This window comes from Mesorhizobium sp. WSM3626 (genome assembly GCF_000513935.1).
GTDB classification, from domain to species: Bacteria; Pseudomonadota; Alphaproteobacteria; order Rhizobiales; family Rhizobiaceae; genus Mesorhizobium; species Mesorhizobium salmacidum.
In genome coordinates, this window is record NZ_AZUY01000032.1 from 1 (window position 1) to 56,218 (window position 56,218).

Annotated in this window: 56 protein-coding genes (1 of these 56 cut by a window edge); 23 read left to right on the forward strand and 33 right to left on the reverse strand. The window is 64.3% G+C overall.

Annotated elements, in window-relative coordinates:
* Positions 1-318: transposase family protein (locus M653_RS01000000133130; protein ID WP_032935706.1), on the reverse strand; the 318-nt coding region annotated here is incomplete at its 3' end.
* Between the two features lie 161 nt (positions 319-479).
* On the opposite strand from M653_RS01000000133130, the gene M653_RS0120640 reads away from it, so the two are divergent.
* On the forward strand, positions 480-1,484 hold the full coding sequence (locus tag M653_RS0120640) for a serine hydrolase (protein WP_027145041.1): 1,005 nt from the start codon (positions 480-482) through the stop codon (positions 1,482-1,484).
* 9 nt (positions 1,485-1,493) lie between these two features.
* Positions 1,494-2,609: an anhydro-N-acetylmuramic acid kinase gene (locus M653_RS0120645; RefSeq protein WP_027145042.1), complete on the forward strand. Its 1,116-nt coding sequence runs from the start codon at positions 1,494-1,496 to the stop codon at positions 2,607-2,609.
* Here M653_RS0120645 and M653_RS0120650 read toward each other — a convergent pair whose 3' ends face one another.
* The 3 genes from M653_RS0120650 to M653_RS0120665 are packed head-to-tail and all read right to left on the reverse strand — an operon-like array spanning position 2,610 to position 6,219.
* Complete coding sequence (locus M653_RS0120650) at positions 2,610-3,038, reverse strand: GNAT family N-acetyltransferase (RefSeq protein ID WP_027145043.1); 429 nt, start codon at positions 3,036-3,038, stop codon at positions 2,610-2,612.
* Positions 3,035-4,420, reverse strand: a complete 1,386-nt coding sequence (locus tag M653_RS01000000133135) for a sigma-54 dependent transcriptional regulator (RefSeq protein ID WP_032935708.1) — start codon at positions 4,418-4,420, stop codon at positions 3,035-3,037. The genes M653_RS0120650 and M653_RS01000000133135 overlap by 4 nt, the downstream gene beginning before the upstream one ends.
* On the reverse strand, positions 4,417-6,219 hold the full coding sequence (locus M653_RS0120665) for a sensor histidine kinase (RefSeq protein ID WP_051442753.1): 1,803 nt from the start codon (positions 6,217-6,219) through the stop codon (positions 4,417-4,419). Before M653_RS0120665 ends, M653_RS01000000133135 begins: the two co-directional genes overlap by 4 nt.
* A gap of 322 nt (positions 6,220-6,541) precedes the next feature.
* On the opposite strand from M653_RS0120665, the gene M653_RS0120670 reads away from it, so the two are divergent.
* On the forward strand, positions 6,542-7,870 hold the full coding sequence (locus M653_RS0120670) for a dicarboxylate/amino acid:cation symporter (protein ID WP_027145046.1): 1,329 nt from the start codon (positions 6,542-6,544) through the stop codon (positions 7,868-7,870).
* 160 nt (positions 7,871-8,030) lie between these two features.
* Here M653_RS0120670 and M653_RS0120680 read toward each other — a convergent pair whose 3' ends face one another.
* The 12 genes from M653_RS0120680 to M653_RS0120735 all read right to left on the reverse strand — a co-directional run bounded on the left by M653_RS0120680 (position 8,031) and on the right by M653_RS0120735 (position 19,731).
* Entirely contained in the window at positions 8,031-9,053 is a 1,023-nt protein-coding gene (locus M653_RS0120680; protein ID WP_027145047.1) for an ROK family protein, read from the reverse strand.
* Positions 9,053-9,775: a ribulose-phosphate 3-epimerase gene (locus M653_RS0120685; RefSeq protein ID WP_027145048.1), complete on the reverse strand. Its 723-nt coding sequence runs from the start codon at positions 9,773-9,775 to the stop codon at positions 9,053-9,055. Before M653_RS0120685 ends, M653_RS0120680 begins: the two co-directional genes overlap by 1 nt.
* The gene (locus tag M653_RS0120690; protein WP_027145049.1) at positions 9,772-10,602 is read right to left on the reverse strand and encodes an alpha/beta hydrolase; all 831 of its coding nucleotides are present in this window, start codon (positions 10,600-10,602) and stop codon (positions 9,772-9,774) included. Before M653_RS0120690 ends, M653_RS0120685 begins: the two co-directional genes overlap by 4 nt.
* Positions 10,602-11,420, reverse strand: coding sequence for a sugar phosphate isomerase/epimerase (locus tag M653_RS0120695; RefSeq protein ID WP_027145050.1), 819 nt, complete (start codon positions 11,418-11,420; stop codon positions 10,602-10,604). Before M653_RS0120695 ends, M653_RS0120690 begins: the two co-directional genes overlap by 1 nt.
* On the reverse strand, positions 11,420-12,496 hold the full coding sequence (locus tag M653_RS0120700) for a Gfo/Idh/MocA family oxidoreductase (RefSeq protein ID WP_027145051.1): 1,077 nt from the start codon (positions 12,494-12,496) through the stop codon (positions 11,420-11,422). The genes M653_RS0120695 and M653_RS0120700 overlap by 1 nt, the downstream gene beginning before the upstream one ends.
* A gap of 4 nt (positions 12,497-12,500) precedes the next feature.
* On the reverse strand, positions 12,501-13,322 hold the full coding sequence (locus M653_RS0120705) for a sugar phosphate isomerase/epimerase (protein ID WP_027145052.1): 822 nt from the start codon (positions 13,320-13,322) through the stop codon (positions 12,501-12,503).
* 207 nt (positions 13,323-13,529) lie between these two features.
* Positions 13,530-14,372, reverse strand: coding sequence for a carbohydrate ABC transporter permease (locus M653_RS0120710; protein ID WP_027145053.1), 843 nt, complete (start codon positions 14,370-14,372; stop codon positions 13,530-13,532).
* 6 nt (positions 14,373-14,378) lie between these two features.
* The gene (locus M653_RS0120715) at positions 14,379-15,275 is read right to left on the reverse strand and encodes a sugar ABC transporter permease (protein WP_027145054.1); all 897 of its coding nucleotides are present in this window, start codon (positions 15,273-15,275) and stop codon (positions 14,379-14,381) included.
* A gap of 120 nt (positions 15,276-15,395) precedes the next feature.
* A complete protein-coding gene (locus tag M653_RS0120720; RefSeq protein WP_027145055.1) occupies positions 15,396-16,643 on the reverse strand; it encodes a sugar ABC transporter substrate-binding protein in 1,248 nt (415 codons plus the stop codon).
* A gap of 111 nt (positions 16,644-16,754) precedes the next feature.
* The gene (locus tag M653_RS0120725) at positions 16,755-17,900 is read right to left on the reverse strand and encodes an ABC transporter ATP-binding protein (RefSeq protein WP_027145056.1); all 1,146 of its coding nucleotides are present in this window, start codon (positions 17,898-17,900) and stop codon (positions 16,755-16,757) included.
* Positions 17,901-17,976: 76 nt separating this feature from the next.
* The gene (locus tag M653_RS0120730) at positions 17,977-18,927 is read right to left on the reverse strand and encodes a PfkB family carbohydrate kinase (protein WP_027145057.1); all 951 of its coding nucleotides are present in this window, start codon (positions 18,925-18,927) and stop codon (positions 17,977-17,979) included.
* Between the two features lie 3 nt (positions 18,928-18,930).
* A complete protein-coding gene (locus M653_RS0120735; protein WP_027145058.1) occupies positions 18,931-19,731 on the reverse strand; it encodes a class I fructose-bisphosphate aldolase in 801 nt (266 codons plus the stop codon).
* 161 nt (positions 19,732-19,892) lie between these two features.
* Between M653_RS0120735 and M653_RS0120740 the strand changes: the two genes are divergently transcribed.
* The 3 genes from M653_RS0120740 (at position 19,893) to M653_RS0120755 (ending at position 23,029) form a co-directional block, all read left to right on the forward strand.
* Positions 19,893-20,654, forward strand: a complete 762-nt coding sequence (locus tag M653_RS0120740) for a DeoR/GlpR family DNA-binding transcription regulator (RefSeq protein ID WP_027145059.1) — start codon at positions 19,893-19,895, stop codon at positions 20,652-20,654.
* Between the two features lie 257 nt (positions 20,655-20,911).
* Positions 20,912-22,060, forward strand: coding sequence for a Gfo/Idh/MocA family oxidoreductase (locus tag M653_RS0120750; protein ID WP_027145061.1), 1,149 nt, complete (start codon positions 20,912-20,914; stop codon positions 22,058-22,060).
* 18 nt (positions 22,061-22,078) lie between these two features.
* Positions 22,079-23,029: an alpha/beta hydrolase gene (locus tag M653_RS0120755; RefSeq protein WP_027145062.1), complete on the forward strand. Its 951-nt coding sequence runs from the start codon at positions 22,079-22,081 to the stop codon at positions 23,027-23,029.
* On the opposite strand, the gene M653_RS0120760 is transcribed toward M653_RS0120755, so the two are convergent.
* Complete coding sequence (locus tag M653_RS0120760; RefSeq protein ID WP_027145063.1) at positions 23,017-24,051, reverse strand: LacI family DNA-binding transcriptional regulator; 1,035 nt, start codon at positions 24,049-24,051, stop codon at positions 23,017-23,019. The two genes, M653_RS0120755 and M653_RS0120760, sit on opposite strands and share 13 nt — an antisense overlap.
* Positions 24,052-24,309: 258 nt before the next feature.
* Here M653_RS0120760 and M653_RS0120765 point away from each other — a divergent pair, with 258 nt between their 5' ends.
* Positions 24,310-25,263 (forward strand): sugar kinase, encoded by a 954-nt coding sequence (locus M653_RS0120765; protein ID WP_027145064.1) that lies wholly within the window; start codon positions 24,310-24,312, stop codon positions 25,261-25,263.
* Complete coding sequence (locus M653_RS0120770; RefSeq protein ID WP_027145065.1) at positions 25,260-26,543, forward strand: D-tagatose-bisphosphate aldolase, class II, non-catalytic subunit; 1,284 nt, start codon at positions 25,260-25,262, stop codon at positions 26,541-26,543. Before M653_RS0120765 ends, M653_RS0120770 begins: the two co-directional genes overlap by 4 nt.
* 134 nt (positions 26,544-26,677) lie before the next feature.
* On the opposite strand, the gene M653_RS0120775 is transcribed toward M653_RS0120770, so the two are convergent.
* The 7 genes from M653_RS0120775 to M653_RS0120805 are packed head-to-tail and all read right to left on the reverse strand — an operon-like array spanning position 26,678 to position 32,991.
* Complete coding sequence (locus tag M653_RS0120775; protein WP_027145066.1) at positions 26,678-27,469, reverse strand: SIS domain-containing protein; 792 nt, start codon at positions 27,467-27,469, stop codon at positions 26,678-26,680.
* A gap of 39 nt (positions 27,470-27,508) precedes the next feature.
* Complete coding sequence (locus M653_RS0120780) at positions 27,509-28,279, reverse strand: GntR family transcriptional regulator (protein ID WP_032935721.1); 771 nt, start codon at positions 28,277-28,279, stop codon at positions 27,509-27,511.
* Positions 28,276-29,151: an ROK family protein gene (locus M653_RS0120785; RefSeq protein WP_027145068.1), complete on the reverse strand. Its 876-nt coding sequence runs from the start codon at positions 29,149-29,151 to the stop codon at positions 28,276-28,278. Before M653_RS0120785 ends, M653_RS0120780 begins: the two co-directional genes overlap by 4 nt.
* Positions 29,148-29,888: a PIG-L family deacetylase gene (locus M653_RS0120790; protein ID WP_027145069.1), complete on the reverse strand. Its 741-nt coding sequence runs from the start codon at positions 29,886-29,888 to the stop codon at positions 29,148-29,150. The genes M653_RS0120785 and M653_RS0120790 overlap by 4 nt, the downstream gene beginning before the upstream one ends.
* A complete protein-coding gene (locus tag M653_RS0120795) occupies positions 29,885-30,739 on the reverse strand; it encodes a carbohydrate ABC transporter permease (RefSeq protein ID WP_027145070.1) in 855 nt (284 codons plus the stop codon). Before M653_RS0120795 ends, M653_RS0120790 begins: the two co-directional genes overlap by 4 nt.
* Positions 30,736-31,668, reverse strand: a complete 933-nt coding sequence (locus M653_RS0120800; protein ID WP_027145071.1) for a sugar ABC transporter permease — start codon at positions 31,666-31,668, stop codon at positions 30,736-30,738. The genes M653_RS0120795 and M653_RS0120800 overlap by 4 nt, the downstream gene beginning before the upstream one ends.
* Positions 31,669-31,719: 51 nt before the next feature.
* Complete coding sequence (locus M653_RS0120805; protein ID WP_027145072.1) at positions 31,720-32,991, reverse strand: extracellular solute-binding protein; 1,272 nt, start codon at positions 32,989-32,991, stop codon at positions 31,720-31,722.
* Positions 32,992-33,313: 322 nt separating this feature from the next.
* Between M653_RS0120805 and M653_RS0120810 the strand changes: the two genes are divergently transcribed.
* The 3 genes from M653_RS0120810 to M653_RS0120820 are packed head-to-tail and all read left to right on the forward strand — an operon-like array spanning position 33,314 to position 36,387.
* Entirely contained in the window at positions 33,314-34,606 is a 1,293-nt protein-coding gene (locus M653_RS0120810; protein WP_027145073.1) for an extracellular solute-binding protein, read from the forward strand.
* 30 nt (positions 34,607-34,636) lie between these two features.
* Positions 34,637-35,527 carry a sugar ABC transporter permease gene (locus M653_RS0120815; RefSeq protein ID WP_027145074.1) on the forward strand — a complete coding sequence of 297 codons (891 nt, stop codon included), beginning with the start codon at positions 34,637-34,639 and terminating at the stop codon, positions 35,525-35,527.
* Positions 35,524-36,387 carry a carbohydrate ABC transporter permease gene (locus M653_RS0120820; protein WP_027145075.1) on the forward strand — a complete coding sequence of 288 codons (864 nt, stop codon included), beginning with the start codon at positions 35,524-35,526 and terminating at the stop codon, positions 36,385-36,387. Before M653_RS0120815 ends, M653_RS0120820 begins: the two co-directional genes overlap by 4 nt.
* Positions 36,388-36,565: 178 nt before the next feature.
* On the opposite strand, the gene pcaD is transcribed toward M653_RS0120820, so the two are convergent.
* The gene (pcaD, locus tag M653_RS0120825) at positions 36,566-37,378 is read right to left on the reverse strand and encodes a 3-oxoadipate enol-lactonase (protein ID WP_027145076.1); all 813 of its coding nucleotides are present in this window, start codon (positions 37,376-37,378) and stop codon (positions 36,566-36,568) included.
* Between the two features lie 266 nt (positions 37,379-37,644).
* Positions 37,645-38,574, reverse strand: a complete 930-nt coding sequence (locus M653_RS0120840) for an aldose 1-epimerase (protein WP_027145077.1) — start codon at positions 38,572-38,574, stop codon at positions 37,645-37,647.
* Positions 38,575-38,626: 52 nt separating this feature from the next.
* On the opposite strand from M653_RS0120840, the gene M653_RS0120845 reads away from it, so the two are divergent.
* From M653_RS0120845 to M653_RS0120880, 8 genes are all read left to right on the forward strand, one after another.
* Positions 38,627-39,427, forward strand: coding sequence for a FadR/GntR family transcriptional regulator (locus M653_RS0120845; RefSeq protein ID WP_245262246.1), 801 nt, complete (start codon positions 38,627-38,629; stop codon positions 39,425-39,427).
* A complete protein-coding gene (locus tag M653_RS0120850) occupies positions 39,424-41,151 on the forward strand; it encodes an IlvD/Edd family dehydratase (RefSeq protein ID WP_027145079.1) in 1,728 nt (575 codons plus the stop codon). The genes M653_RS0120845 and M653_RS0120850 overlap by 4 nt, the downstream gene beginning before the upstream one ends.
* 11 nt (positions 41,152-41,162) lie before the next feature.
* Complete coding sequence (locus M653_RS0120855) at positions 41,163-41,942, forward strand: SDR family oxidoreductase (protein WP_027145080.1); 780 nt, start codon at positions 41,163-41,165, stop codon at positions 41,940-41,942.
* A gap of 32 nt (positions 41,943-41,974) precedes the next feature.
* Positions 41,975-42,973, forward strand: a complete 999-nt coding sequence (gene araD1 / locus M653_RS0120860) for an AraD1 family protein (RefSeq protein WP_027145081.1) — start codon at positions 41,975-41,977, stop codon at positions 42,971-42,973.
* Positions 42,974-43,025: 52 nt separating this feature from the next.
* Positions 43,026-44,051, forward strand: a complete 1,026-nt coding sequence (locus M653_RS0120865; protein ID WP_027145082.1) for an ABC transporter substrate-binding protein — start codon at positions 43,026-43,028, stop codon at positions 44,049-44,051.
* Positions 44,052-44,127: 76 nt separating this feature from the next.
* Positions 44,128-45,231: an ABC transporter ATP-binding protein gene (locus tag M653_RS0120870; protein ID WP_027145083.1), complete on the forward strand. Its 1,104-nt coding sequence runs from the start codon at positions 44,128-44,130 to the stop codon at positions 45,229-45,231.
* 35 nt (positions 45,232-45,266) lie between these two features.
* Entirely contained in the window at positions 45,267-46,100 is an 834-nt protein-coding gene (locus M653_RS0120875; protein WP_245262247.1) for an ABC transporter permease, read from the forward strand.
* Positions 46,097-46,897: an ABC transporter permease gene (locus tag M653_RS0120880; RefSeq protein ID WP_027145085.1), complete on the forward strand. Its 801-nt coding sequence runs from the start codon at positions 46,097-46,099 to the stop codon at positions 46,895-46,897. Before M653_RS0120875 ends, M653_RS0120880 begins: the two co-directional genes overlap by 4 nt.
* A gap of 17 nt (positions 46,898-46,914) precedes the next feature.
* On the opposite strand, the gene M653_RS0120885 is transcribed toward M653_RS0120880, so the two are convergent.
* From M653_RS0120885 to M653_RS0120915, 7 genes are all read right to left on the reverse strand, one after another.
* Complete coding sequence (locus M653_RS0120885; RefSeq protein WP_027145086.1) at positions 46,915-48,318, reverse strand: FAD-binding oxidoreductase; 1,404 nt, start codon at positions 48,316-48,318, stop codon at positions 46,915-46,917.
* 184 nt (positions 48,319-48,502) lie between these two features.
* Positions 48,503-49,762: an ABC transporter substrate-binding protein gene (locus tag M653_RS0120890; protein ID WP_027145087.1), complete on the reverse strand. Its 1,260-nt coding sequence runs from the start codon at positions 49,760-49,762 to the stop codon at positions 48,503-48,505.
* A 47-nt stretch (positions 49,763-49,809) separates the two neighbouring features.
* Positions 49,810-50,241: a hypothetical protein gene (locus M653_RS0120895; protein WP_027145088.1), complete on the reverse strand. Its 432-nt coding sequence runs from the start codon at positions 50,239-50,241 to the stop codon at positions 49,810-49,812.
* Complete coding sequence (locus M653_RS0120900) at positions 50,238-51,293, reverse strand: aldo/keto reductase (protein ID WP_027145089.1); 1,056 nt, start codon at positions 51,291-51,293, stop codon at positions 50,238-50,240. Before M653_RS0120900 ends, M653_RS0120895 begins: the two co-directional genes overlap by 4 nt.
* The gene (locus tag M653_RS0120905; RefSeq protein ID WP_027145090.1) at positions 51,290-51,643 is read right to left on the reverse strand and encodes a TIGR04076 family protein; all 354 of its coding nucleotides are present in this window, start codon (positions 51,641-51,643) and stop codon (positions 51,290-51,292) included. Before M653_RS0120905 ends, M653_RS0120900 begins: the two co-directional genes overlap by 4 nt.
* On the reverse strand, positions 51,636-52,127 hold the full coding sequence (locus M653_RS0120910) for a DUF3830 family protein (RefSeq protein ID WP_027145091.1): 492 nt from the start codon (positions 52,125-52,127) through the stop codon (positions 51,636-51,638). Before M653_RS0120910 ends, M653_RS0120905 begins: the two co-directional genes overlap by 8 nt.
* Complete coding sequence (locus tag M653_RS0120915) at positions 52,124-52,858, reverse strand: GntR family transcriptional regulator (protein WP_027145092.1); 735 nt, start codon at positions 52,856-52,858, stop codon at positions 52,124-52,126. The genes M653_RS0120910 and M653_RS0120915 overlap by 4 nt, the downstream gene beginning before the upstream one ends.
* Positions 52,859-52,983: 125 nt before the next feature.
* Between M653_RS0120915 and M653_RS0120920 the strand changes: the two genes are divergently transcribed.
* The 4 genes in view from M653_RS0120920 to M653_RS0120935 are tightly spaced (each overlapping or abutting the next) and all read left to right on the forward strand, a layout consistent with a single transcriptional unit that may run on beyond the window.
* Entirely contained in the window at positions 52,984-53,784 is an 801-nt protein-coding gene (locus M653_RS0120920) for an ABC transporter ATP-binding protein (RefSeq protein WP_027145093.1), read from the forward strand.
* On the forward strand, positions 53,781-54,530 hold the full coding sequence (locus M653_RS0120925; RefSeq protein ID WP_027145094.1) for an ABC transporter ATP-binding protein: 750 nt from the start codon (positions 53,781-53,783) through the stop codon (positions 54,528-54,530). Before M653_RS0120920 ends, M653_RS0120925 begins: the two co-directional genes overlap by 4 nt.
* On the forward strand, positions 54,527-55,435 hold the full coding sequence (locus M653_RS0120930; RefSeq protein ID WP_027145095.1) for a branched-chain amino acid ABC transporter permease: 909 nt from the start codon (positions 54,527-54,529) through the stop codon (positions 55,433-55,435). Before M653_RS0120925 ends, M653_RS0120930 begins: the two co-directional genes overlap by 4 nt.
* On the forward strand, positions 55,432-56,218 hold the 5' portion of the coding sequence (locus tag M653_RS0120935) for a branched-chain amino acid ABC transporter permease (RefSeq protein ID WP_027145096.1). 197 nt of this gene lie beyond the right edge of the window; only the first 787 of its 984 coding nucleotides appear in the window; its start codon is at positions 55,432-55,434; its stop codon lies beyond the right edge, outside the window. The genes M653_RS0120930 and M653_RS0120935 overlap by 4 nt, the downstream gene beginning before the upstream one ends.

Sequence of the window (56,218 nt, forward strand, 5' to 3'; positions counted from 1 at the left end):
CTTGCCGTCGAGCGAGACCACGCCCTGGCATGCCTGGGCAAAGCCTGCGGCAAAGGCGGCGAAGGCGCGCCCGAAGGCCTCTGGGTCGAGCAAGCGCAGCAGCCGCGAGAAGGTGTCATGGCTGGGCGCCTCCTCATAGGCGATCAACCGCGACAGCGCCTGCTTGCGCTCTTGNGCGAACAACGAAAACTCCGTCGCATTGGTCGCGCCGCACAGGCTTGCCGCAACCATCATCACNATCAAATCGCCAAGCCGGTGCGTGGCGTTGGCCGCGCGCGGGTCAGGCACCGCGCCGAAATAGCTCTCAAGGCAGGACATGGCAGTCGATCCTTCGTTGGACTGCCNTCCCAAAGAATCTCTTCTCAGACCAATTTCAACTCCCAAAACGTCATATGCGATTCCCCTGCCCTAGAGGGGGAGATGTCCGGCAGGACAGAGGGGGGCGCCGTAGAGCGCTACCTATCCGAAGGAGGCCGGCATTGAGTAGCCTCACCCAGGTCTTCGATCGTGCATTCCAGCCACTCGCAACGGCAGTGACCGCCGGACGTATCCCTGGCGGGGTGCTCGGCATTGTCAGCCGCGATGGCGAGCGCATCGTCCGCGCAATCGGCTCGGCGCAGCTCGTGCCGAAGCCGCGGCCGATGCGGGAAAACACCTGGTTCGACCTGGCGTCGCTGACCAAGGTGATCTTCACAACGCCGCGTATCCTGGCGCTGGCGCAGGACGGCATCATCGATCTCGACGCACCGCTGATCTCGGTGCTTCCCGACCTTCGCCAATATGACGCCAACGCCTGGGAGCGGAAGGTGACCTTCCGACAGTGCCTCGGCCACCAGACGCCCTTCCCCGCAGTCGAGCCGATCTACACCTATGGACGCGATCCCGAGCTGCTGCGCGCCTTCATCCTGCAGCGCGAATGGCGGGCGCGCGACCCGGTCTATTCCGACATCAACTTCATCCTGCTCGGCTTTGCGCTGGAGCGGCTGTCGGGCAAGAGCATCCGCGCCATGGAGCCCGGCCCGGGCTTTGCCTGGTCCACGGAACCCGATGCCGCCGCGGCGACCGAGGATTGCACCTGGCGCCACCGCGTGCTGTCCGGCGAGGTGCACGACGACAATTGCTCGGCGTTGCAGGGCGCTGGTCACGCCGGCCTGTTCGGTACGGCCGCTTCGGTGCTCGACTTCGCCCAGGGACTGCTGGACGGAACCGGCGCATCCGAACAATCGATCGCGCTGATGCGCGAGCCCTTGTCGGCCACCCGCACCCATGGTTGGGAACGACCTCACGAAGGCTGGTCCGGGGGTGGGTTATGCAGTCCGGGAACGATCGGCCATACCGGCTTTACCGGCACGGGACTGTGGATAGACTTCGACAAGGGCAAGGCGTGGACCTTGCTCACCAACCGCATTCATCCGACGCGTCATTTCGACAGCGGCATCGTCTCGCTGCGGCGAGCCGTCGGCGATCTCATCAACAGGGGCTAGGGATAGACCATGGAACCAATCTGGGCTGCCGGCCTGATGACCGGTACCGTGCTTGACGGCAACATCGATGTCGCCCTGATCAAGACGGATGGCGAGCGGATCGAGGATTTTGGCACCTACCGGCTGATGCCCTACCCCCCGTCGATCCGCTCCTTGCTGGAGGAGACGCTGACGGCGGCACGGGCCTGGAATTTCACCGGGCCGGAACCGGCGATCTTCAGCAAGGCGGAAGAGGCGCTGACGCGTGCGCAGTCGGCGGCGGTGAAGGAACTCGTCGAAGGGTACGGCATGACGATGGCCGATATCGGCGTCGTCGGCTTTCACGGCCAGACCGTGCTGCATCGCGCGCCCCAGGTCGGACGGCTCGGCCAGACCCGCCAGCTTGGCGACGGCGAGTTGATGCATGAGATCCTCGGCACCAAGGTCGCCTATGATTTCCGTTCGGCCGACATGCGCGCCGGCGGGCAAGGCGCGCCACTGGCAGCCGCCTATCACACCGCGCTGATGCGCAGCGCCGGCGCCAGTGGCGAGGTGGCCGTGCTCAATCTCGGCGGCGTCGCCAACATCACCTGGTGGGACGGCGCCGACAATGTCATCGCCTTCGACACCGGCCCCGCCAATGCGCCGCTCAACGATTTCATCAAGTCGAAAGGGCTCGGCGAAATGGACCGTGACGGCGCGCTGGGCCGCGCGGGCGAGGTGGACGAAGCCCGGCTCGCCAAGCTGTTGCAGCATCCCTATCTGACCAAGGCCTATCCGAAATCGCTCGACCGTTTCGACTTCGGCGCCGCCATGGCCGACGGCCTGAACGCCGAGGATGGCGCGGCCCTGCTCACCGCGTTTACCGCCGCCGCAGTCGGCAAGGCGCTCGACCTTCTGCCAAGCCGGCCGAAGAAGCTGGTGGTCAGCGGCGGCGGCCGCCACAACCCGACGATGATGGCCATGCTCGCCAGCCGCGCCGGCGTCGAGGTGGTGCTGGCCGAAAGCCTCGGCTGGAGCGGCGACGCGGTGGAGGCGGAGTGCTTTGCCTTCCTCGCGGTGCGCGTGCTGCGCGGCCTGCCGATCAGTTTCCCGAGCACGACCGGCGCACCGCGGCCGATGCGCGGGGGAAAGCTGGCTGGCTGATCACGCCGGCGATAGATTCTTCCGCAGGAAAATTCGGCTGCGGCCGACCGGGAAATCGGCCAGCGTCCCAAAAGGTTGATAACCTTGCCGCTGATAGACCTTGGCGGCATTGGGATTGAAAGTGTCGATCCAGGCATTTTGGCAGCCGCGCGCCACGGCTTCGCGCTCGGCTGCGTCCAGCATCTGGCCTGCCATGTGCTGGCCACGCAGCCTTTCGTCGACCCACAGCCACTGCACGTAGAGCCAGCCCCAGGCGGTGTAGCCCGAGATGCCGGCGACGACAGCGCCGTCCTCGTCGCGCACGAACACGGCCAGCGCCTTCCTTTCGGATGCGCCGACATCGCCGTCGTTGAACGCCGTCAGCCGTTCACTGAGAAAGGCGAGTTCTTCCGGCTGGGGATTTGCCGTCGTTTCAAGTGTCGTGTTCATGGCTCTTTCCGGATTGCGCGGTTGGAAGCGTCGAGAGGGCGGAAGTCCGATGCGGCAATGCCGTAGCGCTTGAGCTTGTCGTAGAACGTCTTGCGCGGCACGCCGAGCGCGTCGATGGCGCCGCGCACGTCGCCGCCATGATCGCGCAGCGCGTCGCGGATGAGCTGCGCCTCGTACTGCCCGACCCGCTCGGGCAGTGCGGCGGCCGGCTCCGGCAGCCGCGCGACTGCCCTGGTTTCGTCATCGGGACCAAGTCCGAGCGCGACGCGATCGGCGAAATGTGCGAGCTCGCGCACATTGCCCGGCCAGTCGTGCGCCTGGAGATGATGGCTCACGGCGGCGTTCACCCTGGCGACAGGGCGGCCAAACCGCTCCGCCGCCTTGCCGAGGAAATGGCCGAACAGCATCGCGATATCGCCGCGCCGCTCGCGCAAGGGCGGTATGCGCAGCGTCACCACGTTGAGGCGGAAATAGAGGTCCTCGCGGAAATCGCCGCGCTGGTCGGGCCGGCCGAGGTCGACCTTGGTCGCCGCGACGACCCTGAGATCGAGGCGCCGCGTCTCGTTCGAGCCGAGCGGGGTGAGGCTGCGCGTCTCCAGCACCCGCAAGAGCTTGACCTGCAACGCCGGCGGCATGGATTCGATCTCGTCGAGGAACAGCGTGCCGCCGCTGGAGTGCTCTATCCGGCCGATCCGCCGCCGCTGCGCGCCGGTGAACGCGCCGGCCTCATGGCCGAAGAGCTCGCTTTCGATGACGGTTTCGGGCAGAGCGCCGCAGTTCAATGCGACGAAGGGCTTTGCGCGGCGGCGGCCCCACCGGTGCAGGAGGTCGGCCACCACTTCCTTGCCGGTTCCCGTCTCGCCTTCCACCAGCACGTCGACATCCATGTCGGCGATCTGGCGCAATGTCTCGCGCAACCGCCTTATGGCGGGCGCTTCGCCGATCAACGGCATGCCGTCGGCGGCAAGTGCCGCGGCTTCGCGCAGCCGCCGGTTTTCCATCACCAGCCGCCGCTTCTCCGATGCCCGCTTCAGGGCCTCGACCAGGCGCTCCCCCGCATAGGGTTTCGGGATGAAATCATAGACGCCGTCCTTGAGCGCGGCGACGGCAAGATCGACATCGCCATGCCCGGTGACCAGGATCACCGGCAAGTCGGGGTCAACAGCCTTGACGCGGTCGAAGAGCTGCAGACCGTTCATGCCGGGCATACGGATATCGCTGACGACCACACCCTCGAAATCCGTGTCGACGACACCAAGCGCTGCCTCGGCGGCGTCGAGCGCGATCACCGTGAAGCCGGCAAGTTCGAGCAGTTGCGTGGTGGCGTGAAGCAGGTCCGCATCGTCGTCGACGAGCGCCACCAGCCCTGATCCCTGCGTCATTCGATCCGCCTCAAGTCGATGGTGAAGGATGCGCCGCTGGCCGTGTCTGGGTCGAGCCGCAGCGTGCCGCCCAATTCCTGGGCGATCTCCTGCGAGATCACCAGGCCGAGGCCAAGCCCCTTTTCCTTGGTGGTCTGGAACGGCATGAACAGATTGCCGGCGGCTTCCGGCCCGAGGCCGGGACCATTGTCGCGCACCGAAATCAGCACCCTGTCGCCACGTTCGGCGAGGTCGATCTCGATGCGGGGATCGGGCCGGTCCTTCATGGCGTCCAGCGCATTCTGCAACAGGTTGACGAGGATCTGCTCCAGCCGGATGCGGCTTGCCATCACCAATGGCGATGCGGTACCGCGCGGCCTGACGATGGTGACGCCGGAATCGCGGATGCGGCCAGACAGAAGCGACAGCGCACCCTCGATCGCCTCGCACACCGGCAAAGGCGATGCAGCAGTGCCGGGCCGGCGGGCAAAAGTGCGCAGCGTGCCGGTGATGGCGCCGATGCGTTCGGTCATCGACACGATCGAGGTCAGATTGCCGCTCGCCGGTTCGGTCTTGCCGGCCTCGAGAAAGCGGCCGGCATTTTCCGCATAGGTGCGGATCGCGGCGACCGGCTGGTTGATCTCATGCGCCACGCCGGCGGCGATCTGGCCGAGGATGGAGAGCCGGTTGGCCTGGGCGAGATCGTCGCGCAGCCGGCGGACCTTGGCCTCGGCGTTTTCGCGCTCGGCGATTTCGCCGGCAAGGGCCGTGTTCGACCGCGTCAATTCGGCGGTCCGGGTGCTGACGCGGCTCTCGAGCTCGGTGTTCATGCGCGCCAGCGCCTCCTGCCGCAGCCGGCGTGTGCGACGGCGCCGGGTGAACACATAGGCAAGCAGCCCCATCAGCAGCAGCCCGAGCAGTGTCGTCAGGCGCGCCGTGTTGGCGGCGGAGGTCAGGGCGGCATCGGCAGGCGTCAGCAGCCACAGGCGCCAGCCGGGGACGGCACCGGGCAAGTCCTGCACCACCTCGACGAACCGGCGCGATTTTCCGGCTTCGTCGATTGTCGCCAGACCGTCACCGGCGCCACGCCGTATCGGCAGCGGCTCGAAGGCGGCGCCGACCAGTTGAAGCTGGTCGTGCGCCGCGGCGGCGTCCGCGGCGGAGAGCGGCGCCAGCGCATGGAAGCGCCAATCGGGCTGGCTGGTGGCCAGAACGACGCCGCGCTCGTCGGTGACGAAAACGAGAAAGCCGCTGGCGCGCCAATTGGCTTCGACACCGCCGAGTTCGACCTTCAGAACCGCGACGCCAAGCGGCTTGCCACCATCGTCGACACGGCCGGCGAGGTAGAGTCCCGGCTTGCCGCTGATCGTGCCGAGGCCATACTGGCTGGCCGCGCCCTTGGCCATCGCATCGGTGAAATAGTGACGAAAATTATAGTCGATGCCGACAAAGCTGTCCGGCTGGCCGGCATTGCTGGCTGATATCGCCATGCCCGCCGTGTCGATGACATAGATGGCCGAGGCCGATGCATCGCCGGCTATGGCCTTCAGCTTGGCGTCGAGAGCTGTTTCCTCGACCTTTCCGGCGCGGCGCAGCGCATCGCGCACCGCATCGTCGCGCGCCAGCACCAGCGGCACGAGACGCTGCTTTTCGATTTCGCCGGTCAGGGTTCCGGCCGCCAGCGGCAAGGCGGCCAGTGCCCCCTCGCGCAAGTTGCCGGCGGCCTGATCCTCGGCGATGCGCCCGGCAACGGCGACTGCTCCCACCAGCACCGCGAGCGCGATCGCCGCAAGCAGCCAACGGCCGCCGCGCAGGCGCATTACCGCTTCGCGCAACAGGTCGCGGGCGGCAAACCCTGGGGCTTCGCTATCGATGCGCTGTCGCGGCGTCGGCCCTCTCCCTTCCCTGCACGGCTTTGGCCCAGTCTAATGCGAAATTCCGCCAGGGCAAACAAGACCTGTGCGGAAATCCGCACAGGTCTCCGTCGACAGCAGGGCAGGAACGGCTGAAACCCCGGGATTTCGGCCTATCCGCCATCTGGCACAGCGCTTGCAAAAGTCCTTGCAGCGGCGGGCGACCGGAGCGCCGCGATGGGAGAAGTCACGCAGGGCGGGTTCCGTCCATCCGGCCAGGGAGAGTTCGATGCATATCGCAGACCAATCCGCCGCGCCCGCCGCGCAGCGCAAGCCCCTCTATGCCCAGCTCTACGTGCAGGTGCTCGTAGCAATCACTATCGGGATCCTGCTCGGCCATTACTATCCGTCGATCGGCGAGAGCATGAAGCCGCTCGGCGATGCCTTCATCAAGCTGGTCAAGATGATCATCGCCCCGGTCATCTTCCTGACGGTCGCAACCGGCATCGCCGGCATGAGCGACCTGCAGAAGGTCGGCCGCGTCGCCGGCAAGGCGATGCTCTACTTCCTCACCTTCTCGACGCTGGCGCTCATCATCGGCCTTGTCGTGGCCAATGTCGTGCAGCCGGGCGCCGGCTTCAACATCGACCCGGCGACGCTCGACGCATCGACCGTGAACACTTACGCCGTCAAGGCGCATGACCAGTCGGTCACCGGCTTCCTGATGAACATCATCCCCGGCACGATCGTCGGCGCCTTCGCCGACGGCGACATCCTGCAGGTGCTGTTCTTCTCGGTTCTGTTCGGCATCGCGCTGGCGCTGGTCGGCGACAAGGGCACGCCGGTGCTCAACTTCCTGCAGGCGCTGATGGCGCCGATGTTCAAGCTGGTCGGCGTGCTGATGAAGGCAGCGCCGATCGGCGCGTTCGGCGCGATGGCCTTCACCATCGGCAAATACGGCATCGGCTCGGTCATCAACCTCGCCATGCTGGTCGGAACCTTCTACGCGACCTCGTTCCTGTTCGTCTTCGTCGTGCTCGGCGCGGTCTGCCGCTACAACGGCTTCTCGATCCAGTCGCTGATCCGCTACATCAAGGAAGAGCTCCTCCTGGTGCTGGGCACATCGTCGTCGGAAGCCGCACTGCCCTCGCTGATGGAGAAGATGGAAAAGGCCGGCGCCAAGCGCTCGGTGGTCGGGCTGGTCATCCCAACCGGCTATTCCTTCAATCTCGACGGCACCAACATCTACATGACGCTGGCGGCGCTGTTCATCGCCCAGGCGACGAACATCCATCTGTCGATATCAGACCAGATCCTGCTGCTGCTGGTCGCCATGCTCTCCTCGAAAGGTGCCGCCGGCATCACCGGGGCCGGCTTCATCACCTTGGCCGCGACGCTTTCGGTGGTTCCCTCGGTGCCGGTCGCCGGCATGGCGCTGATCCTCGGCGTCGACCGCTTCATGTCGGAATGCCGGGCGCTGACCAACTTCGTCGGCAATGCGGTGGCGACGCTGGTCGTCGCGCGCTGGGAAGGCGAGCTCGACGAAGCCAAGCTGGCCAGGGCATTGGCTGGCACGGCCGACGACAGCCTGCCGGCGGACATCGTTCCCGCCGAGTAACCGCCGTTCCGTATGATGATGGCCGCAAGCACTCAGCTTGCGGCCATCGGCTTATGTCCGTGATGTCAGACGGCTTTGCCCAGCGGCGACCCGCCTTTGGCGCCGAAGAAATGGCAGCGACGGATCGACCTGCATCGCGATCCGGCCGCGCAGCTTGAGCTCAGCCATTGAAGTCCCTCCTCCTGTCCGGATATGTGCTTGGGCCGACAGGCATGGGAGCCGCCAACGTGCCCAAATCGTCGAACAGGACAAGGCTGGCGGCACCAACCAGCCCGGCGTGGCGGCCGAGCTGGGCCTGGAGGACCGGCACATCGCGGTAGGCGCGCATAGCGCGCTGCCGGATGGTCGCCCCGATGACGGGCGCCATCAGGTCGAGGCCATTGGCGATGCCGCCGCCGACGACCAGCACGTCGGGCGAATAGAGATGCAAGAGATTGGTGAAGCCGACGCCAAGCCAGCGGGCCTCCTCCTCGAGCAGGGCCACAGCGAGATCATCCTGCAGCCTGGCTGCCTCGACCACATGGCGGCCGGTGACCTCGGCGTTGGCCGACAGGCGGCGCAGCGTCGAGCCGTCCAGGGGCGACGTCGCGGCATCGGCGCGGCGGCCGAGCGCGGTGCCGGAGGCAATGGCCTCGAAGCAGCCGACGACGCCGCAGACGCAGCGCTCGCCCTCGTTGGTGATGGTCATATGGCCGATCTCGGCGGCAAGACCGCGGCGACCGTGCAGGATACGCCCGTCGGCGACGACGCCGCCGCCGATCCCGGTCGAGACGGTGACGAAGACCAGCGAGCGAGCGCCATGGCCGGCGCCGAAGCGCCATTCGCCAAGTGCGGCCGCATTGGCGTCGTTCTCCAGCCTTACCGGCAGGCCGAGCCGCCGCTCGAGGATGTCGGCCAGCGGCACGTCCTGCCAGCCGGCCAGCGTCGGCGGTCCGACGGCGATGCCGGCCAGCGGATCGAGCGGACCCGGCGCGCCGACGCCGACGCCGAGGATCGACAGCCCCGGCGCCTCGGCATGGACGGTCGCGGCCAGCGCCTCGATCTGGCCGATCACTGCATCGGGGCCGGCCTGCGCCTGCGTCGGCACCACCGCGAAGGCCAGTATCTTGCCGTCACGGTCAACCAGAGCGGCACGAAGCTCGCTGCCGCCAAGGTCGATCGCAAGAGCGGCTTCAATGCTCATCAGGCCGCGACCTTCAAATCATGCAGCCAGCCGATGCGGCCGGCGAGATCCTTGTCGCCGAAACCGAGCGAACCGAGCACCACGGTCTCGGCGCCTGCCGCGCGAAGCCGCGGCACGGTTTCGTGGCGGATGCCGCCATCGGCGGCGAGCACCACAGCCGCCTCGCGGCCGGCGTTCCGCAGGATAACGCGGGCCTCGCCCAGCCTGTCGCAGGCGTTCTCCGACAGGCCCTGGCCCTTGACCCCGATCGCGGTGCCGAGAAGCGTGACGAAAGCCACCTCGGAAACGAAAGGCGTCACCGCCTCGACCGGCGTTTCCAGCCTCAACACGACGCCGGCTTCGGCGCCGAGTGCACGCGCCAGCCGCACCGCGCGCAGACCCGATTCGCCATTCTCAGCATGGACGCTGATCATGTCGGCGCCAGCCTCGATGAACTGACGCGTCTGTTCTTCGACGATTGCCCCGTCGACCATCAGATGGACGTGGATGGGCCTAGCCGTCAGTTTGGCAATACGAGCGACGAGATCGGGGAAAAACAGGAAGGACGGCGCGAAATGGCCGTCCGCGACGTCAATGTGGTGCAGATCGACATAGGGTTCGATGCGCCTCAGGTCGCTCTCGAAATTGGCGAGATTGGCCGACCACGATGAGAATTCGGCGATCAGACGATCGCGCGGCAATGCGGCGATGGCGGCCGGGCCTGACAAGAGTTTCGAGATCATGACTGGTCCTGGTTGTTGAAATTTCTGTCGAGAAAGCCACTGATGGCGGCACGGATTTCGGCGAAATGGCTGTTCTTGTCGAGAGCCTTCGGCGTCACCTCGGCGAAGACCGCGTTCGGGATCGTTTCCGCCAGTTCGCGGGCGGTCGCCAAGGGATGGACGAGATCGATGCCGCTGCCGATGACCAGCGTGGGCCTTGCAAGGCCGGCGGCTTCGGCCCGCGTCACACCAGGCCCATCATTGGCGATCGACTGCATTACCTCGGCGAAGACGGTTGCATTCTCGCGCTCGAAGAAGCCGAGCAACGAAGCGAGATTGTCCGGGGCCTCGCTGCGAAAGCGGGTTGCCGTCGCGGATGACGCGAAGGCATCGCGCGCCTCGTCCAGCGGAAGCCGGTCGATGAGTTCCGCCACTTCGACGTAAGGCTGCATGTTTTGAGGCGCCGCGTCGAAAGCCCAGGCCGGACGCACCAGCACGAGGCCAGAGACGCGCTCGGGATGCCGAGCCGCCAGGTGCAGTGCAACGGCGGCACCCATCGAGATACCGCCGGCGACGAAGCGCTCCATTCCCGCCGCATCGGCGGCAGCCAGCACATCTTCGGCGAACATCGCGATCGAGAACGGACGCTCGCTGCCGGCACTGGCGCCGCCTTGCGCACGGCATTCGACGGTCAGCCGGCGGCGCGACGGGCCGTCGGGAAAGTTCTGCGCCACCTGGGCGGCATCGCCGCCGAGGCCATGCTGGAAGACGATGGGAAGACCCTGCCCCATGTCGAAGACACGGAGCGCTGCATCGCCGCGCAGCATGATCGTCGGCGCGACACCCATCAGAGCAGCCTTCGCAGGAAGATTGCGACGCCAGGGGCTTCGTCGGCGGACAAGCCGTGCGTAACGAGCGCGCCATCGAAACCTACCCCCTTCAAGCGCGCGACGAAGTCCGGGAAGTCGACGACGCCCTGGCCTGATGTGGCGAAGCGGCCGTCGGCGAAACGGTCCTTGGCATGCGCCATGGCGATGTGGCCGGCTGCCTCATCGATCGCGGCGGCGACGATGGTGCGCGCTTCCTCCGGTGTCGCATGCTCGAACAGGTTGGCGGGGTCGAGCACGATCTTCAGGTGCTTCGAACCCATGTCGCCGATCAGGCGCATCGCATCCCCGGCCGAGGTGACGATGTTGGCCTGCTCGGGCTCGATGCCGAGATCGACGCCGGCGTTCCCGGCCAGCGCCAGGGCCTTTTCCATCGCGGCGGCCATGTCGGACCAGGCGGACGGATCAGCATTGTCGGAGTGGTAAGCCCACTGGTCGGCGGCATTGCGTGAGCCGGTGCAGAGTGTGACCAGCGGGATATCCAAAGCAGCGGCCGTCTCGATGACGACGCCAAGCCGCCTCAGCCCATCGTCGCGCGCAGCCTTGTCGGGATGCGCCATGTTGTAGGTGCCCGACAGCGCGGCCAGCGAAACGCCTGACGATCGCGCGGCGGCGCGGATGGCGGCGACGGCATCCGCCGGCACGACGTCCGGCATCGACGGCAGGCCGGCGCAGGCGAGATTGAACTGTGTCGTCTCGTATCCGGCCTGCTTGACCGTGGCCAAGACGGCGGCCGGATCGGTGCCCGGAAAAGTCTTGGCGAAGATGCCGAGGCGCATCAGACGGCACCCGAAACCGAGGCAAGTTCAACCCGTTCGCCAGTCTCGACAGAACGGGCAATCGCCACCATGGCGCGGATCGAGGCGATGCCGTCCTCGACATTGGCGCCGCGCATCGGTGCGCCGTTCAGAACCGTGTCGGCAAGGCCCTCGAGCTGGCGACGGAAGAAATGGCCGTCGGCGCCGAGCGGTTTTCGCGAGGTCGCGTCCTTCTCGTGGAAGATGTCGACCTCGCTGGCGCGGAAATACCAGGGGTTGAACGTCCTGGCGATGACCGAACCATTCTCGCCATAGAGCTGAAACCCTTCGTGCCAGTCCATGCGCACGGCGACGGTCAGATCGAGATGGCCGAGCGTACCGCTGGCGAATTCGGTCTCGACAAACCAGCAATGGGCGCCGAAGCGCTCGTTGAGGCGGGCGCGCACGGCGACGATCTCGCCGCAGAGGAAGCGCGCCGTATCGACGAGATGCGAACCGTGCGCCAGCATGAAATATTGCCTGAGATCGGCCTTGGGATTCCCGCCCGGCTTCTTCGCCAGCTTGCTGGTGACNGGAAGCGGCTGCACGGCATCGGTGTTGGTGTAGCGGTGGGTGGAATCGCAATACCAGGCCTTCAGCGCCAGCACCTCGCCGATCTCGTCGCGGACGAAGTCGCGCGCGGCCTCCAGTGCCGGGTCGAAACGCTTCATGTGCCCGACCTGCAGCACCTTGCCGGAGCGCTTGACCGCCTCCGCCAGGGCCTCGCCTTCCTCGATCGAAGTGCCGATCGGCTTTTCGCAGAGAACATGCTTGCCGGCATCGAGCGCCTTGATCGACATCGGCACGTGATAGGCATCCGACGTGGCGACGATGACCGCTTCCAGTTCGGGATCGGCGAGCATGGCGTCATAGTCGGCATACATCTTCTGCGGCTCATAGGTGGCACCCATGCGGGCGAGCAGATCGGGTGCCGCGTCACAGATGGCGTGGAGGTCGGCATTGCCGGCCTTGACGCAGGATTCCAGATGCGCGAACTGCGCGATCGGGCCGCAGCCGAGCACACCGACCCTGAGGCGTCTGTCCTGTTTCTTGATCATCGTCTCAGGCCCCGTAGCCGCGCATCGTCTGGCGGTTGGTCTTGACCGCACCGGCCGGATCGGCGGCCGCGGTGTCGGATTCTTCTTCCAGCACCAGCCAGCCGTTGAAGTTCGGCGCGGTACCGGCGATCTCGATGACTTGCGGCGTGTCGCAAACACCTTTGCCCAGCATCGCCCACCTGCCCTTGGCGTCGACGTCCTTGAGGTGGATGTAGCGGATGCGGTCGCGGTAGGTGGTGAGCGTATCGGCCATATCCTTGTGGCCGCGCAGGATGTGACCGGTGTCCGGCACCCAGCCGACCAGATCGGCGTCGAGCAAGGCAAAGATCGCGTCGTAATCGGCGCGGTCGAACAGCAGCGTGTTGTGATGCGAACTCGGATGCACCGCCACCTGGACACCGGCCTTGCGGCCGAGCTCGCCGGCCTTGTTGTACAGCTCGGCCGCGATTGCGAATTTGTCGTCGCGCGGCCCGTCGGAGACGACGGTCGCCGAGCCCATCGACACCAGCGCATCGGGAAAGTTTGCCACGAAATCGATCCAGCGCCTGGCAGTTTCGAGGTCGGCGCCGATCTCATCCTTCAGCGTGAAGCCGCTCCTGGAGCCGAAGGCGAAGGAAACCAGCACCAGGCCGGACGACTTCAGCGCGGCGGCGAACTCGGCTGGCTTGCCGGCGTAGCGGCCGATCATGGTGTCGGTGATCTCGATGCCGGCGTAGCCGCCATCCGCGATCGCCTTCAACAGATCGTCGGGGCCACCGGTGAACCGGTCTCCCAGCATTTCCCAGGTGAAGGTCTGGCAGCCGACTTTGAGGTCTTTCACGTTCATCCTTTCATTCCTTGATTCCGCCTATTCCTTGAGGCCACCTTTCGTCGGGCTTTCGATGACGTGGCGCTGGAAGAACAGCACGAGCATGATCAGCGGAACGGGACGACGGCCGAGGCCGCGGCGATATCGCCCGCCAGCAGATAGGGTCCAATGATCTATTGCAATACACGGGGGCCTGCTCCGTCAGTTCTCCTTGGGATGGACATCCTACTTGACCGAGCCCGCGGTCATGCCGGCGAGGAAGAACCTCTGGGCAACGAGGTAGATGAGCAAGAGCGGTAGCGAGCCGAGCACGCTCATCGCCATCATCTGGTTCCATTCGAAGGCGTGCTGTCCCATCAACAGCTGTATGCCGATCGGGACGGTGCGCATGGACGTGGACTTCGTCAGCGTCAGCGCAAAGAGAAATTCGTTCCAGCATAACAGGAAGGTGTAGACCGACGTCGCCACGATACCAGGCAGAGAAATCGGGACGATCACTCGCCAGAGCGCTGTCCAACTCGTGCCGCCGTCAACGGCGACGGCTTCATCGAGATCGCGTGGCAACGTGTTCAGGTACCCCGTCATCAGCAGGATCGCATAGGGCAACGTAAACACCAGGTAGGTCAGGATCAGCGCGACATAGGTGTCGAAGATGCCGTACGAAACGACAAGCCCGAAGAAGGGGATCAAAAGTGTGATCGGCGGGATCGTCTGCGTGCTGATGATGAGCGTGTTCAGGCTGCCCTTGCCGCGGAAGTTGAAGCGGCTGAACCCGTAGGCCGCCAGCAAGGCGATCAGCACTGTCAGCACGGTCACCGCTCCCGCCACGAAGTAGCTGTTGAAGAAGAAGCGCAGCTTTACCGGGTCGCCCAGGATGGCTGCATACGCTTCCAGCGTGAAGGCCTTCGGCAAGATGGTTGGTGGCAGGGCAAAGATTTCGGTATTCGACTTGAACGAGCTGCTGAGCATCCAGTAGATCGGGAAGGCTGCGAAGAACAGCCCTGCCGCAAGAGCAATATGCAGCGCGACGGTGATCAGTTTGTCTTTGCCAGAGTTCCGTTTCCTCATGGCGTCCTACCTAGCCCGCTGATAGCGAATATAGAACAGCGTCAGGCCGAGCGAGATCAGCAGGATGACCACAGCGCTCGCCGACGCCTGGGACAGGTTGTAGCTCGAAAACGCCAGCTTGTAGGTGTAAGTGCTGAGGACCTCGGTCGCGTAGATCGGACCGCCGCCCGTGGTTATCCAGATCAACGGGAAGACCTGCATGGTCCAGATGAAGTCGAGCAGCGAGATGCTGATGATGATCGGCATCAGTTGCGGGATGGTGATGAAGATCAGCTTCTGGTAGGCCCTCGCCCCGTCGATATCGGCGGCCTCGTAGAAATCCTTGGGAATGCCTTGCAGGCCTGCGAGCAGGCTGACCATGAAAAGCGGGTAGCCCGCCCAGATATTGGCGAAAGTGACGGCGTGCAGCGCGGTCTCGGGTGAGGAAAACCACTCGATCTTGGAACCGATGATGCCCATCTGCATGAGAATGCTGTTCACGACACCGTTCGGCTCAAGCAAGAGACGCCAGATCACGGCGATGATCACAGCAGTGAACAGCCAAGGCAGGATGTAGAGCACGCGCAGCACATTGCGCAGCGTCGGATTGATGCGGTCGCTGTTCAGCATGAGTGCGAAGATCATGCCGATGGTCATATGGAAAACGACACTCATGCATGTGAAATAGAGCGTATGCCACAGCGAAGCCCAGAACACGGGATCGTCAAAGATCGCCTGGTAGTGCTTTAGCCCGGCAAAGGATGGATCACGACGCAGTACCGCGCTGTTCTGAAAGGAATAGGCAATCACCGTGACCATCGGCAACAGCATCAGGAGCCCGACTATGAGCAGCGAGGGCGACAGATAGAGATAGGGCGCCACAGCTCGTTTGAGCTTGTGATGGGAGCGCTTCTGCCGGGTCATGGTGGCAACCTCGCGACAAGAGAAAAGAGCTTCAAATACCATTCAGGTTCGTCATTTGCCGGCTGGCCCGCCTAATGGCAGGCCAACCGATAAGTGGGCGGCGAGAGCGGAGCACGCCGATCAGAATTTCGCCATCCAGCCCTTTTGCGCGGCAGCGGCCGCCTCTTCCGGCTTTTGCTCACCGGCAAGCATCTTTTGAGCCTGCACGTCGAACTGGGTCATCAGATCTTCAGCCACCGGCAGGCCCGTGAACTCGTTGGCGAGATAGCCGGTCTTGAAGATCTCGAAAGCCTTGCCGAACGCCTTGTCGGACGTCACGAAGTCAGGCTTGGCGTTGACGTTGCCCGGGAAGGCGTTTGCAAGCGAAACGAGCTTGGCGTTCACCTTTTCGCTCATCAAATACTGGACGAGTTTCCAGGCCTCCTCCTGATGTTTCGAGGCCGCGGAGATACCGATGCCCCAGGAGGCATAGGGAAGGCCGCGCTTTCCGGTATAGTTTTCCACGACCGGGACCGGGATGAGGTCGAAGTTCAGCTTGGGATTGCGCTTGCGGATAAGGTTCACATGCGCGAGCGAGTCGATCATCATCCCGACGCGGTCGTTGACGAATTCCTCGACCTTTTCCTGCTCGGTCTTGGTGGCGATGCCGGGCGAGATGGTGCCGGCGTCGTTGAGTGATTTGACGAAGGTGAGCATATCCACCACCGGTTTGCCCTCGAGGTCGGGCTTGCCGTTCGCCATCATCGATTGACCCGAAGCCCAGACCCACGACATCATGTCGTTCTGGACACCGGACGGCGTTTGCAGCGACAGGGGCAGCACCCAGCCGTACTGGTTCTTGTCGGCGTGCGTCATCTTCTTGGCGGCTTCGAGAAATTCCGCGCGGGTCGACGGCAGCTTGGTCACGCCTGCCTGGGCGGCGAGGTCCAAATTCACGAAGACCGGATAGACGAACGAAGCGACCGGGAACATCACCGCCTTGCCGTCCACCTTGATGATATCCGCGACCTGGCTCTTGTCGAAGCCGCTTGCGTCCATCATCGGGTTCATGTCAGCCAGCGCGTTCTGCGCGTTCAGATTGTTTACCCAGGCGCCGTCGAGGCCGACGACGTCGCTGAGCGTTCCGGTTGCCGCACCAACCGAGATCTGGTCTCGCGTGGTCGCGTAGGGGCCGCTGACCAGCGTCACCTTGATTCCGGGGTTCGCGGCCTCGAAGTCATCCATGATCGCCCTGAGCGAGCCAGCCGGCAATTCGGGCTCCCACCATTGGGTGAATTCCAGCGTCGTGTCGGCCATGGCGCCGGTTGCGCCAAGCAACCATGCGGTCGCGGCTATTTTCAGCATCGCAGGTTTTATACGGAACGTCATATTCTCCTCCTTCTCTGGGGATCGACCGCACAATGCTGCCGATCGTCTGGTTATTCAGAAGTCTTCTTACGCAGACGCCTCGCCCTCGCCTGCGGGCCTTGCCACGGATCTTCAGATCGCCAGATGCGTCTCGGGATCGAAGAAATGGAGCTTGACGTCATCCAGCCCCAACTGGATTTCCGAGCCTGAGCGGACTGTGCTGACCGGTTCGAATTTCGCCACCGCGTTCGACGCCCGGCCGAAATCCTCCACCGCGTCAGGGTCGCCGGAGTCCACCCTGACCGCATCGATGTTCAGATGGACGATGTGCTCGGATCCGAGCTCTTCGATCGAGGTCACCTTTGCCGGTATCGTCTGGTACTTGCGTCCGGATTCGAGGCTGCTGTCATAGAGATGCTCCGGTCGGATCCCGAACACGACCTTGCGTCCTGCATACGATCTCAAGCCCGGCCTGCGGATGAAGGCCTCATCCTGCAGCCGGACGGCGAAGGTGCCGGAAATCAGGTCGTCGCCCGTCAGGGTCGCCTCGAAAAGGTTCATCGAAGGAGAACCGATGAAGCCGGCAACGAAGGCGTTCACCGGCGATTCATAGAGTCTCTTGGGGGTGTCGACCTGCTGCAGCACGCCGCCCTTCAACACCGCGACCCTGTCCCCCATCGTCATCGCTTCGGTTTGGTCGTGGGTCACGTATATGGTCGTGACGCCGAGCTGCTTTTGCAGGCTGGTGATTTCAGCGCGCATCTGAACACGCAGTTTCGCGTCCAGATTGGAAAGGGGTTCGTCCATGAGAAAGGCGGCCGGCTCGCGCACCATGGCGCGGCCCATGGCAACCCGTTGACGCTGTCCTCCTGAAAGGTTCGCAGGTTTGCTGTCCAGCAGCGATGTCAGTTGAAGGGTTTTGGCGATCTCGTCCACGCGCTTCTTGCGCTCGGCCTTCGGCTTGCCTGCCAGCCGCATCGAAAAGCCGATGTTTTCGAACACGGTCATATGCGGGTAGAGCGCGTAGCTCTGGAAGACCATCGCGATGTCGCGGTCCTTGGGCGGCATGTCGACAACGTCGATCCCGCCGATTCGAAGGCTGCCGCTGGTGATGTCCTCCAATCCCGCAATCATCCGCAACGCGGTGGATTTGCCGCAACCGGACGGCCCGACGAGAATCAAAAACTCACCGTCTTCGACCGATAGGTTCAAGTGGTCGATCGCGTTGAAATTGTTCCCGTAGGTTTTGCAGATATTCTCAAGAATGACTTCTGCCATCTTCCTCCCTCCACAAGTCTAATTCACCGCTTTTTAATTCTCCTCGGCTTATGTTCACCTGCGAAATACTGCGATTTCAGGTTCCAGTATCGAGCTGCGCATATTTCAGTTCGACTGCCGACGGCGCGTTCGCCGATGCCAGGAATTCCATGACCTGATCGTCGGTCGGAAGCGCCTCGCGCCCGCCCCGCCCCGTTATCGAAAGGGCCGCCGCCGCGGCCGCGAATGCGACCCGGCGTGCGGTGTCGGCCCCGCGCTCCAATGCAAGGGCATAGGCGCCATGAAAGCAGTCACCGGCGCCGGTCGAATCGACGACGGCGACCCGATGCGGAGGCAGGTGCCAGAGCCCTGTCTCGTCGCGTCCGCGATAATAGACGCCCCTGCCGCCATCCGTCAGAACCACGGCGGACCGCGACGGCAACCATAAGGCATCGAGAATCTCGGCGGGCGATCGGCACTCCGTGAAAGCCCGCGCAAAGCCGAGGGGAAGAATGAGATGGTCGCATAGCGCGATCAGTCTCTCGGTGGCTGGGCCGCTGCTCCATTCGATATCGCCGAGGATCGCAAGGCCGAGATCGCGAGCCCGAACCACGACATCCAGCGTCCGGATCGCGTAACTATCGACGATCAGGACTGTCGCGCGGCTGAGGACCTCGTCCGGAAAGTCCGGCGCGGTGCCCAGCATCGCTTCGTCGTCATACGCGATGAACCGCTCCCCATCCGACCCGACGGTGATCCGCGAGCGCACCGGGCGTGCGTGCGGGTGGCGCGGCGCAAATGCAGTTTCAACGCCGCTCGCAACGAGATCGCACAGCACGGCGTCGTCCGCGGCGCTACCCAGCCATCCGATGAACCCGGCGGTTCCGCCGAGCCGCGCGACGGCGGCAAGGGCCGTCGCGACGTTTCCGCCGAAAGCTCGGGCGCTTTGCAGAACCTTCCCCTTGCCCGCCGACAACGGCTGATCGACATAGACGATGTCGTCGATCGCAATAGCTCCGAAGCCGAGGATTGAAGGGACGGTGGGCATCGTTCAGGCACCTGCCTTCGCCAGGGCGTCTTGCGCCGAAAGGCCGTCATGGATGACGCTCCGAAAGGCAATCGCTGCCTTCTCCGGATCGCCATGCCCCCAGAGATTGCGGCCCACCACGGCACCGCGCGCGCCGGCACGGATGGCGTCCGCCGTCTGCTGAAGGGCGCCGAGCAGTGTATCGGTCTTCGGGCCACCCGCGATCACAACCGGCACCGGGCAGGTCCGAACGGTCTCTCGGAACGACTCGAAATCGCCCGTGTAGCCGATCTTGATCACGTCGACGCCGGACTCGTAGCCGATGCGCGCCGCATAGGCGATCTCGTCGGGGGTGAAGACGATTTTTGCGCCGTCGGTGAAATCGCGAGGGTAGATATGCGCGACTACCGGCATGCCGTATCGGGCCGCCGCATTCACCGAATCGGTCAGCCAGCGTATGTATTTGCCCTCGGTCGCGCCGCGTACCGGAATGGCCACGGCCAACGCATCGGCGCCAGCGCGCACCGCATCCTCGGGCGTTGCAATCAGCTCACTGATGCGATCGTCCGGGGTGAAGCAGCCGGCCTGGATCACCAGGGAAGCCTTGCCCGCGTATTGCGGCCACAGGTGGCGCGCGGTGCCAGGCTGGATGCTGACGTAGTCGGGTTTGCCCACCATGACGCGAGCAAGCGCGCCCGGCAGATCGGCAAGACCTCCTTTGCGCACGTCGCCATAGCCGACAAAGTGGTCGACCGCGCCGCCAAAAAGGTTTCCCGATGGATGCGAGAAGAGGCGCGCAAGGCGCACTTTGGTTCCTAGGCTCATGAGTGCAAAATGTCCCAATCGGTTGGTTTCAAAATCCTGAAACAGTGTTTGCGAAAGAAACGATAAATGCAATCTTTCGAAAGCTTTCGAATTTGCGTATTTTTGGTAAGATGAGCCGAGGCCAGGGCGGTTGCTCGGTGCATGGAGGCGAGGACAGGGCAATGTTGTCAGAGCAGAGACGCCAATCGATCCTGAGCGAGGTGCAACGCAGCGGACAGGTTCGCACAAAGGACTTGTCCGACGATTTTGGCGTGTCGGAAGTCACGGTGCGTTCCGACCTCGAGATACTGGACCACAAGGGACTACTGACCAAGACCCGTGGAGGGGCCGTGACCCGGACCACGGATTCGACCACAGCCGCGTTCGCCAGGCGGATGCAAACGAACCTCGATGCGAAGAAACGCATCGCCCGGGCAGCGGTAGAGCTGTTCGAGGACAACCAATCGGTCATCTTCGACGGCGGCTCGACATTGATGCAGGTTGCCATGCAGTTACCGCCGCTCAACAACGTCGTGGTCGCGGCCACGGCGATGAATATCGTGCAGCATCTGATGCATCGGCCCGGGCTCGACGTGCACATGATCGGTGGCCGGGTCTATCCAGACACGGTGAGCACGCTGATTACCGATGCCGACACGGCTCTCGGCGGCTTGGTGGCGCATCAGGTCTTTGTTGGCGCGCACGCGATCGACTCGTCACTGGATGTGGTCGACGTGAACGAAGACATGGCGCGAACGAAGCGAAACCTGGTGCGCATGGCCCGGCGCGTTGTCCTCCTTGCGGATTCGAGCAAATGGGGCGTCAGCGGGACCTCCAAGGCATTTTCGCTGTCGAGCGTCCATGTGGTGATCACCGACGATGCCCTGCCCGGTCCAATACGCGGCCAGCTGGATAAAATCGGGGCCAAGGTGATCTATGCCTGAACCCGTTGCGGTCTCCTGGCCGCAACCCAAAGACCCGTTGACCCACGGATTCGCATCGGCCGCCAGCCGTTTTTTCCTGTCTGTCATTTTCTCCTCTCAAGGCTGGCAGCCTCCCGATGTCGCCAGCCATTTCCGCATGTTCTATAAAAATTTTACGCGCGTCAATATTTAAAATGTTGTATAGCGATTTTGAAAGCGATCCGGCACCATTGCGACGGATCGGGTAGCGGGACCGTATTGGGAGGGTACGACAGAAAATGCAGGCAAAATCACAGGCCAAACTCGGCATCGGCGTCATCGGATGCGGCAACATCTCGATGACTTACCTGCGCAACGCCGCGCTTTTCGGCGGCATCGAATTGCGCGCCTGCGCCGATATTTCGGCCGAGATGGCGGCGTTACGGGCCAAGGAATACGGCATTCGGGCACTCGCCGTCGATGCGCTGCTGGCCGACCCCGAGATCGACCTCGTCCTCAACCTCACCATTCCGGCGGCGCATTTCGACATTTCGTTCTCCGCCCTTTCGGCGGGAAAGCATGTCTTCACCGAAAAGCCGCTGGCAATCTCGGCCAGCGACGGGCGCCGGCTGGTGACCGAGGCGGCCAAGCGAGGCCTGCTGCTCGGCTCGGCTCCCGATACCTTCCTTGGTGCGGCCGGACGCAAAGCGCGCCGCCTGATGGACGAAGGCGCCATCGGCCGCCCGGTCACCGGCACCGCCTTCATGATGGGACGCGGCATGGAACACTGGCATCCCAACCCGCAGTTCTACTATCAGCCTGGCGGCGGCCCCGTATTCGACATGGGACCCTACTATCTCACCATGCTGGTCAATCTGCTCGGGCCGGTCGCCCGCGTCATGGCGATGGCGACGAAGGGCCAGGAGGAACGGCTGATATCGGCCGAAGGGCCGTTCAAGAACACCAAATTCAAGGTCGGCACGCCGACCAATGTGCTGTCGCTGCTCGAATTTTGCTCCGGCGCGACCGTCACCTTCGGCGCATCATGGGACGTCTTCAGGCATTCCAACCATCCGATCGAACTGCACGGCACCGAGGGCTCACTGCGCCTGCCCGACCCGGACACGTTCGGCGGCACCGTGTCGCTGTCCGAACGCGGCGCTGAGTGGAAGGATTTCGCCAGCGAAGGCGAACTCTATGGTGCCCGCAACTGGCCTTACGCAGCGCCTGACCGCGCCAATTACCGCATGCTCGGCGTCGCCGATCTGGTACGCTCGCTGCAGACCGGTGCGACACCCCGCGCTTCCGGCAATCTGGCCCTGCATGTGCTCGAGATCATGGAAGCGACCCTGCATTCGGGCGAGACGAAAAGCTCGGTTGCGATCACAGGTGACGTCGTCCAGCCGGCCCTGCTCAGCGAAGACGAGGCACGCGGCCTGCTCGCCTGACCCGCAGCGGAGATGACGATGACACTCGATCCGGATGCATTGCGTGCCCTCGAAATCGGCCGTGCCGCCGGCGGCGAACCGTTCGAGAATGGCAGCGTGGCGGCGGCACGGGCCGCCTATATCGCTTCGTTCCCGACTCAGCAGGGCGAGCACGAGGCGGTCGCGGCTACCGGACAGCAGCAGATCGACGGGCCGAACGGCCCGGTCACGATCCGCATCCATCGCGGTATCGGCGCGCCGCAGACCGGGGCGCGCGCCGTGCTGTATCTGCATGGCGGCGGCTGGGTGATCGGCAATCTCGATTCGCATGACGAGATGTGCCGCTGGCTGGCCAATCTCGGCAACGCCGTCGTCGTCTGCCCCGATTACCGGCTGGCGCCTGAGCACAAGTTTCCCGCCGGGCTGGAGGATTGCGCGGCGGCGCTCCGCTTCATGGCCGGGAACGCTGGCGAACTCGGCATCGACCCAGCCCACATTGCCGTTGCCGGCGACAGCGCCGGCGGAAACCTTGCCGCCGTGCTGGCGTTGCTTGCCCGCGACGGGCTGGCGCCGCCGCTTGCCGCCCAGATCCTGATCTATCCCAACACCGATGCCCGCCAGGCGGCGGACAGCTACCGGCGTTTCGGTGACGGCTTCGGGCTCACCGCCGCCACCATGGCCTGGTTCCGCGACCACTATGTGCGAACGCCGGACGACATCGCGGATTGGCGCGTATCGCCGCTGCTGGCCTCCAGCGTTGCCGGCGCACCGCCGGCCTTCGTTGTAATCGCCGGCCACGACATCCTTGCCGACGAAGGCACGGCCTTTGCCGAGCGCCTGCGCACCGACGGAGTGCCGCTGATGCTGCGACACTGGCCGGGTCAGATCCATGGCTTCGTCTCGATGGGCCGGTATATACTGGCCGCGCGGCAAGCGGTGAGCGAGGCGGCGGCCTGGCTTCAGCGGCAGACGGGTGTTCAGGCCGACTGACGCATCACCAGGGTCGCGCCAAGCTTGACATTGCGCGCCAGATCCTGGCTTGGCGGGTCAGCCTCGTCCAGAAGCGCCAGCAGGATCTCGACGCTGCGGCCAGCCATGGCGGCGAAGTCCTGCGCCATGGTGGTCAGCGCGGGACAGGTGTAGCGGCTCAGCGGATGATCGTCATGAGCGGCGACACGGAAATCGCAATCGGCGCGGCGGCCGATCTTCAGCCCGCGCGAGAAGGCAGCCGACATCACGCCGAAGGCGAGACGGTCATTGGCGCAGAGCAGCGTGCGGGCCGGCAGGCCGCCGTTCCCGAGCGTCCTGTCCATCCATTCGTGACCGATGCGCTCGAAGTCCCAGCTATAGTCGCCCGCCGCCTTGAGAACGGTGGGCTCCAGGCCGGCGGCGTGCATCGTGTCGATATAGCTCTGCAGCCGTTCGCTCGAATTGTGGTTGACGTGCGGGATGTCGACATAGACCGGCGGTTCGCCGGACCGGCAGAGATAATCCACGATCGTCGAGGTGCTCTGGTGGTTGTCATTGCCGACGAACGGCGTGTCGCCTTCGATATAGGTGTCGAAATAGACGATCGGGATGTCCTCGCTCATCCGCTCGAAGACGCCGGGCTCGGAGACCAATCCCAAGGGCGCGACGATGGCGCCGGCGACCTTCAGCGACATCAGCGTCCTGACCGATTCGGCCTCCAGCTTCGGCGAACCGTGCGAGGAGATGACGATCGGCCAAAACCCTTCGTCGCGGCAGCGCAGTTCGATGCGGCTGACCATCTCCGCGTAGAACGGATCTGTGATCGCCGGCACGACGATGCCGACATTGCGGGTGCGCTTGCGATTGAGATTGCGGGCAAAAACATTCGGCTGGTAGTCGGACGAACGAAGCGCCGCCTCGATGCGCGCTCGTGTCGCCGGCTTCACGCTGGCCGGATCGTCAAAGTACTTCGACAGGGTCGGCCGGGACACGCCGGACGCCCTGGCGAAATCATCCATTGTCCGGTGCGTCTTTTCCGCCATCGATATTTCAGGCTCCTTGCCCTCAATGCCAGCCTTCGCGCACCGGCCAGAATCAGTCTTGCGACCATTGCGCTGAGGCAGCATTGCTTGACCGAACTTATTCAGTCAAATTTCCATGTTTCCACTACAACGCAAAAGCATTGCGCACGTCAAATTATTAATTGACGCTTTAAAAATGGCAACTTAGGTTTTGAACCCGCACGGACATGCGGATGGCGCACGGCAACGGACGCCGTCGGTCCGGCAGATGGTGAGGACATGAAGAAACTGGTTTGCGCCGGCGAGATCCTGGTCGAGATCATGGCCGAGCGGATCGGCCAGAGTTTTCGCGCTCCCGGCCCGCTGGTCGGTCCGTTTCCGTCAGGCGCTCCCGCCATCTTCATCGATCAGGCGGCGCGGCTCGGCCAGCCGGCCGGGCTGATCGCGGCGGTGGGCGACGACGATTTTGGCCATTTGAACATCGAGCGCCTGCGCGCCGACGGTGCCGACATCTCAGCCATCACCGTCCATCAGGGTGCTGCGACCGGAACCGCCTTCGTCACCTATGAGACCGATGGCAGCCGGCACTTCGTCTACAACATCAAGCAGAGCGCCGCCGGCCTGATCGAGATGGGCGCGGAAGCGCGCGCGCTGCTGGCCGGCGCCGACCATTTTCACGTCATGGGCACATCGCTGTTCTCGCCCGAGGTGATCGAGGTTGCCCGCAACGGGATCGAAGCCGTCAAGACGCGCGGCGGCACGGTCTCCTTCGACCCCAACATCCGCAAGGAGATGCTCGATCTGCCGGGCATGCGCGACGCCTTGCATTTCGTGCTGTCGAAGACCGATGTGTTCCTGCCGAGCGGGCCGGAACTCTTCACTTTCGCCGTGGCAAGCGACGAGGAGAGCGCGGCGCGCGAAATGCTGGACCGCGGCATCTCCGCCGTGGTCGTCAAGAAGGGCGCGCAAGGCGCGGTCCATTACGACCGGTCAGGACGCATCGCTTCACCCGGATTCGTTGTCGACGAAATCGACCCGACCGGCGCCGGAGACTGTTTTGCGGCAGCCTTCGTCTCCTTCTGGCTGCGTGGAGAGGGACCCAAGAGAGCGCTCGAGATCGCCAATGGCTGCGGCGCACTGGCGGTGACGAAGAAGGGACCGATGGAGGGCATCGCCTCGCTGGCCGAGGTCGAGGCGTTCATCGCGACCAGCAGGACCGGAGCACCGGCATGAGCCAGGCGACCGACAGGCTGGCCGCCATAGCGACGCGCCGTGCGGCCGGCGAACGCTGTGGCATCGCCTCGATCTGCTCGGCCCATCCGCTGGTCATCGAAGCGGCGCTGCGCCACGGCAAGGCGCGCGGCGCCGACGTCCTGATCGAGGCCACATGCAACCAGGTGAACCACGAAGGCGGCTATACCGGCATGACACCAGGCGATTTCCGCCGCTTCGTCGAGACGATCGCCGGCAAGGCCGGCTTTCCCCTGGACAGGCTGGTGCTCGGCGGCGATCATCTCGGCCCCAATCCCTGGAAGCACCTGCCGGCACTTGTGGCCATGGAGAAGGCATCGCGCATGGTGGATGCCTATGCCGAGGCCGGCTTCACCAAGATCCACCTCGACGCCAGCATGGGCTGCGCCGGCGAAGGCGCGTCACCGCCAGACGCGACAATCGCCGCGCGCGCCGCCGAACTGGCCGAGGTGGCGGAGGCCGCGATTGAACGAACAGGCGGCGCCAGGCCTGTCTATGTCATCGGCACTGAAGTGCCGGTGCCGGGCGGTGCCCTGGAAGCGATGGACCATCTGGCGGTGACGACACCGGAGGCGGCCCGCGAGACGGTGCGCATCCACCGCGATGCCTTCAGCCAGCGCGGCCTCGACCAGGCCTTCTCGCGGGCGATCGGCGTCGTCGTGCAGCCGGGCGTCGAATTCGGTAATGCCGAGGTGATCGCCTACCGGCCGGAACGCGCCCGGGCGCTCGTCGGCACGCTGCGAGACCTGCCGCAATTCGTCTTCGAGGCCCACTCGACAGACTACCAGCCGGTCGCCGCGCTGAGCGCTTTGGTCGATGACGGTTTTGCCATACTCAAGGTTGGGCCATGGCTGACCTTCGCGCTGCGCGAAGCGCTCTACGGATTGAGCCACATCGCCGACATTCTTGCTCCCGACCCGGCTCGGGAAAGCCTGCCGGCGGCGATGGAGCGCGTCATGCTGGCGGCGCCCGGCAACTGGAAGAATTACCATCACGGCTCCGAGGCCGAGCAACGGATCGAGCGACATTTCTCCTACAGCGACCGTATCCGCTACTACTGGCCCGCGCAGGCGGCGCGGCAGGCCGTGAACGCGCTGATACAGGCGCTGGGCGAGCGCGACATACCCTCCCCCCTGATCAGCCAGTATCTCGGCCGCCTCGACAATGCGGTGGCGAGCGGGTCGGTCGCGCCAAAGGCCAGGGAACTCCTCATCGCAGGCGTGACGGATGTTCTCGACATCTATGCCAGAGCAACTGGCTGATCGACCCTGACCACGCCTCGGCGCAGCACCTGGAAAAACCAATGACGTGCGGCGCCAGCTTTTCCGGCGTGTCGGTGTAGTGCCGGACGGCAGTCCACCGGGAAAGCGCCGGCAACGCCTTCCCGGCCGCAACCTTATTCGCCACGCATCGTCGCCTGGAAGGTCGGCAGGTGTTTCTTCTGCGCTTCCAGCATGCGTTCGCGGTAGACACCGTAGATGACGTCGGTATCATGCAACGTCACGCCGGCGATCGTCGGCGAGGCGAAGACCGGCAGTTCGATGCCGCGCTTGGCGAGTTGCTCGGCCGTGCGGGCGATCAACTCATGCGCCAGGATCATGGCGAGCACCGTCGATGAGCCCGACACCGGACGGCTCCAACCTTCGACCGGTACGATGGCGTCCTCGATCGGCGAGCAGGTGTCGATGACGAGATCCGCCGCGTCGGCCAGCCGCTTGCCGGAGGAATGCGTCGCCGGCTTGTCGAGATTGTTCTTGCTGGTCACCGCGACGACGAAGATACCGCGCTTCCTGGCATAGAGAGCGGTGTCGATGCCGGACGAATTGCGGCCGCTGTGGCCGAAGATGATGATCGAATCGCCCTTGTTGAGCGGCTGGTGGTCGAGGAATTTCTCGGCATACTTTTCAGTTCGCTCCAGCCACAGAAGCTCGCGCACCCCGCCGGCGCCGAGCACGTTGTGCCACATAACGCGCGGGTCGGTCAGCGGATTGAAGCCGACATAGCTGCCGTAGCGCGGGAACACTTCCTGCACAGGCAGCACCGAATGGCCCGAACCGTAGAGATGGACCAGCCCGCCGCCTTCCAACGAATCGGCAAAGCGGCTGGCGGCCTGGCCGAAGGCCTCTTCATTGGATTTCGCTGCCTTGTCGATGAGAGCGGCGAGACGGTGGATGTAGAGATCGGACACGTGGGTACTCCTGTTTAGGTGTCTGCTTGGGAGGGTGGATCAGCTTCGCGGATTGGACGGGACGCGCCCGGCGCGCAGCGTCGAGCGGATTTCGTAGCGGTCGCCGCGCATGATGGAGACGGTGAATTCGAACGGGCCGCGCTCGTCGGTGGTGATGCGCTCGACGATGAAGGCGGGGCTGCCGGCGGGCAGGTCGAGCAGTTCGGCATCCGCCGCCCCAACCGCGCCGACGCGGTAATTTTCCCGCGCGGCCACCGGCACAATGCCGTAGTGACGCTCCAGCGCCTCGTAGAGCGAACCCTGCAGCAGGCCGGCGTCGAGGAAGCCCGGCACGCGCGCGGCCGAAAGCTGCGCCGTCTGGATGCCGATCGGCTCGTTGTTGCCCAACCTGAGACGCCGGATGCGCACCACCGGATCGCCCTCCTCGATCTCCAGCGCGCCGGCGGCAGCCGCATTGGCTGATGTCAGTCCGCAGTCAAGCAGGCGCGAGCCGGCGACCACACCCATATTGCCCATTTCCTGGGTGAAGCTGGTCAGCTCGCGCGTGCCGGCCACCAGCGTGGTGGAGCGCACGAAGGTGCCGCGGCCATGCTCGCGCCGTAACAGTCCGCCTTCCTCCAGATTGCGCAGGGCGTGGCGCAAAGTGATGCGGCTGACACCGAACAGGGCACACAGCCGGTCTTCGGCCGGGATCTGGTCGCCGGTCGCCCATTCGCCGCTCTTGACGATGGCGCGGATCGCCTCCTCGACCTGATACCAGAGCGGCTCCGGCCGTCTGCGGTCCGGCTGCTGAAAACTCGCTTGGCTCATCGCACCTGTCTCCACTCTTTCCCCGCGCGACCAGCCAATGCCGCGCCGATAAGGCCGGCGCCCGGGCCGAACCGGCCGGACCGAACCTCGATGCCACGCAGATGCGACGGCAACTGGCGCCGCAGCGCGGCAAGCAGCGGTGGTCGGATCACGTCCAGCGCCTCGGCCAGTCCTCCCGAAATCAGAACCGCCTGCGGATCGAGCAGCGCCACGGCGCCGGCAAGCGCGGTGCCGAGCCGCCGCGCTGGCACTTCCAGCAAGGTCTGCGCGGCGAGTTCCCCGCCTTGGGCGGCGGCGATCAGCTGGCGGCCATCGGCGAGGCCAATCTGGGCGGCAAGCGCATCGAGTGCCCGGCCCGAGGCGACGCGCTCCAGCCAGCCACTGCGCTCCTCGCCATGATCCTTGATGTCGGCGCAGGCCCAGCCGAACGAACACGCGCCGCCATGCGCGCCGGCAACGATGCGGCCGTTGGCCAGCACCGCCGAGCCGATGCCGGTGCCGATGGCGAGCAGGATCGCATCCGACATGCCCTTGGCCGCGCCCTCGACGACTTCCGCCAGCAGCGCGATCTGCGCGTCATTGCCGAGCGCCACGGGCAGGCCTGGAAACAAGGCCTGGATGTCGACGCCGTCGAGAAACGGCAGGTTCGGGATCCAGCGGCAGACGGCACCTTCGACAAGCCCAGGCACCGCGATGCCGAACGCCTCGATCGCCCCAGCCTCGGCGCGCAGGGCCCGGACGCGGGCGACGAACGCATCGAGACTGACCGGCGCCGGCTCGCGGCTCGGCATGTCCAGCGCACCTATGTCGCCGGTGAAGACGGCGGCGCGCAGATTGGTGCCGCCGAGATCGATGGCCAGAACCCGCGTCATCGGCCAGGCCCTTTGCCGAACGGCGGCGCGAACAGGCCGCTGCCGGCATTCCACGAATGCGACGCCGCCGCGAAGCCTTGTGCGTAACGCGTACCGCGCAGGCAGCCGCGCAGCCGGTAGAGCGCGCTGTAGTAATCGACATAGGGAAAGCTGCTGAGGCCCCGCGCCAGCTCGTATTCCTCGACCGCCTCGCTCCAGGCCTCGAAGCCATCGCTGACATCGACGAGATGCTCGGGCCGAAAACCGTCATCGTCCTCCCAGTTCTCGCCGAACAGGAGCAGTTGCGGCGTGTGCGCCGCGTGGTCGCTGGCAACGGTCGGCAGGGCGGCGTAGAAGATGCCGGTCTGCGTCAGATGCGCGGCGGCGCGATGGTCCTTGTGCCAGCTGCCGTGCCAATGGGTAATGACGATCTCTGGTTTGAGTTCGCGAATGATGTCGCATACCTCGAGCGCCGTCTCGTCGTCCGACGGCAGGAAGGCGTCGCGCAGGCCGAGGCTGCGTACCTTGACTCCGAGCCGCTCCGCCGCCCTGCCCGCTTCCTCTTCCTTCTGCACGCAATAGTGTGCGGGGATGAGACAGGGATGCCCCTGCTCGCCCATGGTCAGGTGCAGGAAGGTCACCGTGGCACCGCGCTTGACGGCGGCGGCGGCCAGCGGCCCGGCGATCACCTCGGCATCGAAGGCGTGCGCGCCGACAACCAGGATGGAGCTTGCGGCGTAAATCCTGTCCTCGATCATTTCATGCCTCCCCCGGCACCGACGCCTTCGCGAATCTGGCGGGCAAGCAGACAATACATGATCAGGATGGGCGCCATGGAGATCGCCAGCGAGGCGAACACCAGGCCCCAGTCGGTGCGGAACTGGCCGACGAAGACGCTGATCGCCAGCGGCACAGTCTTGTAGCGGTCGTCGAAAATGAAGATCAGCGGGAAGAAGAAGTCGTTCCACACGGCGATCGCCGTGAAGATGGCGACGATCGAGACCGCCGGCTTCACCATCGGCAGGATGATCTGAAACAGAATGCGAACCTCGCCGGCGCCGTCCATGCGCGCCGCCTCGTCGAGTTCGGAGGGCAGCACGCGCATGAAATTGGCGAAGATGAAGACGGCGAAGGGAATGCGGATCGCCGAATAGACGAGGATTAGGCCCGTCAGGGAGTCCAACAGGCCGAGGTTGCGCATCAAGGTGAACAGCTCGACAGAGGCCAATCTGATCGGCAGCATGATGCCCGACAGGAACAGGCCGAGCATGATGGCGTTCCAGCCGAGCTTGTAGCGGCTGAGCGGATAGGCAGCCATCGCCGAGACGACGATGGTGAGAATGACCGCGCCGGCGGTGACGATCAGGCTGTTGATGAAATTGTGGCCGAGATCGGCGCGCGTCCACGCCCGGACGAAATTGTCGAAAGCCCAACTTTGCGGCAGGCCGAGCCGGTTGTCGTAGATTTCGGCCGTGGTCTTGAAGCAGGAGACGACGAGAATGTAGAGCGGCAGCAGAACCGCCGCTGTCCAAACGGCCAGCACGGTCCAGCCCGGCAGCCGCGCCAGTCTTGGCGGAAACGTCCTGTATGGGATCGCCGGCGCGCTCATAACTGCACCGTGCGGCGATCGAAGAAGCGCAGCATCAGCAGCGTGCCGATGCTGAGGATCAGGAACAGCACGGTGCCCAAGGCCAGCGCCAGACCGATATCAGTGATACCGACAGCGCCCTCGGCGCCGAAGGCCAGCCGGTAGAAATAGGTCACCAGCGTGTCGGTCGAATAGCTCGGATTGCCCTGCACGCCTTGCATCACATAGACGATGTCGAACTGGTTGAAGGTGTTGATGAACGACAGCGTCGTCAGCGTGCCGAGCGCCGGCATCAAAAGCGGCAGCGCGACGGAAAACAGCATGCGCGCATTGCCGGCGCCGTCGAGCTTCGCCGCCTCGAAGATCTGGCCGGAAATCTGCCGCAGGCCCGCCGTGTAGATCAGCACCGGCAGGCCCATCCAGTTCCAGGCGTCGACGGCGATCAGCACTCCAAGCGCGGTGTGGCTGTTGCCGAGCACGGTGAGGCTGCCCTGATGGAGGCCGAGCCCGTTCAGCGCCCATTCGACGACGCCGCCCGGCGCCAGAAGCAGGCGCCACAGCGCCCCGACGATGACGGGGCTCAGAACCGCCGGAAAGAAAAACACCGACTGGAAGAAGGCCGCTCGCCTGTCGCGCAGGAACAGCAGCCAGGCGAACAAAAGGCCGATGCCATTCTGGAAGAGCATGATGCCGAAAAACCAGGCGGTGTTGTGCCACAGCGCGCCATAGAGCCGCGCACCGCTGGGAAAGACAAACAGGCGCGAAAAATTCGACAGGCCGGCGAATTCGACCATGCGCAGGCCCTTCCAGATGAAGAAGCTGCCCCACAGCGACATCGCCAGCGGATAGAGGACGAAGAGCGTGTAGACGGCCAGCGCCGGCAGGATGAAAAGCACGGCCATGCGCTGCTGCGTGCGTTTCAGGCTGCTTGGGCGGTGAAAATTGGTCATGCGTTGTTCTGTCCGGCGAGAGGCCGGCCGCGATGCGACCGGCCTGGCTCCTCACTGCTTCGGCTTGAACCAGGTGGCGACGGCGGCCTGCATATCGGCGGCCAGCTTCTCCGGCGCGATGTTGCCCTCGACCATGTCGATGATCTCCGACTGCAACACAGAGGACGCCGTCGGCGATTGCCAGCGGAAGCCGACCAGCGTCAGATAGGGCGTCGAGTTCTTCGACATTTCCATCATCTGCGCCAGCACCGGATCCTTCACGGTGACGTCGGTGCGGGCCGGCGGCCAACCGAGCTCATCGGCGAACATCTGCGCGAATTCGGCCGAAGCCATGAAGCCCAGCACCTTGGTCGCGGCCTCCTTGTTTTGACTCTCGGAGACGAGACCATAGGAGCCGTCCGAGAAGGCCGACGTGTAGAGCTTTGCCCCGGCATCGTCGGCTGGGAAAGGGAAGATCGAGAATTTCAGCTTCGGGTTCTGCGCCTTGAAGCTGCCGTTCTCAAAGGACCCACCGAGGAACATCGCCGCCTTGCCGCCGATGAACTGCTGCGTGGCCGTGGTGTAGTCGATGCCGGCGAAGCCGTCCGGGAAATAGGGCTTCAGCTCGGCGAAGCGCTTCAGCGCCGCGACATAGCGCGGATCGTCGAAGGTCGCCTTGCCGGTCATCATCTCGTCGTAGAAATCAGGGCCGTAGACGGTCGGGCCAATGACGCCGACGCCGATCTCCAGCTCCCAAGCGGAGCCATTGGCGCCGCCGGTTGCGATCGGGGTAATGCCGGCCGCCTTCAGCTTGCCGCAGGCGGCGACGAAATCCTTATAGGTCTTGGGGATCTCGATGCCTTGCGCGGCAAAGATATCCTGATTGTAGAACACGCCCATCATCGGCACCGAATAAGGCACGCCGTAGAGCTTGCCGTCGGCGCGGCCGCGCGCGCCGCCAAGGGCGGCATCCGGCATGTTCTTCAATTCCGGCACGCTGTCGTCGAGCGCGTCGAGATAGCCGGCATCGACGAAGGGCTGCAACTCGCCATAGGCCTTCAGCTGGGCGATATCGGGCCCGCGACCACCGCGCAGCGCGGTGCTCAGCCGGTTCTGGTAATCGGCGTCCGGCGTGAACTGAATGTCGACCTTGATGCCGGGGTTCTTGGCCTCGAAGGCATCGAAAATGCGATGCATCGCGGCCTCGTCCTCGGTGCGCCAACTCCACAGGGTCACCGTGCTGTCGGCCCACGCCGGCGGGGTGATGAAGGTACCCCAGCAAGCGGCGGCAAGGCCGCCGATCAGCCCAAGCGCGGCGCGCCGGTGAATTGAAAGCATGCTCATTGCCAGTTCTCCCGTTTTTCCCTGTCCTTGGCGTCTGGCGGCGCTTCGATGCCGCAAGAGAGTCATTCGCTGGGCCCATGTCATTATAACGACATAGCATTGGTAGCAAGAGGTGTCATTTTCCCTTCAGGGCAGAACCGTCGAGTTTCCGATCCAGAAAATCTTCTCAACCTGCTGTTTTTGAAAGGTAAAGTTAATATCAAAGAGCACAAGAAGACCCCGCGTCGATTCTGCAAGCGGCTTTTCGCAAACAGGGCCTTGCGCCCCTGCTTCATGTTGTCATAACGTCATCGTGATCGCTATGCTCAAATGGAGGATGAGGATGTCGTTTGCCTGGACGTCGAAACTGGCGCTGGCCGCGGGCCTTGCCATCCTGCCGGCCAGCGGCTGGGCGCAATCGGTCACCATTTCCTACCTGACGCACTGGTCGCCCGAGACGGTGGCGCTGCTGGAGGCGGCGGCCAAGGACTATGCCAAGACCAATCCGGATGTCAGCGTCACCGTGCGCGCCGTTCCGTTTGGCGATCTCCTGACCACGCTTCGCTCCCAAGGCGGTAGCGCGGACGGCCCGACGATCGGCGGTATCTACGATCTCTGGCTGCCGGAACTCGCCCGCGACAAGCTCGTCGCGCCCGCCCCTGACGCGGTGGCGAGCGAAGTCAAGGGCGCCTGGCCGGTGGGCGTCGTCAGTGCCGCTTCGGTCGGCGGCAAGCTCTACGGAATTCCCAATGAAATCGACGTCTATGCGCTGAACTACAACAAGGCGCTGTTCAAGCAGGCGGGCATCGCCGCTCCACCAAAGACCTGGGACGAGTTCAAGGATGCGGCGAAAAAGCTGACCAACAAGGATGCCGGCCAGCAGGGCTTCGGCATGATCAATTCATGGGCGGCCGGCGTCGTCCATCCCTTCGCCTCGCTGCTGGTTTCCAATGGCGGCGAGCTGGTCAAGGACGGCAAGCCGGTGCTGGACAGCAAGCAGGCAGGCGAGACGTTCCAGCTTTATGAAGACCTCGTCAAGTCCGGCGCCAGCGTGCCGGCGATGGCGACGGCCGACGCCAACACCACCGGGCCATTCCTCGACAATTTCGTCTCCGGCAAGACCGGCATGATCATCATGGCCAACTGGTGGGAGAGCGCGCTGAAGACCGGGATGGGCGACAAGTTCACCGACATCGCCACCGCACCTATCCCGGTCGGCCCGAGCGGCGACAAGCCACATTCGATCTCCTATTCCTGGATGACCGTGGTCAACGCCAATGCGGGCCAGGCCGAGCAGAAGGCGGCATGGGAATTCCTCGCCTGGCTCAACAATCCGAAATCCGGCAGGAGCGGCGCTTCGGCGATGTCCGATATCTTGATGTCGATGGGCATCCTGCCGTCGCGCACCTCCGACATCGAAGCGCACAAGGACAAGCTCGGCTCGGAATTCCTGTCCGGCTATGTCAGTGTGCTCGCCGATGCAAAACCCTTCCCGGTGGTGCCGGGCGGACAGGAATTCTCGGAATCCCTACAGCAGACGATCGAGGCGTTACAGTATGGCCAGGTCTCGGCCAAGGATGCGCAGGCGACGGCGCAGGCCGACGCTACTTCGATCCTGGAACGCGCCGCCAAGTAGTAATCAGAGCCAAGTAACGATCAGACCATAATGATCCAGAGGTACCGTGCCTCGGCGGGCATCATGCTTACGCCCGCCGCGACGCTGATCGGCATCTTCATCCTGTTGCCGATGCTGCTCACCGTCTGGCTGTCCTTCCAGGACTGGTCGACGCAGACGCCATTTTCCAGCGCGAGCTTCATCGGCCTCGACAATTTCCGCGAGATCTTCGGGCCGACCTCGGTCGGACGCGACTTCAAGGGCGCGCTGACCAACACCGCGATCTATACCGCACTGTCCGTCGTCCTGATCCTGCCGCTCTCTGTGACCTTCGGCCTGATGGTCTACCAGCACGATGTCGCCGGCGGCACGGCGCTGCGGACCGTGCTGTTCTCCACCTATATGGTGCCGATGATCGCGGTGGCGCTGGTCTGGTCGAAGCTCTATTCGCCGAGCGAAGGACCGCTCAACCAGATGCTTGGCCTGGTCGGTGTCGGACCGCAGCCCTTCTTGTCGTCGCCGCGTTCGGCGCTGATCTCGATCGTCTTCCTCAACGTCTGGCAGCAGGTCGGTTATTTCACCGTGCTGGCGATCGCCGGTCTGACGCAGATCCCAGGCAGCCTCTATGAGGCGGCGAAGCTCGACGGCGCCAACCGCTTCGAACAATTCCGCTTCATCACCTTGCCGCTGATGCGGCGCACGCTTCTGTTCAGCGCCGTCATCGCCATCATCAACGCTGTGCAGGTGTTCGAGCCTGTGGCCCTGATCACGCAGGGCGGGCCAGTCGGCTCGACCAATGTCTTGACCTATCACATCCGCCGCGTCGGTATCGAACGCGCGCAGGGCGGGCTGGGCTCGGCCATGGCCGTCATGCTGATGCTGTCGCTGATCGTCGTCGTCTGCGCACTCTTCGCACTCGCCAACCGGAAGGATCAGGAATGAGCGCGGGATCGTCGAGCTGGTTTGCGCGCAGACGCCCCTCCGGCCGCAAGGCGCTGCTGGCGACACTGATGCTGCTCGTCGCCGTCGCATCCGCCTTCCCGTTGGTGTGGATGGTGCTGTCCAGCCTGAAAACCCCGGCCGAAAGCATGCAGGTGCCGCCGGTCTGGATCCCGCATACGCCGAGCCTCGATGCCTATGAAAAGGTTTCCGGCGTGGTCAATGTCGGTCGCTCGATGTGGAACTCCCTGGTCATCGCGTTGATCACCACGGCCGGCATCCTGGTCACCAGCATGATGGCCGGCTACGCCTTCGCCAAATACCACTTCCCCGGCCGCTCGCTTTTGTTTTCGGTGCTGATCGCCACAATGTTCCTGCCGCCGATCGTGACGCTGATCCCGCTCTACCGCCTCGTCGGCTCGATCGGCCTCAATGCCAGCCTCGCCGGCATCATCGTGCCCAACCTCGCCAACGCCTTCGGCATCTTCCTGATGCGCCAGTTCATTGCAGGCGTGCCCGACGATCTGATCGACGCCGCGCGCATGGACGGCGCCTCGGAGCTGCTGATCCTGTTCAAGATCGTCGCGCCGAGCGTGGCGCCGGCGATCGCGGCACTGGCACTCTTCGCCTTCGTCTATCACTGGAACAGCTATCTGTGGCCGCTGACCGTGCTGCAGGGCAATGCCGACGCCTATCCGATCGTCATCAGCCTCAGCCGGCTGTTGAGCTACAACCGCGGCGCTGTCAACACCGGGCTGGTGATGGCCGGCGCGACGCTGGCCGTGCTGCCGCCGCTCATCCTGTTCGTCTTCCTGCAGCGCTTCTTCGTCGATTCCATCGTCGGCTCGGCCATCAAGGGTTAGCTAAAGCATTATCCCGAAAAGTGAATACCGGTTTTCGGATAAGATCATGCTCAAACAGAGATCGAGCCCCATCCCCGATCCATCGGGATAGAACGGGCCCTAACAGGGCGGGCCGACATAGTTTCCCGCCAACGTGATGATCGAACGCTCGCGCTGTCGATTGGGGCTTTTGGAGACATCATCCATGAGCGGGCTTTCCCTCGGGAAGCGAGGCGACAAAGTCGCGGATCAAGGCGGTGAGTGCTTCAGGTTGTTCGACGCAAGGAATATGTCCGGCGTCGCGGATGATCTCGAAACGCGCGCCGGGGATCAGGCCGGCCAGCGAGCGGACAAGATCGGGAGGCGTCGAGCCATCCTGGTCGCCGACGATGCAGAGCGTCGGCACGGCGATGCGGCGTGCCGCGTCGGTGAAGTCGGCATCGCGGACCGCCATGCAGGTTCCGATATAACCGGGCAGTGCCTGTCTGATCAGCATGTTGCGGCAGCCGGCAAGATCGGCGGCGCGCGCGGCATGGAAATCCGGCGTGAACCACACTTTCATCACACCATCGGCGATCGCCTCGATGCCGTCGCGCTCGATGGTCGCAATGCGGCTGTTCCAGCTCTCGGCAGTGCCGATCTTGTGGGCCGTATCGCTGAGGACCAGGGCGTGGACGATCTCGGGCCGGCGGGCGTAGAGGCGTTGCGCGACCATGCCGCCAACCGACAGGCCGACCAGGACAACCCCGTTGAAACCGAAATGGTCGATGAGGGCGCTCAGATCGTCGGAATGGTCGTCAATCGAGCGTACGCCGGTGCCATTGTCGGAAAGCCCGTGACCTCGCTTGTCATAGACGAGCAGAGGCATCTCGCCGGCCAGAAGCGCAACGACCTCGTCCCAGATGCGGAAGTCGGTGCCGAGCGAATTGATGAAGACCAGCGGTGGCGTCCTGCCGTTCGCCTCGACATACCGGTGATGCAGCGTGACGCCGCCAAGGGTGACGAATGGCACGATTTCGATCCTCCATTTCCACATTGCACAAGGCATTTGGTTCGGCAAAATGATATTTTGCACCAACGGCATGACCGCGCCGGCCACCGAGATCGAGACGGTTTCGGAATCATTCGGCCGCGCCTTCATGCGGCAGAGCCATGCGGTGTGATCATTTCAGCCGGCGAGGTCGCCAACGAGGTCGCGAGCGGCGGTCGGAGATGAAGCACAGATGCCATTTGGCGGCATCAAGGGCTCCGGCGTCGTCTTGCGGCTGACAAGGAAGATCAAACCGCCAATGACGGCGTGAAGCGAACGCTGGCGGACCGCCTTTGGCCGGACGCCAGCACGATGCAGCCGGTGCTGACATCCTCGTGATCCATCCGGTTAAAGGCATCGGTGATGTTGCTGACCGGCTCGGCGCAAAAGAACGGCTCGCCGGGCGGGGTGTAGAGGACGAGGAAATCGAGCGGCGCCTCCGCCTCGATATCCAGCTGCCGTCCACGTTCGGGCCAGGAAATCCGGGCGTGGCGCGCCCACCCGGTGAAGACCGTGTCGAAGTCCACTTCCGATACGTCAAAGCCGATGGATGGATCGGCGCCTGCAGGCGGCGGGACATGCCGGATGGGCAGGACCTCCGTATCGGTTTCCCACATGCCTGATACCCGGGCCTGGACATGCGTCCACGGTGTCGCCGGAAAGTAGGGATGGAGGCCGAAGCCGACCGGCATCGGCGCGTCCGACAGGTTGCGCACCGCAATGGTCATGCAAAGCCTGCCGCCTGCCAGAGAGATCTTCTGCTCGGCTTCATAGCTCCATGGCCAGGAATCGGCGGCGTGGCGATAGCGCAGGACGACCATGCTCGCTTCATGGCTCACGACCGTCCACGGGTGACGCCAGCCATGGCCGTGCTCATGATGTGGATCGTCCGGATCCGTCGGGAGTCGAATGGGGCGCCCCGCGAATTCGAAGCGGCCACCCCTGATCCGGTTGGAATAGGGCACAAGCGGAAAGCAAGCCATGGCGCCGGCATCGCGACGGCCGATCGCCGCTGGATCGGCCGGGCGTAGCCAATCCACGGCTGAACCATTTTGCCACCACCGATACGACGCCAGCGCTCCGCCGGCTGCCGAAGCAATTTCGACCGTCGCGATGCCGTCAGTGATCGAGACCAGCTCCGTGCGTTGCGCGGCAACGGCTGCGGATTTCTTTGTCATCGGTACTCCCCAATCCCTTGACTCCAACCGCCATGGCTATAAGACATATCATATGAATAGTATGAAGAATAGAAAATCATTCAGCACTGCGCGCACGTCACGGGTTGCCGTGGCGGTTTCCAGCGGTTCCACCGCGCTGCACGCGACGGTGGTCGAGCAGATCGGCTTGCGCATCGTGCAAGGCGATTTCCTGCCCGGCGAAGCCCTGCCGAATGCCGATGATTCCAGCGAGATGCTGGGGGTCAGCCGCACGGTGCTGCGCGAGGCGATCAAGGTGCTGGCCGGCAAGGGGCTGGTGGAATCGCGGCCGAAGACCGGCACACGGGTGCGTCCGCGCGCGGACTGGAATTTCCTCGACCCCGACGTCCTGTCATGGCGCTATGCTGGCGGTGTCAGCGCCGACGATGTCCGGGCATTGTTCGAATTACGCCGCGCCATCGAGCCGATGTCGGCGGCCCTTGCCGCACAGCGCGCCACGCCGGTGCAGGTCGCCGAGATCCATGCCGCGCTCACCGAAATGGAAGCAGTCAGCGACGACGGCGACCGCTTCGCCAAGCCTGACCTTCTGTTCCACCAGACTATTCTGCGCATGACCGGCAACGAGCTGATCGGCTCGCTGGCGGCGCTGGTCGAGACCGCATTGGTAATGAGCTTTCGCCTCTCCAACGACAATCCTGAGGGCCAGCGCCACTCCTTGCCGCTGCACCGGGAAGTGGCCGAGAAGATCGCCGCCGGCGACGCCGCGGGCGCGCAAAAGGCGCTGCTGGTGCTCATCGACAATGCCGAGGATGACGTGCGCCGCAGCGTCGAGAACCGCAACAAACGCCGCAACGATCGGGGCCTGCAATCGTGACCGAGACCAAGCGCAAACTGCGGTCCGAAGCCTGGTTCGGCGGTGAAGGCAAGAACGCCTTCATGCATCGCAGCTGGATGAAGAACCAGGGCATCCCGGCAGATGCTTTCGACGGCCGCCCGGTGATCGGCATCTGCAACACCTGGTCGGAACTGACCCCTTGCAATGCCCACCTGCGGGCGCTGGCCGATCACGTCAAGCGTGGTGTCTATGAAGCCGGCGGCCTGCCGCTGGAATTCCCCGTGATGTCGCTGGGCGAAAGCAACATGCGCCCGACCGCCATGCTGTTCCGCAACCTGGCCAGCATGGATGTCGAGGAATCCATCCGTGGCAATCCGATTGACGGCGTCATCCTGCTGGTCGGCTGCGACAAGACCACGCCGGCGCTGCTGATGGGGGCTGCCTCGTGCAATCTGCCGACCATCGCCGTCTCTGGTGGGCCGATGCTCAACGGCAAGTTCCGCGGACAGGATATCGGCTCGGGGACGCATGTCTGGAAATTCGCCGAGGAGGTCAAGGCCGGCCGCATGCCGATCTCCGACTTCCTCGCGGCCGAGCAGGGCCAGAGCCGGTCGGCGGGCAGCTGCATGACGATGGGCACGGCCTCGACGATGGCCAGCATGGTGGAGGCGCTCGGCATCGGCATGCCGGACAATGCCGCGATCCCGGCGGTTGATTCGCGCCGTGGCGTGCTCGCCCAACTGGCCGGACGGCAGATCGTCGACCTCGTCCGCCGGGACGTGACGATTTCGCAGATCTTGACCAGGGAGGCCTTCGAAAACGCCATCCGCGTCAACGGCGCGATCGGCGGCTCGACCAATGCGGTGCTGCATCTGATCGCCATCGCCAACCGGGTCGGTGTCGATCTCGGCCTCGATGACTGGGACCGCCTTGGCCGCGACGTTCCGACCATCGTCGACCTGATGCCGTCGGGCCGGTTCCTGATGGAAGATTTCTACTATGCCGGGGGGCTAGCTGCGGTCATGGCGTCGCTTGATGAAGTGGGGCTTCTTCATCGCGACGCCATGACCGTCAGCGCCAAGACCATCGGTGAACTGATCGATGGCGCGCCAAACTACAACCGTGAAGTCATCCGGCCGCTGAGCGAGCCGCTGACCAAGGAAGGAGGCATCTCGATCCTGCGCGGCAATCTGGCGCCCAATGGGGCGGTCATCAAGCCGTCGGCGGCAACGCCCGAGCTGATGCAGCATCGCGGCAAGGCCGTCGTCTTCGAGAACATCGAGCATTACTACGCCCGCATCGACGATCCGGAGCTGGATATCGATGCGTCTTCGGTGATGGTGCTGAAGAATTGCGGACCGCGCGGTTATCCCGGGATGGCCGAGGTCGGCAACATGCCGCTGCCGGCCAAACTGCTCAGGGAAGGCGTCTCCGACATGGTGCGCATTTCGGACGCGCGCATGAGCGGCACGGCTTACGGCACGGTGGTGCTGCATGTGGCGCCCGAGGCTGCGGCAGGAGGCACGCTGGCGCTGGTGCGCGACGGCGATCTCATCGAGCTCGATGTTGCCGGTCGCCGGTTGGAGCTGCTGGTCTCGGATGAGGAACTGGCGATCCGCCGCCGCGACTGGAAGCCCCCGGTCCCGCCGCAGGGTGGCTACCAGAGCCTCTATGTCGAGCGCGTGCTGCAGGCCGACAAGGGCTGCGATTTCGACTTTCTCGTCGGTCGGCGCGACGCCGGCATCCCCCGGCATTCCCATTAGAGAGGCGCGTGATGACGGATCAGATCGGCAGCTACGCGACCTACCCCAGCCTCAAGGGCCGCAGCGTGTTCATAACCGGGGGCGGCAGCGGCATCGGCGAGAGCCTGGTGCGCCATTTCTGCGCCCAAGGCAGCCGCGTCGCCTTCGTCGACCTGGCGCAGGAGCCTTCACGACGCCTGGTCGATGCGATCGCGGCCGAAGGACATCCCGCCCCACTGTTCATTCCCTGCGACCTGCGCAATGTCGAAGAGCTGCAGGCCGCCACCGCGCAGGCGGCGCGGCAAAACGGCCCGATCCAGGCGCTGTGCAACAATGCCGGTAATGACGACCGCCATCAGACCAAGGATGTGACTGTGGCCTATTGGGATGACCGCATGGCGGTCAATCTGCGCCATCAGTTCTTCGCGGCCCAGGCGGTGCGTCCGCAGATGAGCGCGCATGGCGGCGGCTCGATCATCAATTTCGGCTCCATCACCTGGATGGTCGGCGATTCCGATTGTCCGGCCTATGTCACCGCGAAAGCCGCTGTCTATGGTATGACGCGGGCACTGGCCCGCGAACTCGGCCCCGAGCGCATCCGCGTCAATTGCATGGTGCCTGGCTGGGTCATGACAGAGCGCCAGATGCGGCTGTGGCTGAACCCGGCCGGCGAACGCCAGATCGCGGAGCGGCAGTGCCTGCCCGACCGGCTGCAGCCTTCCGATATCGCGCGCATGGCGCTGTTCCTTGCCGCCGACGACAGCCGCATGTGCACGAGCCAGCAGTTCATCGTCGATGCGGGCTGGGTGTGACCGGTACAGTCTCAAGGGAAGAAGGGTATTTCATGCGTCTGGTTCAGTACACAACGATCGATGGCGGCAGGCGGGTCGGCCGCGTCTCCGATGACGGCAATCGCCTGCATCCGCTCGACAAGACCAGCACCGTGCTGGAACTCGCCGAAGCGGCGATCGCCGAGGGCGCGTCCATCGCGTCGCTGATCGAGAAGCGGACAGGTGCGGCCACGGTCGCCTATGGCGAACTGCTGCGCGAAGGTCGCGTGCTCGCTCCCGTCGACCATCCGGAACCGGCGCGGTTCCTGGTCACCGGCACCGGCCTGACCCACACCGGAAGTGCCGCCGCGCGCGACAAGATGCACGTGCTGACCCACGGCGAGGACGCCGAGGAATCGGACTCGCTGAAGATCTTCCGCATGGGCCTGGAGGGTGGCAAGCCCGGTGCCGGCAAGATCGGAATCCAGCCCGAATGGTTCTTCAAGGGTGTCGGCACCTGTGTCGTGCCGCCCGGCGCCGATCTGCCGATGCCCGCATTCGCGAAAGCTGGCGCAGAAGAGGCCGAGATCGTCGGGCTCTACCTCAATGGGCCGGACGGCCGCCCCTACCGCATCGGCTATGCGCTGGGTAATGAATATTCCGACCATGTGACGGAGGCCGAGAACTACCTCTATCTCGCCCACTCGAAACTCCGCTCCTGCTCGATCGGCCCGGAACTTTTGATCGGCGACCTGCCCGAAGAAGTGCGCGGACATTCCCGCATTCTGCGCGACGGCACTGCCATCTGGGAACAGGAGTTCCTGTCGGGCGAAGCGCACATGTCGCACTCGATCGCCAATCTCGAACATTTCCATTTCCGCTACCCGATGCACCGCAGGGCGGGCGACCTGCACGCCTATTTCTTCGGTGCCGCGGTGATGAGCTACGCCTCCGGTATCAAGACGGCTTCCGGCGACGAGTATGAAATCCAGGCACAGGCATTCGGCAAGCCGCTGCGCAACCGGATGGTGTCGGTGCCGGACGAGGGACTGGTCGCCGTCACCCGGCTGTGACGGCGACAGCCCCGGAAATTACGGTCCACCAGAACGACAATGGGAGATTAAAATGGGACTGAAGAAAGCGTTTCTGAGACTAGCGACCGTCGGGCTCGGCATCGGCCTGATGACATCGGCGGCGCTCGCCGCGAACCTGCGCGTGCTGGCCTGGGACGGCTATGCCGACCCGGACTGGGTGAAGGACTTCACCGCCGCCACCGGCATCGGCGTCGATGTCGTCTTCATCGGCAGCGATGACGAGATCTGGGCCAAGATCAAGGGCAGCGAAGGGCAGGACTTCGATGTCTTCGCCGTCAACACCGCCCAGCTGCAGCGCTACATCAAGGCCGATCTGGTATCGCCGATCGACATCACCAAGCTGGCGAACCAGAAGGACGTGCTGCCGCGCTTCCGCGATCTGTCCCAGGTCAGCGGCGACACCAAGGACGGCAAGGTCTACGGCATTCCGTTCTGCTTCGATTCCATTGGGCTGATCTACGACACCGACAAGGTCAAGCCGGCGCCGACCTCGATGTCGGTCCTGTGGGATCCGGCCTACAAGGGCAAGATCCTCGCCTATGACAATGGCGAGCACAATTTCTCGTTCACCGCGCTGACGCTCGGCTACAAGGATCCGTTCAACCTCAATGAGGAGCAGATGGCGGCGGTCAAGGCCAAGCTGGTCGAACTCAAGCGCAATGTGCTGAGCTTCTACACCACCGCCGACGAGGCCCAGCAGATCTACCAGAACAATGACGTTGCGCTGATCTGGGCCAATTACGGCCAGCAGCAGGTCAAGGCGCTGCAGAAGATCGGCGCTCATGTCGCTTACGTCAATCCGAGCGAAGGCGCGCTTGCCTGGCTCGACAATTGGGTCATCTCCAAGGGCGTCCGCGACAATGCCGCGGCCGAGAAGTGGATCGACTTCATGCTGACCAAAAAGGTCAGCGGCGAGCTTTCCGAGCGTACCGGGTTCGGCAACACCGTGGTCGAGTCGAGCAGCGCCGGCGGCAATGACAAGCTGGTCTGGCTCAACAATGTCGAGGACCCGCTCAAGCGCTCGGACATGTGGAACGAGGTCAAGGCGACGCCCTGATCCCTTCCGCACCCGACCTCGAAGGACCCGGCGGTCCGGACGTTCCGGACCGCCGGAGCGTATGCGAGAATAATCCATGAGCCAGAACACCGACCTCTTGACGCTGCGGTCCGTCTCGAAATCCTACGGCACGGTTCCCGTGCTGCACGACATCGACCTGTCGATCCGGGACGGTGAGTTCCTCACCGTTCTTGGACCGTCAGGCTCGGGCAAGACCACGGTCCTGCGGCTGATCGGCGGGCTGGAGCCGTTGAGCTCGGGCGAGATCCAGCTGGACGGCCAGGACATCAGCCGCATGCCGATCAACAGGCGGCCGTTCAACACCGTGTTCCAGGACTATGCGCTGTTCCCGCACATGACGGTTTCCGGCAATGTCGGCTATGGGCTTTCGGTGCGCCATCTCAAGCGCAAGGAGATCGCGCGCCGTGTCGGAGAAGCCCTCGAACTGGTACAGCTCGGCCGCTTTGCCGAGCGCTTCCCGGCGCAGCTTTCGGGCGGCCAGCGCCAGCGCGTCGCGCTCGCCCGGGCGCTGATCTGCCAGCCGCGCCTGATCCTGCTCGACGAGCCGCTCGCGGCACTCGATCTCGAATTGCGCCGGCAGATGCAGGAGTTCCTGAAATCCATCCAGCGCGAGATCAAGACCACCTTCCTGTTCGTCACACACGACCAGGAGGAAGCGATCGGCATGGCCGATCGGATCTGCGTCATGCAGGCCGGCCATATCCGTCAGCTCGGCACGCCGCACGAGCTCTACTACAAGCCGAATTGCGAGTTCGTGGCGCGCTTCTTCGGCGAGAACAATCTGGTGGCCGGAAGGCTCGGTCCCGTGCAGGACGGGCAGCGTCCGATCGAGACGGCCCTCGGGCGCCTGGTCTGCTCGATCAGCGACCAGCCGCATCTGAAGGCCGCCCCCGACGGCGCCAACGCCTTTGCCGCGTTCCGTCCCGAAGCCTTGCGTCTTGCGGATGCCAATGATGGCGACAACCGCTTTTCCGGCAGCATCGCCGAGCTGGCCTTTGCCGGCTCGTCGACGGTCGCCACGATCATGGCGGGGGCGGACGATGCAGCGCAACGCCTGCGGTTGCGCATGCCGAGCCGGATCGACGGCAGCGCGCTCAAGTCAGGCGAGACGGTCTCGCTCTGCTTTGCGCCGCATGAAGGCCATCTGGTGCTGGCATGAGCGGAGCCGGCTCGACACACGCGGCGGAACGGCGCTTGTCGCAGCTGGTCACAGTGCTGGCGTTTGCCCTGCCGGTGATCTTCGTCCTCGTGCCGCTGGCGATCTTCCTTGTCTACAGCTTCTTCGGCGTCGACCAGGGCACGATCGTCTACGCGCCGACGCTCGGCAACTATGTCAGGTTCTTCACCGACCCGATCTTTCTGCCGGTGTTCTGGAACACCATCGTGCTGTGTGTGTCGGTGGCGGTGATCTGCATCCTGCTCGCCTATCCCGCGGCCTATTTCCTGACGACGCTGAAAGGGCGCTGGCGCTATGCCTTGCTGATGCTGCTGCTGGTGCCGCTGCTGATGAGCTACGTCATCAAGATCTATGCGATCCGTAGCATCCTCGGCCTCAACGGCTTCCTCAACAAGGCGCTGGTGGCGCTCGGTGTCCTGGATCAGCCGTCGACGCTTTTCGTCTTCAACATGAACGCCATCCTTTTGACGCTGAGCCTGCTTTTGATCCCTTTCGCCATCCTGCCGATCTTCCTGTCGCTGGAGCGGATCCCGCAGACCTTGCTGCGTGCCTCGGACGACCTTGGCGCGAGTGGCCTGCAGACGTTCCTGCGCATCACCTTGCCGCTCAGCCTGCCCGGCGTCGCCTCGGCGGCGAGCTTCGTCTTCGTGCTGGCGATCGGCGATTTCCTGACGCCGCAGATGGTCGGCGGGATCAGCGGCTTCACCTTCGGCCGCATCCTCTACAGCCAGTTCGGCACCGCCTATAACTGGCCGTTCGGCGCGGCGCTGTCGGTGGCGCTTGCGATCGTGGTGATCGCCGCCATTCTCATGGGCGAACGGTTCGGACGCAGCCGGGGGACGTCGGTATGAGTGCGCTACCCCGGCCGTCCACCATCTTCCTGGCCGCGATCACGACGCTGGTCGCGGTGCTGCTCTACAGCCCGCTTTTCGTGCCGATCGTGTCGTCGTTCTTCATCATTTCACATGGCAATGTCGACTGGTCGTCGCCCACCCTTTCGACCTATGTGGCGCTGGCGGGGAACCATGACATCCTGGCCGCCCTGCGCACCACGTTGATCGTCGGCGTCTGTACCGTCGTGCTGTCGGTGATCAGTGGAACGCTGCTGGCGCTCTACTATCACGGCCGCCGCTCAGGACGTTCAATCCTGCAGTTCATCGTCTTCCTGCCATTCCTGATGCCACCGATCATCAGCGGCCTGGCGCTGCTGATCTTCTTCCGCGAGATCGGCCTCGAGCGCTCGCTGCTGACGGTCGTCATCGGCCACACCGTCTTCGTGCTGGCGATCGTCTATCGCACCGTGCTGATGCGGCTGCAGTCGATGAGCCGCACGCTCGTCGAAGCATCCTACGATCTCGGCGCCAGCGGCTGGCAGACCTTCTGGCGCATCATCCTGCCGAACCTGTCGAGCGCCATGGTCGGCGGCGCCATCCTGGCGTTCGCGCTGTCGTTCGACGAAACCATGATCACCATCCTCGTCACCGGCACGCAAAGCACGCTGCCGGTCAGGCTGTGGGCGATGATGCGGCTTGGCTTCTCGCCCGACATCAACGCGCTGGTGGCGCTGATCCTGATGTTCACCGTGCTGCTCTGCGTGCTCGCCGCCCGTTTTCTCATTCCCAAGCAGATGGCGACGGAACGGAACTGAGTTTCAAGCCAGGATGATCATCCGGTAGATGCAGCTGGGTTGAGATCGAAGACTCGTCCTGGATTGAGAATGTTGTTCGGATCGAGCGCGGCCTTCAGCCGCCGCATCGTGGCGATCTCGGCGTCGTTGCGCACCAGATGCAGCCACTGCTTCTTGTCGAGGCCGATGCCGTGCTCGGCCGACACGCCGCCTCCGGCCGCCGCCACGCCGCGATAGATGATACCGTAAGCCGCCGCCGGATCCACCGTCAGGACCTGATAGTGCAGGTTGCCGTCGCCGAGATGGCCGAAGACATAGATGTCGGCGCCGGGATCGACGGCATGAATGGCGGCATCGGCTTCCTGCAGGAAGGTTGCCATGCGCGCCAGCGGGATGCTGATGTCGACGCCGATCAGGCCGTTCATCGAAAACAGGACGCGGTTGGCAACCTCGCGCACATCCCACAGCGCGCGGAATTCGCGCGGTGACTGCGAGACGACCACATCGTCGACGACGCCGTCCTCGACCGCCTGCATCAGCACCTCGGCGAAGCGCTCGCCGTCGCGTTCGGGCTCGCTGCCCTGGATTTCGGCCAGCACATAGACGGGTGAGCCGGAAGGCAACGGCGCCGGCATGGCCATGCTGGCGACCATGATGTCATAGAGCGGCGCGAAGTTGACCTCATAGGCTGATAACAACGGGCCGAGCTTTTGCCGGAGCAGCGCAAGCAACGCGATCACCGCATCGAGCGAAGGCAGCGCGCAGAAGGCGTTCACTTCGGATGCGGGCTTCGGGTGCAGTTTTAGCGCGGCGCGGGTGACGACGCCGAGCGTCCCCTCCGCGCCGATGAAGAGCTGGCCGAGGTCGTAGCCGGAATTGTCCTTGGGCAGGCCTTTCAATGAAGTCAGCACGCTGCCGTCGGCAAGCACGGCCTCCAGTCCCAGCACCTGTGCGCGGTACATGCCGTAGCGCAGCACGCGGATGCCGCCGGCATTGGTGGCGATGTTGCCGCCGACCGTGGCCGAGCCGCGCGCGCCGATATCGACGCCGAACATCAGACCGGCGCCATCGGCGGCCTCCTGCACGGCCTGCAACGTTGCGCCGGCTTCGACAACGATCGTGGCGGCTTGACGATCCGGCGCGGCAAGGCCGGTCATGCGCTCCAGCGACAGCACGATCTCGCCCGGTTGGACGCGCGCGCCACCGGCCAGCCCGGTGCGTCCGCCCTGGATGACGACCGGCTGGCGAAAAGCGTTGCACGCGGCCAGTGCTGCCGCGACACCATCGGTGTCGCGCGGGCGCAGCACGGCTTCGGCAAGCGCGCCGAGCTTGCCGTCGGGATCGTCGCGGTAGCGCTGGTCGACGTCGGAGCCGGCGAGCACGCCGCCCGCGCCCAGCCTTGCGCCAAGCGCGGAGAGAAGCTGTTGTGTCTCAGGCGACATCGGGCTCAGGCGCCTGCGTGACAAGGCGCATCGTCAGCATCCAATCCAACACGCTCGCCATTCCCAAATTGCAGCCCGCCGATCTTATTCGCGCCGGCATGTCGTGCAAGCGATACCGGCCTGCCTTAGGCGATACCGGCATCAATCGCGAGAGCCGAGATTGATGCCGGAAGGACCGCGCGGTTTACTGAAGCTTGGCCTGCAGCGCGTTGACGTCGTCGGTGGTCATTTCGCCATCGGTGGTCACCTTGCCGTCGGCAATTTTCCACAGCCGGAACGGACCGGTGATGTCGCCAAACTTGTCGAAGGCGACCGGACCGATGACGCCTTCATAGCGGATCGGCTTGCCATCCTTGATCAGGCCGAGCGCCTTGGCGAATTCTTCCTTGCCGGCATAGATCGGCGTGCCAGCCGGGTCGACCGCCTTGTACATGGCATCCTTGATCTTGGCCGGGTCCTCGGAGCCAGCAATCGCGATAGCGAGGCCGACGATGGCACCGGCATCATAGGAGCGGTCGGCCGCGGGGTTTGTCGGTTCGATCCCGGAAAACGCCTTGTAGTTCTTGGTGAAATACTCCGTCGAGGCGGTCGGGCTGGTGCCAGAGGACGTGCCATAGGCGTCCTTCAGATAATCGGCGCCGACCGACTCGATGAAATCAGGGCTGTTCATGCCGTCATTGAGCAGGAATTTCTGCACGCCGCCCTGCGAGATCCAGGTGCGGGCAATGGTGGCGCCGTCGACGGGCGTGCTGACCAGGTAAAGCCCATCCGGCTCGCCGGCCATCGCCGCGGTGACTTCCGAGGCATAGCTCGACTGCTTCTCGTTATAGGGCGTGTCGGAGACGATGGTGCCGCCGAGCGCTTTGTAGGCACGCGAGAATTCGGCCACCATGTTGACACCGAAGTCGTTGTTGACGTGGATGATGGCCAGCTTCTTAAAACCCTTGTCGACGGCGTATTTGGCAGCGGCCACGCCCTGCAGCGCGTCCGAGGTGATGGTGCGGAAGAAGATGCCGTTTGTCTTGCCGTCGCGACCGAGTGTCGTCAGCGTCGGTGAGGATGAGGCCGGCGAGACCTGGACGATCTTGGCCGGCGCGGTCACCGAGGTCAGGATCGGGATCGACACCGAGGAGATGATGCCACCGATGATAACAGGCACTTTCTTGACCTGAACCAGCTGGGTGGCGGCGTCGACCGCGATGTTGCCCTGGCTCTGGCTGTCGCGCGTGTCGGTAACGAGATCGCAGCCGCGTACCCCGCCGGCTTCGTTGATGTCGCGGAAGGCCATCTCGACCGACTTGGCGCCGGCCTGGCCGTATTCGCCGGCCGGGCCGGTCAGCTCCATGACGAGGCCGACGGTGATCTTGCAGTCGGCGGCCTGTGCGGCACTGGCAATCGTGACGAGAGCAAGAGCGGTGGTGAGCTGGAGTATCGTCTTTCTCATTGTTGTTCCCCTTGAGTTACACGAACTGATTTGACGTCTGGAAAGTCTCAGTGTTCCGGCACCTGCAGCCAGGTTTCATGCAGATGCCGCCATTGGACGCCGTTGGGCGCCGATGAACTGGTGGTGAAGACCGCGCTCGACTGGCGGCGGCTGTGCTTGCCCGCGCGCAGCTGCGCCTCGACATAGAGGACGACGATCGTACCGGCTGCCTGCCAGCCGGGCCGGATGTCCTCGATCGAGATGGCGAAGCCGTTGTCGCAGGTGGCGCGGCTGGAGCGCACATGGTCGATCACGGCATCGCGGTCGAGGATCTGGCCGCCTGGTGCGATCATGGTCAGGCCTTCGCCCATGACGGCTTCGAAGCGGCCGAAATCCACTTGGTCAGCGCGTTCGGCAACGAACCAGTCGACGAAAAAGCGATGCAGGTCGACGACTTCGGTGCTGGCCCGCGAAAACAACTTGTCGTTCGTGGTTTTCATATCCGGCCCGCGTTGAGATTGTAGTGCATGATCGAGCCGTGGCGGCCGTGCCGGTCGCGCTCCAGCGTGTAGACGTCTCCCTCCAGACCGTTGCCCCGCGCTATGGCGGCGGCAATCCGCGCACGGTCATCGGCGTCGAGTACGACATCCATGATTCTGGCGTTGGCCAGCGCATGCTCCTGGTTGCGGGCACCGACGATGACCGCCGCCACTTGCGGCTGCTCCAGCACCCAGGCGCTGGCGATGGTGGCGATGTCGACGGCGTGGCGGTCGCCGACCGCCTTCAATGCGCGAAGTAGTTGCTGGAACAGGGCCCAGCCGCCGAAATCGTCGATGATCAGCTTGTATTTGACCAGCGAGCGGTTTTCGAGCGGCACGGCGGGTTCGGCGACATCGAGCCATCTGTCGCTGAGGAAGCCGCCGGCCACCGAGCCATAGCAGAGGAAGCTCACGCCGTTTTTCTGTGCAAGTGCGGCGAGGCTGTGCGCCGGGCGCTGATCGAGCACCGAATATTGCAGCTGCTGGCTGACCAGCGGTATGCCGGCTGCCAGGATTTCGGCAAGCCGGGGCGTGTCGAAATTGGTGGTACCGAGATTGCGCAGCTTGCCCTCGAGCCGAAGCTCGTTGAGCCAACCCATCGCCTCGACATAGCGCGGCTGCGCATAATCCCACCAATGGAACTGCACGAGGTCGAGCCGCTCGGTCTTCAGCCTGCGAAGCGACTGGTCGACGATGCCCCTGATGTAGTCACGGCTGATCGTAGCGAGCCGTTCGAGGTCGGGCACCAGTTTGGTGTGCACCTTCATTTTGGCCGCTGCATCAAGGCCGCGCTCATTGGCCAGCCGCAGGCGCGCGGCGCCGATCAGCTCCTCGACGCCGGTGTAGATATCGGCGCAGTCATAGGTCCAGATGCCGGCGTCGAAGGTGGCGATGAGGTCGGTCACGGCTTGGCTACGATCGATGGCGCCATGGCCGCCGGCCAGTTGCCAGCCACCTCGTATGACACGCGAAACGGTATAGCCGGGGCTGAGCTCGAAGGCCTTGGCGGTCATGTCAGGTCATTCTCCTTCGGCAGCGGCACGGCCGTGGTTTCGGCATGGCTGAACCGCCGCTTACCGGTCCTGACGATCCTTAGCCGGCTGGCGCAGTTGGGATCGGGACAGGCGATCTCGGCGTCCGAGGTCATCCAGTCATTCGGGTGGGTCGCGCGCTGCTTCGCCGCCAGCAGCGGCAGCACCGCCGAGATCGAATAGATCGAGAAGCCCTGCCCCGCCGGCATCGACAGCATCTCGCCCTTGAGTTCGAAATAGTCGCCGGCCTTGGCGCCGCAATAGATCGGCTTGCCCTGCGGGATAACCGCCTCGACGCGGAGATCGAAGAGCTCGAAACTGTCGTCAGCCATTTGGGCCCTCCACCAGACTGAAGGTGATATCGCAGGCGCCGTTGCGCCGGATTATCCCACAGGCGGCGGCGAACTGATCGCGCTCCCCAGAAGATACCTGCGCCACCACGCTTCCGGCCAGCCAGCCGATCGGGAACAGCAGACGTGCGCCCTGCCCGTAGAACAGGCCGATGTCGAAGATGGCATTGGGATTGCCGCCCCACATGCGCGGCGGAACGTAGGACAACACGATGTCGCCCGGCTGCGGCGTCAGCGTCGCGTTCTCGGCCGGCAGCGGTTGGGCATAGGCCCGCCCCTCGAGATCGGCGGTGGGAACCGGGCAGGAAATCTCAGGTCCCGTCCACATGGCGTGAATGGCGGGGACGACACGTGGCTTGGCGAGATAGGCCGTGAGAAAGGCAGCGTTTTCCGGCGCCTTCCCCGGCAACAGCAGCGCCGTGACGGAAAGCTTCGAGCGCGGCTCGCTGATCCTGATGGAGGTCATATCTGGCCTTTCGAGGCGGCGGATTGCAGTTTGCTGCGTAGGAAGGTGAAGGGCCGGCTGATGTCGGCGGCAAGCGCTTCGCGCGCCGCGCGTGCGTTCTGCGTGGCCAGCGCCTCAACGATGCGGCGGTGATACTGGGCGGTGTCGACCTCGCCGGCTTCCGAGAAGGCGTAGATGGCGACGCGGATGCAAGGACCTGATTGCAGCCACAGGCTCTCGATCATCGGGATCAGCACGGCCGAGCCGCAGGAGCGGTAGATCTCGAAGTGAAAGCTCTGGTTGAGCGTCACTTCGCGGTCGACATCCTTCTTGTGTTTCAGCGCCCGCATCTCGTCCCATTCGCCGAGAATGGTTTCGATGGTGGCTATCTGGCGCGGCCCCATGCGAGCGGCGGCCAGCGCGATCGCCTCGCCCTCGATCAGGATGCGGGCCCGCAAAAGATCGTCGAGACGTTCCAGCGTGATTGGCGGTACCCGCACTGAACGGTTGGGCAGCGCCTCCAGCGCCTTTTCCGTGATCAGCCGACCAAGCGCCTCGCGCACCGGCATGGTCGAGGTGACCATCGCATCAGCCAGACCGCGGATCGTCAGCACCTGGCTCGGCTCGAACAGACCGCCGATCAAGGCCCGACGCAGCTCGGAATAGACGCGATCCTGCACCGTTTCGCGACCGACCGGCGCGAGTTGGGCCGCGATCGCCTCGTTGTTTTTTTCGATGGCAGCCTTTTGCATGGAATTCCGTTCTCGGCGGGTTTTCGGCTTGCGGATGAAATTAAAGCCGAATAGCGTGATCAAAGCAAGTGTGATCACAAATCATAATCAGGAGACGGCGACACCGTCTTCGGCCAGAGGGTTTGATGAGCGAGGCAGCGGAAAGGCAGGGGAAGGAGACCCGTCCGCCGGTTCTGACGGCAAGCCACGTCGTCAGGCGGTTCGGCGGCCTTGTCGCCGTCAATGATGTCTCATTCGATGTCAAAGCGGGCGAAATCCTTGGCCTGATCGGACCCAACGGCGCCGGCAAGACGACGATGTTCGACCTGCTGGCCGGCAGCATCCTGCCCACCAGCGGCGACATCCTTCTCGACGGCACGCGCGTCTCGGGCGAAGCCGCTCACCTGCGCATCGGCCGTGGCCTTGGCCGCACCTTCCAGATCCCGCGCCCGCTGCCCAATCTGACGCTGATCGAAAACATCATGCTGGCGGCACAGGGCCAGGCCGGCGAAAGGCTGCTCGCCAACTTCATCACGCCGTGGCGGGTGGCGGCGCAGGAAAGAGCTGCCCGGACAAAGGCGCTCGAACTGCTGGAACTCGTCACCCTCGGCCATCTCGCGCATGAGCCGGCGCGCGTGCTGTCCGGCGGCCAGCGCAAGCTGCTCGAACTCGCCCGGGTGATGATGGCCGATCCGGCGATCATCCTGCTCGACGAACCCGCGGCCGGCGTCAACGCGACGCTGCTCGAAGTCATCATCGACCGCATCCGCGACATCAACGGGCGCGGCATCACCTTCCTGCTGATCGAGCACAATATCGACATGGTGACGCGGCTCTGCCATCGCGTCCTGGTCATGGCGAGCGGCCAGTTGCTGAGCGAAGGCACCGCGGAAGAAGTCGCCCGAGACCCGCGCGTCATCGAGGCCTATCTCGGAGGTACCGCATGAGCGAGACCGTCCTCGATGTCCGCGACCTCGAAGCCGGTTATGAACCCGGCGTACCGATCGTGCGCGGCGCCTCCATCACCGTCGGCAGAGGCGAGATCGTCGTCGTGCTCGGCCCCAATGGCGCCGGCAAGTCGAGCTTCATCAAGGCGATCGCCGGCCTTGTCCCGATCACCGGCGGCACGGTGCTGCTGGATGGCAGGGACATCACCGCCGCGCCCGCCCACACCATGGTGCGGCTTGGCCTTGCCTTCGTGCCGCAGACCGAGAACATCTTTCCGCTGATGTCGGTGGAGGACAATCTCAGGGTTGCCTGCGGCATTCTCGAGCGGCGCGAAGTCCCTGTCCGCATCGAGGAAATGTACGCCGCCTTCCCCGACCTCGTCCGCCAGCGGCGCACCGCCGCCTGCAATCTGTCCGGGGGACAGCGGCAGATGCTTGCCGTGGCGCGGGCGCTGATCATCCATCCCAAGGTGCTGGTGCTGGACGAGCCGTCGGCCGGCCTGTCGCCGAAGTTCGTCTCGACGGTATTCGAGATGCTGGCCGGCATCCGCAAATCCGGCGTTACTATTCTTTTGGTCGAGCAAAACGCCAAGGCTGCGCTTGCCATCGGCGACCGCGCCTATGTGCTGGTCGAGGGCAAGGACCGGCACGAGGGCGTCGCCTCCGAATTATGGAATGATCCTGTCGTGGCCGAGCTCTATCTTGGCCAGCGCCCCTCTCAAGCCGGCAAGGGAGGCGCGGCATGAGCCTGCAATTCATCGTCGACGGATTGCTGACCGGCTCGATGATCGGCCTCGGCGCCATCGGCGTCACGCTCACCTATTCGATCCTGCGCTTTTCGAACTTCGCGCATGGCGACTTCATGGCCTGGGGCAGCTATGCGACGCTGGCCATGGTCAGTGCCATCGGCGCGACATTCGGCAAGGTGGCGCCGATCGGGCCGCTGTCCTTCGGCTGGCCGCTCCTTGTTGCACTGGTCGTCGGCATGGCATTCACCACTTTGCTGGCGCTGCTGCTCGACAAGGTGTTGTTCTCGCGGCTGCGCTCGCAAGGCCAGGCGATCATCGTGGTGATGGCGAGTTTCGGCGCCTCGATGGCGCTGCGCAGCCTGCTCGAATTCACCTTCACCTCACGGCCGACCTATTTCAGCCGGGCGATCCAGATCGCCATGCCGGTCGGCTTCGGCATCCGCATCACGCCCGACCAGATCGCCCTGTTGCTGCTGACCGCCGTGCTCGTGCACGGCGTGCATCTGTTGATGACGCGTACGCAGACCGGCCGCTCGATGCAGGCCTTGAGCCAGAACGCGGCACTGGCCCGCATCGTCGGCATCGACGTCGCCAGCGTGGTGCGCGTCACCTGGATCATCGGCGGCGCGCTCGCCTGCGTGGCTGGCGTGATGATCGGCATTCTGGTGCAGATCCGCCCGTTCATGGGCTTCGACATGCTGCTGCCCATGTTCGCCGCCGCTATCCTCGGCGGCATCGGCAGCATCCCGGGCGCGGTGCTCGGCGGCCTGATCATCGGGCTCGCCGAAGCCGGCGCGGTGCAACTGATCGGCGCCGAATGGCGCGCCGCCGTCTCCTTCATCATCCTGATGGCGGTGCTGTTCGTGCGGCCGATCGGCCTTTTCGGAGTTCGGGAAAGATGATCGATCTGGTCGGCTACGGCGCCTTCTTCCTGACCACGGCTCTGATCTTCTCGCTGGTCACGCTGGGACTCAACCTGCAATGGGGCCTGACCGGCCTGTTCAATGTCGGCCTCGCCGGTTTTGTCGCCATCGGCGCCTACACCTCGGCACTGCTGACGACACCGGTCGACCCCGCGCGCCTCGGCGGCTTCGGCCTGCCCATCCTCGCCGGCTGGGCGGGCGCCATGATCGTCGGCGGCATTGCCGCCGCGCTTACCGGGATGGCCACACTGCGTCTGCGGTCCGACTATCTGGCGATCACCACCTTCGGCGTGGCCGTCGTCGTGCAGCTGGTCGCGCTCAACGCACAGAAGCTGACCGGCGGACCGTTCGGCATTGGCTTCATCCCGCGTCCCTTCGGCGGCCTGGCCGAAACGCCGCTGCTGTTCAACCTGTCGAACCTTGCTGTCGTTTGTGCCGTGACGCTGATTGCCTATCTCGCTTTGGAGCATCTGTCGCGAAGCCCGTGGGGTCGCGTGCTGAAGGCGCTGCGGGAGGACGAGCGGGCGGCGATTTCACTCGGCAAGAGCGCGCGTTTCTATCGCGTCCAGGCGTTTGCCGTCGGCGGCGCCATAATGGCGCTGGCCGGCGCGCTGCAGGCGCACTTCACCGGCTTCATCGCGCCAGACAATTATCTGCCGATCCTCACCTTTCAGGTCTGGGTGATGCTGATCGTCGGCGGCTCGGGCAGCAATCTTGGCGCCGTCATCGGCAGTGTCCTGGTCTGGGGGATATGGGCGGGAT

Excerpts from the sequence above, each read along its gene's own strand:
- M653_RS0120735 (WP_027145058.1), bottom strand. The coding sequence starts at position 19,731 with ATGAGCCTAGGAACCAAAGTGCGCCTTGCGCGCCTCTTCTCGCATCCA.
- M653_RS0120905 (WP_027145090.1), bottom strand. The coding sequence starts at position 51,643 with ATGGCTGACGACAGTTTCGAGCTCTTCGATCTCCGCGTCGAGGCGGTT.
- M653_RS0120815 (WP_027145074.1), top strand. The coding sequence starts at position 34,637 with ATGATCCAGAGGTACCGTGCCTCGGCGGGCATCATGCTTACGCCCGCC.
- M653_RS0120800 (WP_027145071.1), bottom strand. The coding sequence starts at position 31,668 with ATGACCAATTTTCACCGCCCAAGCAGCCTGAAACGCACGCAGCAGCGC.
- M653_RS0120880 (WP_027145085.1), top strand. The coding sequence starts at position 46,097 with ATGAGTGCGCTACCCCGGCCGTCCACCATCTTCCTGGCCGCGATCACG.
- M653_RS0120845 (WP_245262246.1), top strand. The coding sequence starts at position 38,627 with ATGAATAGTATGAAGAATAGAAAATCATTCAGCACTGCGCGCACGTCA.
- M653_RS0120805 (WP_027145072.1), bottom strand. The coding sequence starts at position 32,991 with ATGAGCATGCTTTCAATTCACCGGCGCGCCGCGCTTGGGCTGATCGGC.
- M653_RS0120785 (WP_027145068.1), bottom strand. The coding sequence starts at position 29,151 with ATGACGCGGGTTCTGGCCATCGATCTCGGCGGCACCAATCTGCGCGCC.
- M653_RS0120895 (WP_027145088.1), bottom strand. The coding sequence starts at position 50,241 with ATGAAAACCACGAACGACAAGTTGTTTTCGCGGGCCAGCACCGAAGTC.
- M653_RS0120685 (WP_027145048.1), bottom strand. The coding sequence starts at position 9,775 with ATGATCTCGAAACTCTTGTCAGGCCCGGCCGCCATCGCCGCATTGCCG.
- M653_RS0120750 (WP_027145061.1), top strand. The coding sequence starts at position 20,912 with ATGCAGGCAAAATCACAGGCCAAACTCGGCATCGGCGTCATCGGATGC.
- M653_RS0120705 (WP_027145052.1), bottom strand. The coding sequence starts at position 13,322 with ATGAACGTGAAAGACCTCAAAGTCGGCTGCCAGACCTTCACCTGGGAA.
- M653_RS0120650 (WP_027145043.1), bottom strand. The coding sequence starts at position 3,038 with ATGAACACGACACTTGAAACGACGGCAAATCCCCAGCCGGAAGAACTC.
- M653_RS0120840 (WP_027145077.1), bottom strand. The coding sequence starts at position 38,574 with ATGACAAAGAAATCCGCAGCCGTTGCCGCGCAACGCACGGAGCTGGTC.
- M653_RS0120710 (WP_027145053.1), bottom strand. The coding sequence starts at position 14,372 with ATGAGGAAACGGAACTCTGGCAAAGACAAACTGATCACCGTCGCGCTG.
- M653_RS0120885 (WP_027145086.1), bottom strand. The coding sequence starts at position 48,318 with ATGTCGCCTGAGACACAACAGCTTCTCTCCGCGCTTGGCGCAAGGCTG.
- M653_RS0120910 (WP_027145091.1), bottom strand. The coding sequence starts at position 52,127 with ATGACCTCCATCAGGATCAGCGAGCCGCGCTCGAAGCTTTCCGTCACG.
- M653_RS0120730 (WP_027145057.1), bottom strand. The coding sequence starts at position 18,927 with ATGCCCACCGTCCCTTCAATCCTCGGCTTCGGAGCTATTGCGATCGAC.
- M653_RS0120740 (WP_027145059.1), top strand. The coding sequence starts at position 19,893 with ATGTTGTCAGAGCAGAGACGCCAATCGATCCTGAGCGAGGTGCAACGC.
- M653_RS0120780 (WP_032935721.1), bottom strand. The coding sequence starts at position 28,279 with ATGAGCCAAGCGAGTTTTCAGCAGCCGGACCGCAGACGGCCGGAGCCG.
- M653_RS0120670 (WP_027145046.1), top strand. The coding sequence starts at position 6,542 with ATGCATATCGCAGACCAATCCGCCGCGCCCGCCGCGCAGCGCAAGCCC.
- M653_RS0120695 (WP_027145050.1), bottom strand. The coding sequence starts at position 11,420 with ATGCGCCTCGGCATCTTCGCCAAGACTTTTCCGGGCACCGATCCGGCC.
- M653_RS0120790 (WP_027145069.1), bottom strand. The coding sequence starts at position 29,888 with ATGATCGAGGACAGGATTTACGCCGCAAGCTCCATCCTGGTTGTCGGC.
- M653_RS0120725 (WP_027145056.1), bottom strand. The coding sequence starts at position 17,900 with ATGGCAGAAGTCATTCTTGAGAATATCTGCAAAACCTACGGGAACAAT.
- M653_RS0120715 (WP_027145054.1), bottom strand. The coding sequence starts at position 15,275 with ATGACCCGGCAGAAGCGCTCCCATCACAAGCTCAAACGAGCTGTGGCG.
- M653_RS0120820 (WP_027145075.1), top strand. The coding sequence starts at position 35,524 with ATGAGCGCGGGATCGTCGAGCTGGTTTGCGCGCAGACGCCCCTCCGGC.
- M653_RS0120690 (WP_027145049.1), bottom strand. The coding sequence starts at position 10,602 with ATGGGTGTCGCGCCGACGATCATGCTGCGCGGCGATGCAGCGCTCCGT.
- M653_RS0120770 (WP_027145065.1), top strand. The coding sequence starts at position 25,260 with ATGAGCCAGGCGACCGACAGGCTGGCCGCCATAGCGACGCGCCGTGCG.
- M653_RS0120920 (WP_027145093.1), top strand. The coding sequence starts at position 52,984 with ATGAGCGAGGCAGCGGAAAGGCAGGGGAAGGAGACCCGTCCGCCGGTT.
- M653_RS0120900 (WP_027145089.1), bottom strand. The coding sequence starts at position 51,293 with ATGACCGCCAAGGCCTTCGAGCTCAGCCCCGGCTATACCGTTTCGCGT.
- M653_RS0120870 (WP_027145083.1), top strand. The coding sequence starts at position 44,128 with ATGAGCCAGAACACCGACCTCTTGACGCTGCGGTCCGTCTCGAAATCC.
- M653_RS0120915 (WP_027145092.1), bottom strand. The coding sequence starts at position 52,858 with ATGCAAAAGGCTGCCATCGAAAAAAACAACGAGGCGATCGCGGCCCAA.
- M653_RS0120855 (WP_027145080.1), top strand. The coding sequence starts at position 41,163 with ATGACGGATCAGATCGGCAGCTACGCGACCTACCCCAGCCTCAAGGGC.
- M653_RS0120665 (WP_051442753.1), bottom strand. The coding sequence starts at position 6,219 with ATGCGCCTGCGCGGCGGCCGTTGGCTGCTTGCGGCGATCGCGCTCGCG.
- M653_RS0120930 (WP_027145095.1), top strand. The coding sequence starts at position 54,527 with ATGAGCCTGCAATTCATCGTCGACGGATTGCTGACCGGCTCGATGATC.
- M653_RS0120760 (WP_027145063.1), bottom strand. The coding sequence starts at position 24,051 with ATGGCGGAAAAGACGCACCGGACAATGGATGATTTCGCCAGGGCGTCC.
- M653_RS0120680 (WP_027145047.1), bottom strand. The coding sequence starts at position 9,053 with ATGAGCATTGAAGCCGCTCTTGCGATCGACCTTGGCGGCAGCGAGCTT.
- M653_RS01000000133135 (WP_032935708.1), bottom strand. The coding sequence starts at position 4,420 with ATGACGCAGGGATCAGGGCTGGTGGCGCTCGTCGACGACGATGCGGAC.
- M653_RS0120865 (WP_027145082.1), top strand. The coding sequence starts at position 43,026 with ATGGGACTGAAGAAAGCGTTTCTGAGACTAGCGACCGTCGGGCTCGGC.
- M653_RS0120755 (WP_027145062.1), top strand. The coding sequence starts at position 22,079 with ATGACACTCGATCCGGATGCATTGCGTGCCCTCGAAATCGGCCGTGCC.
- M653_RS0120925 (WP_027145094.1), top strand. The coding sequence starts at position 53,781 with ATGAGCGAGACCGTCCTCGATGTCCGCGACCTCGAAGCCGGTTATGAA.
- M653_RS0120765 (WP_027145064.1), top strand. The coding sequence starts at position 24,310 with ATGAAGAAACTGGTTTGCGCCGGCGAGATCCTGGTCGAGATCATGGCC.
- M653_RS0120720 (WP_027145055.1), bottom strand. The coding sequence starts at position 16,643 with ATGACGTTCCGTATAAAACCTGCGATGCTGAAAATAGCCGCGACCGCA.
- M653_RS0120645 (WP_027145042.1), top strand. The coding sequence starts at position 1,494 with ATGGAACCAATCTGGGCTGCCGGCCTGATGACCGGTACCGTGCTTGAC.
- M653_RS0120795 (WP_027145070.1), bottom strand. The coding sequence starts at position 30,739 with ATGAGCGCGCCGGCGATCCCATACAGGACGTTTCCGCCAAGACTGGCG.
- araD1 (WP_027145081.1), top strand. The coding sequence starts at position 41,975 with ATGCGTCTGGTTCAGTACACAACGATCGATGGCGGCAGGCGGGTCGGC.
- M653_RS0120890 (WP_027145087.1), bottom strand. The coding sequence starts at position 49,762 with ATGAGAAAGACGATACTCCAGCTCACCACCGCTCTTGCTCTCGTCACG.
- M653_RS0120810 (WP_027145073.1), top strand. The coding sequence starts at position 33,314 with ATGTCGTTTGCCTGGACGTCGAAACTGGCGCTGGCCGCGGGCCTTGCC.